55 protein-coding genes and 1 tRNA gene (2 of these 56 cut by a window edge) are annotated in these 56,971 nt (G+C 61.1%); 19 read left to right on the top strand and 37 right to left on the bottom strand.

Annotated elements, in window-relative coordinates:
• The 9 genes from M5B97_RS06875 to iolC all read right to left on the bottom strand — a co-directional run.
• On the bottom strand, positions 1–941 hold the 5' portion of the coding sequence (locus M5B97_RS06875) for an ABC transporter permease (RefSeq protein ID WP_248731083.1). It extends 82 nt beyond the left edge of the window; the window shows 941 of its 1,023 coding nt (coding positions 1–941); it begins with the start codon at positions 939–941; its stop codon lies off the left edge, out of view.
• A 26-nt stretch (positions 942–967) separates the two neighbouring features.
• Positions 968–2,521, bottom strand: coding sequence for a sugar ABC transporter ATP-binding protein (locus tag M5B97_RS06870; protein ID WP_248731082.1), 1,554 nt, complete (start codon positions 2,519–2,521; stop codon positions 968–970).
• 65 nt (positions 2,522–2,586) lie between these two features.
• Positions 2,587–3,522 carry a sugar ABC transporter substrate-binding protein gene (locus tag M5B97_RS06865; RefSeq protein WP_248731081.1) on the bottom strand — a complete coding sequence of 312 codons (936 nt, stop codon included), beginning with the start codon at positions 3,520–3,522 and terminating at the stop codon, positions 2,587–2,589.
• A gap of 352 nt (positions 3,523–3,874) precedes the next feature.
• Complete coding sequence (locus M5B97_RS06860) at positions 3,875–4,903, bottom strand: Gfo/Idh/MocA family oxidoreductase (RefSeq protein WP_248731080.1); 1,029 nt, start codon at positions 4,901–4,903, stop codon at positions 3,875–3,877.
• 91 nt (positions 4,904–4,994) lie between these two features.
• The gene (locus M5B97_RS06855) at positions 4,995–6,005 is read right to left on the bottom strand and encodes a Gfo/Idh/MocA family oxidoreductase (RefSeq protein WP_248731079.1); all 1,011 of its coding nucleotides are present in this window, start codon (positions 6,003–6,005) and stop codon (positions 4,995–4,997) included.
• A 19-nt stretch (positions 6,006–6,024) separates the two neighbouring features.
• The gene (iolD, locus tag M5B97_RS06850; RefSeq protein ID WP_248731078.1) at positions 6,025–7,956 is read right to left on the bottom strand and encodes a 3D-(3,5/4)-trihydroxycyclohexane-1,2-dione acylhydrolase (decyclizing); all 1,932 of its coding nucleotides are present in this window, start codon (positions 7,954–7,956) and stop codon (positions 6,025–6,027) included.
• 10 nt (positions 7,957–7,966) lie between these two features.
• Positions 7,967–8,755, bottom strand: coding sequence for a 5-deoxy-glucuronate isomerase (gene iolB, locus M5B97_RS06845; RefSeq protein ID WP_123718130.1), 789 nt, complete (start codon positions 8,753–8,755; stop codon positions 7,967–7,969).
• 3 nt (positions 8,756–8,758) lie between these two features.
• On the bottom strand, positions 8,759–9,646 hold the full coding sequence (iolE, locus tag M5B97_RS06840) for a myo-inosose-2 dehydratase (RefSeq protein ID WP_248731077.1): 888 nt from the start codon (positions 9,644–9,646) through the stop codon (positions 8,759–8,761).
• Between the two features lie 103 nt (positions 9,647–9,749).
• Positions 9,750–11,687: a 5-dehydro-2-deoxygluconokinase gene (gene iolC / locus M5B97_RS06835; protein WP_248731076.1), complete on the bottom strand. Its 1,938-nt coding sequence runs from the start codon at positions 11,685–11,687 to the stop codon at positions 9,750–9,752.
• A 282-nt stretch (positions 11,688–11,969) separates the two neighbouring features.
• Here iolC and M5B97_RS06830 point away from each other — a divergent pair, with 282 nt between their 5' ends.
• Entirely contained in the window at positions 11,970–12,878 is a 909-nt protein-coding gene (locus M5B97_RS06830) for a MurR/RpiR family transcriptional regulator (protein ID WP_123718127.1), read from the top strand.
• A gap of 15 nt (positions 12,879–12,893) precedes the next feature.
• Here M5B97_RS06830 and M5B97_RS06825 read toward each other — a convergent pair whose 3' ends face one another.
• Positions 12,894–14,315 (bottom strand): PLP-dependent aminotransferase family protein, encoded by a 1,422-nt coding sequence (locus tag M5B97_RS06825; RefSeq protein ID WP_248731075.1) that lies wholly within the window; start codon positions 14,313–14,315, stop codon positions 12,894–12,896.
• A 94-nt stretch (positions 14,316–14,409) separates the two neighbouring features.
• Here M5B97_RS06825 and M5B97_RS06820 point away from each other — a divergent pair, with 94 nt between their 5' ends.
• Positions 14,410–15,627, top strand: a complete 1,218-nt coding sequence (locus M5B97_RS06820; RefSeq protein ID WP_248731074.1) for a multidrug effflux MFS transporter — start codon at positions 14,410–14,412, stop codon at positions 15,625–15,627.
• A gap of 441 nt (positions 15,628–16,068) precedes the next feature.
• Here the strand turns inward: M5B97_RS06820 and M5B97_RS06815 are convergent, their stop codons facing one another.
• Complete coding sequence (locus M5B97_RS06815; protein ID WP_248731073.1) at positions 16,069–16,974, bottom strand: hypothetical protein; 906 nt, start codon at positions 16,972–16,974, stop codon at positions 16,069–16,071.
• Between the two features lie 289 nt (positions 16,975–17,263).
• Here M5B97_RS06815 and M5B97_RS06810 point away from each other — a divergent pair, with 289 nt between their 5' ends.
• Both M5B97_RS06810 and M5B97_RS06805 read left to right on the top strand, forming a co-directional pair.
• A complete protein-coding gene (locus tag M5B97_RS06810; RefSeq protein WP_060757182.1) occupies positions 17,264–17,947 on the top strand; it encodes a response regulator transcription factor in 684 nt (227 codons plus the stop codon).
• The gene (locus M5B97_RS06805) at positions 17,925–19,316 is read left to right on the top strand and encodes a HAMP domain-containing sensor histidine kinase (protein WP_123718122.1); all 1,392 of its coding nucleotides are present in this window, start codon (positions 17,925–17,927) and stop codon (positions 19,314–19,316) included. The genes M5B97_RS06810 and M5B97_RS06805 overlap by 23 nt, the downstream gene beginning before the upstream one ends.
• A 24-nt stretch (positions 19,317–19,340) precedes the next feature.
• Here M5B97_RS06805 and M5B97_RS06800 read toward each other — a convergent pair whose 3' ends face one another.
• Entirely contained in the window at positions 19,341–20,927 is a 1,587-nt protein-coding gene (locus tag M5B97_RS06800) for a L,D-transpeptidase family protein (protein ID WP_248731072.1), read from the bottom strand.
• Between the two features lie 41 nt (positions 20,928–20,968).
• Between M5B97_RS06800 and M5B97_RS06795 the strand changes: the two genes are divergently transcribed.
• Both M5B97_RS06795 and M5B97_RS06790 read left to right on the top strand, forming a co-directional pair.
• Positions 20,969–21,682: a murein L,D-transpeptidase catalytic domain family protein gene (locus tag M5B97_RS06795; protein WP_248731071.1), complete on the top strand. Its 714-nt coding sequence runs from the start codon at positions 20,969–20,971 to the stop codon at positions 21,680–21,682.
• Positions 21,683–21,712: 30 nt separating this feature from the next.
• Positions 21,713–22,468, top strand: a complete 756-nt coding sequence (locus tag M5B97_RS06790) for a creatininase family protein (RefSeq protein WP_248731070.1) — start codon at positions 21,713–21,715, stop codon at positions 22,466–22,468.
• Positions 22,469–22,582: 114 nt separating this feature from the next.
• Here M5B97_RS06790 and M5B97_RS06785 read toward each other — a convergent pair whose 3' ends face one another.
• Together M5B97_RS06785 and M5B97_RS06780 are read right to left on the bottom strand one after the other, a co-directional pair.
• On the bottom strand, positions 22,583–22,924 hold the full coding sequence (locus M5B97_RS06785; protein WP_123718118.1) for a hypothetical protein: 342 nt from the start codon (positions 22,922–22,924) through the stop codon (positions 22,583–22,585).
• A 34-nt stretch (positions 22,925–22,958) separates the two neighbouring features.
• Complete coding sequence (locus M5B97_RS06780) at positions 22,959–23,603, bottom strand: ATPase (RefSeq protein ID WP_248731069.1); 645 nt, start codon at positions 23,601–23,603, stop codon at positions 22,959–22,961.
• A 144-nt stretch (positions 23,604–23,747) separates the two neighbouring features.
• On the opposite strand from M5B97_RS06780, the gene M5B97_RS06775 reads away from it, so the two are divergent.
• Positions 23,748–24,011, top strand: a complete 264-nt coding sequence (locus M5B97_RS06775) for a hypothetical protein (RefSeq protein ID WP_123718116.1) — start codon at positions 23,748–23,750, stop codon at positions 24,009–24,011.
• Here the strand turns inward: M5B97_RS06775 and M5B97_RS06770 are convergent.
• The 15 genes from M5B97_RS06770 to M5B97_RS06700 form a co-directional block, all read right to left on the bottom strand.
• On the bottom strand, positions 23,988–24,821 hold the full coding sequence (locus M5B97_RS06770) for an amidohydrolase family protein (RefSeq protein WP_248731068.1): 834 nt from the start codon (positions 24,819–24,821) through the stop codon (positions 23,988–23,990). The genes M5B97_RS06775 and M5B97_RS06770 overlap by 24 nt on opposite strands.
• A gap of 27 nt (positions 24,822–24,848) precedes the next feature.
• Positions 24,849–26,129, bottom strand: coding sequence for an MFS transporter (locus tag M5B97_RS06765; protein ID WP_248731067.1), 1,281 nt, complete (start codon positions 26,127–26,129; stop codon positions 24,849–24,851).
• A 98-nt stretch (positions 26,130–26,227) separates the two neighbouring features.
• Positions 26,228–26,959 (bottom strand): GntR family transcriptional regulator, encoded by a 732-nt coding sequence (locus M5B97_RS06760; protein ID WP_123718113.1) that lies wholly within the window; start codon positions 26,957–26,959, stop codon positions 26,228–26,230.
• Between the two features lie 110 nt (positions 26,960–27,069).
• Positions 27,070–27,702 carry a glutathione transferase gene (gene yfcF, locus M5B97_RS06755; RefSeq protein ID WP_248731066.1) on the bottom strand — a complete coding sequence of 211 codons (633 nt, stop codon included), beginning with the start codon at positions 27,700–27,702 and terminating at the stop codon, positions 27,070–27,072.
• Positions 27,703–27,797: 95 nt separating this feature from the next.
• Entirely contained in the window at positions 27,798–28,346 is a 549-nt protein-coding gene (locus M5B97_RS06750; RefSeq protein WP_248731065.1) for a DUF924 family protein, read from the bottom strand.
• A 128-nt stretch (positions 28,347–28,474) separates the two neighbouring features.
• Positions 28,475–30,763, bottom strand: coding sequence for a 5-methyltetrahydropteroyltriglutamate--homocysteine S-methyltransferase (gene metE, locus M5B97_RS06745; RefSeq protein WP_248731064.1), 2,289 nt, complete (start codon positions 30,761–30,763; stop codon positions 28,475–28,477).
• Between the two features lie 97 nt (positions 30,764–30,860).
• Positions 30,861–31,469 carry a LysE family transporter gene (locus tag M5B97_RS06740; protein WP_248731090.1) on the bottom strand — a complete coding sequence of 203 codons (609 nt, stop codon included), beginning with the start codon at positions 31,467–31,469 and terminating at the stop codon, positions 30,861–30,863.
• A 151-nt stretch (positions 31,470–31,620) separates the two neighbouring features.
• A complete protein-coding gene (locus M5B97_RS06735; RefSeq protein ID WP_248731063.1) occupies positions 31,621–32,940 on the bottom strand; it encodes an OprD family porin in 1,320 nt (439 codons plus the stop codon).
• 137 nt (positions 32,941–33,077) lie between these two features.
• Positions 33,078–33,911 carry a phosphodiesterase gene (locus tag M5B97_RS06730; protein WP_123718107.1) on the bottom strand — a complete coding sequence of 278 codons (834 nt, stop codon included), beginning with the start codon at positions 33,909–33,911 and terminating at the stop codon, positions 33,078–33,080.
• Between the two features lie 9 nt (positions 33,912–33,920).
• Positions 33,921–34,952, bottom strand: coding sequence for an ABC transporter ATP-binding protein (locus M5B97_RS06725; protein WP_248731062.1), 1,032 nt, complete (start codon positions 34,950–34,952; stop codon positions 33,921–33,923).
• Positions 34,949–35,743 carry an ABC transporter permease subunit gene (locus M5B97_RS06720; RefSeq protein ID WP_123718105.1) on the bottom strand — a complete coding sequence of 265 codons (795 nt, stop codon included), beginning with the start codon at positions 35,741–35,743 and terminating at the stop codon, positions 34,949–34,951. The genes M5B97_RS06725 and M5B97_RS06720 overlap by 4 nt, the downstream gene beginning before the upstream one ends.
• Positions 35,740–36,552 (bottom strand): ABC transporter permease, encoded by an 813-nt coding sequence (locus M5B97_RS06715; RefSeq protein ID WP_123718104.1) that lies wholly within the window; start codon positions 36,550–36,552, stop codon positions 35,740–35,742. The genes M5B97_RS06720 and M5B97_RS06715 overlap by 4 nt, the downstream gene beginning before the upstream one ends.
• Complete coding sequence (locus M5B97_RS06710; protein WP_248731061.1) at positions 36,553–37,557, bottom strand: ABC transporter substrate-binding protein; 1,005 nt, start codon at positions 37,555–37,557, stop codon at positions 36,553–36,555.
• The gene (locus M5B97_RS06705; protein ID WP_248731060.1) at positions 37,541–38,560 is read right to left on the bottom strand and encodes a LacI family DNA-binding transcriptional regulator; all 1,020 of its coding nucleotides are present in this window, start codon (positions 38,558–38,560) and stop codon (positions 37,541–37,543) included. Before M5B97_RS06705 ends, M5B97_RS06710 begins: the two co-directional genes overlap by 17 nt.
• 81 nt (positions 38,561–38,641) lie before the next feature.
• Positions 38,642–39,325, bottom strand: a complete 684-nt coding sequence (locus M5B97_RS06700) for a DUF2268 domain-containing putative Zn-dependent protease (protein WP_248731059.1) — start codon at positions 39,323–39,325, stop codon at positions 38,642–38,644.
• A gap of 186 nt (positions 39,326–39,511) precedes the next feature.
• Here M5B97_RS06700 and M5B97_RS06695 point away from each other — a divergent pair, with 186 nt between their 5' ends.
• Both M5B97_RS06695 and M5B97_RS06690 read left to right on the top strand, forming a co-directional pair.
• Positions 39,512–40,609 (top strand): carboxynorspermidine decarboxylase, encoded by a 1,098-nt coding sequence (locus M5B97_RS06695; protein WP_123718101.1) that lies wholly within the window; start codon positions 39,512–39,514, stop codon positions 40,607–40,609.
• A 28-nt stretch (positions 40,610–40,637) separates the two neighbouring features.
• Positions 40,638–41,882: a saccharopine dehydrogenase family protein gene (locus M5B97_RS06690; RefSeq protein ID WP_248731058.1), complete on the top strand. Its 1,245-nt coding sequence runs from the start codon at positions 40,638–40,640 to the stop codon at positions 41,880–41,882.
• A 311-nt stretch (positions 41,883–42,193) separates the two neighbouring features.
• On the opposite strand, the gene M5B97_RS06685 is transcribed toward M5B97_RS06690, so the two are convergent.
• The 4 genes from M5B97_RS06685 to M5B97_RS06670 form a co-directional block, all read right to left on the bottom strand.
• Positions 42,194–42,526 (bottom strand): hypothetical protein, encoded by a 333-nt coding sequence (locus M5B97_RS06685; RefSeq protein WP_248731057.1) that lies wholly within the window; start codon positions 42,524–42,526, stop codon positions 42,194–42,196.
• Positions 42,527–42,571: 45 nt separating this feature from the next.
• Complete coding sequence (locus tag M5B97_RS06680; RefSeq protein ID WP_248731056.1) at positions 42,572–44,467, bottom strand: hypothetical protein; 1,896 nt, start codon at positions 44,465–44,467, stop codon at positions 42,572–42,574.
• A 52-nt stretch (positions 44,468–44,519) separates the two neighbouring features.
• Positions 44,520–44,594: transfer RNA gene (locus M5B97_RS06675), tRNA-Lys, on the bottom strand.
• A gap of 191 nt (positions 44,595–44,785) precedes the next feature.
• Positions 44,786–45,565, bottom strand: coding sequence for an IclR family transcriptional regulator (locus M5B97_RS06670; protein ID WP_248731089.1), 780 nt, complete (start codon positions 45,563–45,565; stop codon positions 44,786–44,788).
• A 215-nt stretch (positions 45,566–45,780) separates the two neighbouring features.
• Here M5B97_RS06670 and M5B97_RS06665 point away from each other — a divergent pair, with 215 nt between their 5' ends.
• From M5B97_RS06665 to M5B97_RS06640, 6 genes are all read left to right on the top strand, one after another.
• Positions 45,781–46,563, top strand: a complete 783-nt coding sequence (locus M5B97_RS06665) for an ABC transporter substrate-binding protein (RefSeq protein ID WP_248731055.1) — start codon at positions 45,781–45,783, stop codon at positions 46,561–46,563.
• A complete protein-coding gene (locus M5B97_RS06660) occupies positions 46,560–47,228 on the top strand; it encodes an amino acid ABC transporter permease (protein WP_034106261.1) in 669 nt (222 codons plus the stop codon). Before M5B97_RS06665 ends, M5B97_RS06660 begins: the two co-directional genes overlap by 4 nt.
• Entirely contained in the window at positions 47,225–47,977 is a 753-nt protein-coding gene (locus M5B97_RS06655) for an amino acid ABC transporter ATP-binding protein (protein WP_248731054.1), read from the top strand. The genes M5B97_RS06660 and M5B97_RS06655 overlap by 4 nt, the downstream gene beginning before the upstream one ends.
• A complete protein-coding gene (locus tag M5B97_RS06650) occupies positions 47,974–49,242 on the top strand; it encodes an FAD-binding oxidoreductase (protein ID WP_248731053.1) in 1,269 nt (422 codons plus the stop codon). Before M5B97_RS06655 ends, M5B97_RS06650 begins: the two co-directional genes overlap by 4 nt.
• 362 nt (positions 49,243–49,604) lie before the next feature.
• Positions 49,605–49,844 (top strand): DUF6124 family protein, encoded by a 240-nt coding sequence (locus M5B97_RS06645; RefSeq protein ID WP_248731052.1) that lies wholly within the window; start codon positions 49,605–49,607, stop codon positions 49,842–49,844.
• Between the two features lie 70 nt (positions 49,845–49,914).
• On the top strand, positions 49,915–50,415 hold the full coding sequence (locus M5B97_RS06640) for a signal peptidase II (RefSeq protein WP_248731051.1): 501 nt from the start codon (positions 49,915–49,917) through the stop codon (positions 50,413–50,415).
• Between the two features lie 33 nt (positions 50,416–50,448).
• Here M5B97_RS06640 and glsB read toward each other — a convergent pair whose 3' ends face one another.
• Both glsB and M5B97_RS06630 read right to left on the bottom strand, forming a co-directional pair.
• Positions 50,449–51,357 (bottom strand): glutaminase B, encoded by a 909-nt coding sequence (glsB, locus tag M5B97_RS06635; RefSeq protein WP_123718095.1) that lies wholly within the window; start codon positions 51,355–51,357, stop codon positions 50,449–50,451.
• Positions 51,358–51,467: 110 nt separating this feature from the next.
• A complete protein-coding gene (locus tag M5B97_RS06630; RefSeq protein WP_248731050.1) occupies positions 51,468–51,878 on the bottom strand; it encodes a hypothetical protein in 411 nt (136 codons plus the stop codon).
• A 123-nt stretch (positions 51,879–52,001) separates the two neighbouring features.
• On the opposite strand from M5B97_RS06630, the gene M5B97_RS06625 reads away from it, so the two are divergent.
• Together M5B97_RS06625 and M5B97_RS06620 are read left to right on the top strand one after the other, a co-directional pair.
• Entirely contained in the window at positions 52,002–52,856 is an 855-nt protein-coding gene (locus M5B97_RS06625; protein ID WP_248731049.1) for a helix-turn-helix transcriptional regulator, read from the top strand.
• Between the two features lie 175 nt (positions 52,857–53,031).
• Entirely contained in the window at positions 53,032–54,108 is a 1,077-nt protein-coding gene (locus tag M5B97_RS06620; RefSeq protein WP_134660904.1) for an LLM class flavin-dependent oxidoreductase, read from the top strand.
• A 63-nt stretch (positions 54,109–54,171) separates the two neighbouring features.
• Here M5B97_RS06620 and M5B97_RS06615 read toward each other — a convergent pair whose 3' ends face one another.
• Together M5B97_RS06615 and M5B97_RS06610 are read right to left on the bottom strand one after the other, a co-directional pair.
• Positions 54,172–54,966 carry a class II aldolase/adducin family protein gene (locus M5B97_RS06615; RefSeq protein ID WP_123718092.1) on the bottom strand — a complete coding sequence of 265 codons (795 nt, stop codon included), beginning with the start codon at positions 54,964–54,966 and terminating at the stop codon, positions 54,172–54,174.
• 106 nt (positions 54,967–55,072) lie between these two features.
• On the bottom strand, positions 55,073–55,978 hold the full coding sequence (locus M5B97_RS06610; RefSeq protein ID WP_123718091.1) for a LysR family transcriptional regulator: 906 nt from the start codon (positions 55,976–55,978) through the stop codon (positions 55,073–55,075).
• 227 nt (positions 55,979–56,205) lie between these two features.
• Between M5B97_RS06610 and M5B97_RS06605 the strand changes: the two genes are divergently transcribed.
• Both M5B97_RS06605 and M5B97_RS06600 read left to right on the top strand, forming a co-directional pair.
• The gene (locus M5B97_RS06605; protein WP_248731048.1) at positions 56,206–56,817 is read left to right on the top strand and encodes a cysteine dioxygenase; all 612 of its coding nucleotides are present in this window, start codon (positions 56,206–56,208) and stop codon (positions 56,815–56,817) included.
• Positions 56,814–56,971: the 5' portion of a rhodanese-related sulfurtransferase gene (locus M5B97_RS06600; protein ID WP_248731047.1), read on the top strand. It continues 1,426 nt past the right edge of the window; only the first 158 of its 1,584 coding nucleotides appear in the window; the start codon lies at positions 56,814–56,816; the stop codon falls past the right edge of the window. Before M5B97_RS06605 ends, M5B97_RS06600 begins: the two co-directional genes overlap by 4 nt.

Below are 56,971 nucleotides of genomic sequence, written 5' to 3'. Positions count from 1 at the left end.
ATATACGCATCCACTCCGACGAAAGTGAACCCGCTGGCCATCACGCCGAGGATCAGCGCGCCGATCACGGTGCCGGTGATACGCCCTACCCCGCCCGCCAGGCTGGTGCCGCCGATCACCGCGGCGGCAATCGCATCCAGCTCATAGGACATGCCCATGCCGGCCTGGCCGGTGGCGGCACGCGCCGAAGCCACCACGCCGGCCAGCCCGGCGAGCAAGCCGGCGATGCTGTAGACAATGATCAGATGGCGCTTGACGTTGATCCCCGAGGTACGCGCCGCCTGCATGTTGCCGCCGATGGCGTAGGTGTACTTGCCGTATTTGGTGTAGCGCAGGGCGATATGGAAGATCACCGCGACCACCAGGAAAATGATCACCGGCATGGCGCCACGGCCAATCGCGGTGTATGCGTCCGAAAGCATGCTCACCGGCTGGCCTTCCGTGTAGTAACGCGCTAGGCCACGGGCCGAGACCATCATGCCCAGGGTGGCAATGAACGGCGGAATGCCGGTGACGGCAATGATGCTGCCGTTGATCGCCCCCGCCAGCAGCCCCACGCCCAGCCCCATCACCACCGGGATCCATACCGGCAAATCCGTCAGGCTTGGGAACACTGCCCGGGAAAAGTCGGACGTCTGCGCCAGGCTGGCGGCAATCATAGCCGATAGCGCCAACACGGAGCCCGAGGACAAATCGATACCCGTGGTGATGATCACCTGGGTCACGCCAATCGCCAGCAGTCCGATGATCGACACCTGCAGGATCATCAGCACCAGCCGCTGGGAGTTCATTAAAAAACTCTGGTCCCGCACAATCCAGCCAAACAGTTCAAACACCAGCCCGATGCCGATCAGCACCAGGAAAATGCTCAACTCGGTGGGCATGCGTCGACGGTTCTTGACCGGCGCCGCAGCAGGCTTGTTTTTTGTTATCGCGTTCATAGCCAATCACCTTCTTACTCTGTACGTCAGTGGACTGCCGTCATACCGGAAGCCAGCTGCATGACTTTTTCCTGGGTCGCATCCGCACGGTCCAGGGTGCCCATCAGTTCGCCTTCGTGCATCACCATCACCCGGTCGCTCATGCCCAGCACTTCGGGCAGTTCCGAGGAAATCATGATCACCGCCATGCCTTCGCTGGCGAGGAAGGCAATCAAGCGATAGATCTCAGCCTTGGCGCCCACGTCGATGCCGCGAGTGGGCTCATCGAGAATCAGCAGCCGTGGCTGGGTCATCAGCCAGCGCGCCAACAGCGCCTTCTGCTGGTTGCCGCCGGACAAGGTGTCGATGCATTGTTCGAGGGATGGGGTTTTCACACGCAGCTTCTTGCACATGTCTTCGCACAGCGCCCGCAGGGCCTTCTGCTGGATAAACCCGTTACCCGAATAATGCGGCAGCACCGCCATTTCCATGTTTTCCAGCACCGAAAGGCACGGAAACAGGCCGCTGAGCTTGCGATCTTCGGTCAGCAGCGCGAAGCCTTTTTCAATCGCCATGTGCGGATCAGTGATGCGTATGGCCTTGCCGTCGAGGGTCATTTGCCCGCCGTCGCTCGGGGTGATACCGAACAGGGTTTCTGCGACGTTGGTGCGGCCCGAGCCCATCAACCCGGCAATACCGAGAATTTCACCGGCGTGCAGGTCGAACGAGACACCCTTGAACACCCCGTCCAGCCTCAGATCGCGCACCGACAGCAGCAGCTCGCCGACCGGTGTCTCGCGCACCGGGAACAACTGGCTCAGTTCGCGGCCGACCATCATCGAGATCAGGCTGTCGCTGTTCATGCTGTCGGCACGTTGCAAGCCGATGTACTGGCCGTCACGGAACACCGCCACTTCATCGGCGATGGCGAACACTTCGTTCATTTTGTGCGTGATGTAGACAATGCCTTTGCCCTGAGACTTGAGGTCGGCAATGATCGAAAACAGGTGGGTGACTTCCTTTTCGGTGATCGCCGAGGTCGGTTCGTCCATGATCAGGATATCGGAGTCGTAGGACACCGCCTTGGCGATCTCGACCATCTGCCGTTCGGCAATGCTCAGGTTCCCCACCTGCTCTTCGGGGTCCAGGTTGATCCGCAAGCGCGCCAGCAACTCGGCGGTGCAGCGGTGCATTTCGCGGTGGTTGACCATGTGCAGGCTGTTGAGCTGCTCACGGCCGATCCAGATATTCTCGGCAATGCTCATGTGGGGCATCAGGTTGAGTTCCTGATGGATCATCGCGATCCCGGCCTTCTGCGCCGCCAAGGGTGTTTCGAACTTGATCGGCCGGCCCCGCAGGCGAATCTGGCCGGCGTCCGGTTGATAGATACCGGCAATGATCTTCATCAGCGTCGACTTGCCTGCGCCGTTCTCGCCCATCAGCGCCAGCACCGTACCTGGGCGCACCCGCAGTTGCACATCGGCCAGGGCCACGACACCGGGAAAGGCCTTGCTGACGTTGACGATTTCCAACAGGTAGGGTTCTTGCGGTTCGACAGACCGGGTACCGGGAGGCTGCGAAGCAGTCGCTTGAGCGAACATAGAAAAGTACTCCATCTGCAGGGCGGCCGAGACCGCCCTGCCGGCTTATTGTTGTTATGCCAGGGCTACTTGAAGTCTTTGAGATTGTCCGGCGTGATCAGCTTGAACGGGATGACAATGTTCTGCTCGACCGCTTCACCTTTGGCCATCTTGCGTGCCGCCTCTACCGAACCGCCCGCCTGGCCTTTTGCGTCCTGGAACACCGACACCGTCATCTCGCCCTTGGAAATCGCGTTCAAGCCATCCGGCGTACCATCCACACCGGCAATCAATACGCTGCCCGGCTTGGTACCGGCTGATTTCAAGGCCATGGCGGCACCAATGGCCATTTCATCGTTGTTGGCGAGCACGGCATTGAACTCGCGGCCCTGGGTCAACCAGTCGTTGACCAGGGTCATGCCCTTGTCACGCAGCCAGATGCCGGTCTGTTCCTGGTCGATCTTGATATCCGGGTACTTGGCCAGGACCTCCTTGATGCCCTTGGTGCGGTTGGTGGTGGAGTTGTTCGCCAGGTCACCGAGCAGGATCACGATCTTGCCCTTGCCGCCCAATTTGTCGGCGATGTACTGCATTTGCAGGCGGCCGGCCTCTTCATCATTGGAGGTCACGGCGGCGACACCTTTGGGTAGGTCCTTCTGGTCGGGTCGACGGTTGACGTAGACCAGCGGAATGCCGGCCGCGGTCGCCTCCTTGCTGATTCTTGCCGTGGAGGCGGTGTCCACCGGGTTGACGATGATCGCGTCGACTTTCTGACTGATGAAATTCTCGACCTGGCTCAATTGCTTGACCACATCAGCCCGGGCGTCTTCGAATTGCAGCTGTACGCCGTCGCCCTTGGGATAGGACTTGGCTTGCTCAACCATGAACTCACGCACGTTGGTCAGGTAGGTGTCATCGAATTGCGACATGCTCACGCCGATCTTGAGATCGGCGGCCGAAGCAAAGCCGCTGGTCAGCAGGATGGACAACGCCAGCGCGGTAAATCGGATCGGGGTCTTCATGAACGGTCTGTCTCCACATTTTTGTTGGTTTTCTGGACGTTGCGTTTATCAGAGCTCGGCGGGCAGTCGAACCACCGGTGCGCCTGGAATGCAGCACACCAGCGCGCCTTGGGTTTCGACACACAGCACATTAAGGAAGGAAAAATAAAACGGACGGGGGCGGGGCAGACCGCGTGGCGCGAAGAGGGAGCGTAAAACTCGCAGTACAGCGCTGAAGATTTTCATCTGACGGTACCTGGTTGTTTTTGATCTTGTTTTTGTTGAGCCGTGCGAATCGGGTTCGAACGTACTTTTTGCAACCTGGAAAAGACTTTATTGGAAAATAATTTCTACATCAACACATTTTAGAATTTTATTCCATTTTCGTTGAAACCACTTGCTGGCGCTCGGCGCTCAGGCGTGCGGCGTCCAATATACGGGTGGTTTCCAACGCCTCATAGGCATCCACCGGCAGCGGGCCGTGGCCCTGCACTGCACACAGCAACTGACGATAGAACTGGGTCCAGCAGCCTTTTTCCGACGGCACACGCTCGCGTTCCGGCCCCTGCTCGAACCAACCCCAGCGCCGATGTTCTTCAGCGCCCCAATGTTCACCTTCAGTTTTCGGTGACTTGCCGGCCATCAAGGCTGCTTCCTGGCCGTCCAGTCCGTCCACCGTGTAACACCCCAAGGTGCCGCTCACCCGAAAGCGCGGCGCCTGGCTGTTTTGCAACGCACTGCCCCATAAATGCGAAATCACGCCATTGGCGTGCGTCAGGCACACAAAAAAACCGTGGTCGAGGTAGGGGTGCTCGCGGCTGTACTGCAGTTGCGCAAACACCCGGTCCACGGGGCCGAACAGTTGCAGCGCCTGGTCCACCAGATGGCTGCCCAGGTCGCGCAACCAACCACCGCCACTGGCGTTGCCCACTGCTTGCGGGCTGTAGCGTTCGACCCGGGATTCAAACCGGGTGATTTCGCCCAGGACACCCGCGTCGATGAGCTTGCGCAAGGTCAGGTAATCCGAATCCCAACGCCGGTTCTGATAGACGCTCAACAGTACGCCCTGGCGTTCGGCGGCGGTAATCAGGGCTTGGGCCTGTTCAGCATTGGCGGCGAAGGGTTTGTCGCTGACCACGGTCACGCCGTGTTCGATGGCCTCCAATACCAGCGCCGGGCGGCCCTTGAGCGTCGTGGAAATGACCAGCGCGTCGACACCGGCCTCGACGATCTGGCCAATGCTGTCGAAAGCTTTCACACCGGGGTGGTCGCTGTTCAATTGTTGCCGGCGCTCCGGCGAGCGTGTCACCACCCCAACAAACGTGGCGCCCGGCAGTGTGGCAATCAGCGGCGCATGAAAGAAGCGCCCGCCGTGGCCGTAGCCGACCAGTCCAATTCGCATGCTTGAACTCCTTCTTGAACTGCACACCCAATGCAAATGTGTGGGGCTTGCTCGCTCCCACACCGACTGCAGTGCAACGATACGTTTGCGATCAGCCGTAGAAGCGCGGGCGCTCGGGCAAGCTCACCTTCACGATCTGCTCACTGCCCTGCGCCTCGATACAGGCATCCGCCGCCACCGCCGCCGCAAACCCATCCCACGCGGAAGGCCCGCCCACCTGGCCTGCGCGCACGCTGTCAATGAAGGCTTGCAACTCCACGTCGTAGGCCCCGATAAACCGATCTTTCCAATCCATCAAAATCGCGTTCGACAGTTTCGCATCACTGCGCAATTGCACCTGGGACGGCTCCGGCAGTTTGGCGATGCCGGTCTCCCCTACCACTTCGCACTGGATGTCATAGCCGTATTGGCAGTTCACAAACACTTCCACATCAATGCGCGTGCCCCTGGCGGTTTCCAGCAGCACGATCTGCGGATCGCGCAGGTGCGCCAACGCCTTGCTCGACTTGCGCGGGAACACCACTTGCACCGAGACGTAATCGTCGTCGAGCAACCAGCGCAACACGTCCAGCTCGTGGATCAGGGTGTCGGTGATCGCCATATCGGTCGTGTAGTTCTCCCCCACCGTCGGGTTGCGGTGCGCGCAGTGCAGCATCAATGGCTCGCCGATCCGGCCGCTGTCGATCACCGCCTTGAGGGCGCGATAGCCTTCGTCATACGGGCGCATAAAACCGACTTGCACCAGGCGCTTGCCATAAGCCACTTCGGCGTCGACGATCCTGCGGCAGCCTGCGGCCGTCACTGCCAGGGGTTTCTCGCAGAACACCGGCTTGCCGGCGGCGATGGCCGCCAGCACGAACTCCTCGTGGCTCGGCCCCCAGGACGTCACCAGCACCGCCTCAACCTGCGGCGAAGCGATCAGCGCATGGCCGTCCGGGTACACCTCGGCGTCCAGTTTCAAATCCGCCACCACCTGGGCCGCTTGCGCAAGGTTGATATCGGTCACTGCCACCACCTGGCTGTTGAGCAGGGTCTGGCTGCAACGACGGATATGGTCCCGGCCGATGGCGCCCGTACCGATCACTCCAAGCTTCAACGACATATATTCACTCCTCTTGTTATTAGTACTGCCGAGCCTTGGCCAACTGCTCATTGAGTTTTTTCGCCGCCGCATTCGTGCGTTCGCTGGTGGAGACCTGCGCCACGCCCACCCGCCACCACGACAGGTAGCCATGGACCATGGTCTTTGGCAGCACCTTGATGTCGATCAGCGTCGAGACGGTCTGCGTGCGCGCATCGGCCAAGGCCGCTTCCAGTTGCTCCACCGTGCTCACCCGGTAGGTCTTGCAGCCGTAAGCGGCCGCACTCATAGCGAAGTCCACCGGTACCAACCCACCATCGAGCTTGCCGCTCTCAGGGTTGCGAAAGCGGAATTCAGTGCCGAAGCTGTCCATGCCGTTGCCGATCTGCAGGTTATTGATGCAGCCGAAGGCCATGTTGTCGAACAGCACCACGTTGATTTTGCGCCGCTCCTGAATCGAGGTGGCGAGCTCCGAATGCAGCATCATGTAGGAGCCATCGCCAACCAGTGCATAGACTTCGCGGGTTGGCTCGGCCAGCTTCGCGCCCAGGGCAGCGTTGATCTCGTAGCCCATGCACGAATAGCCGTACTCGACGTGGTAAGTGTTGACGCCCTTGCTGCGCCAGGCGCGCTGCAGGTCACCGGGCAGGCTGCCGGCGGCGGCAACGATGATCGCGTCGTCGGCCAGGGTCTGGTTCAGCACGCCGAGTACGCGGCTTTGGGTCAGGCAGGAGCCGGTCAGCTCGATAAATTCGCGCAGCACCGCACGGTCCAGGCAGTCGTCGACCTCAGGCACAAAGTCGTCGCCCTGATATTCCACTTGATGCACACGCGCGATTTCGGCGTCGAGCCGAGCCTTGGCCGCGTGGATCTGCTCGCCCCACCCGGCGCGATAATCACCCAGCGCGTCGGCCAGCGCTTCAAGGGCGACTTGCGCATCCGCCAGCACTTGCACGCCATCCAGCTTCAAGGCGTCGCAGGGGCTGATATTGAGGTTGAGGAACGTCACCTCGGCATGTTTGAACAGCGATTTCGACGACGTGGTGAAGTCGGTGTACCGGGTGCCGATGCCGATGATCAGGTCCGCGTCCGGCGCCAGCAGGTTGGCCGCCAGGCAACCGGTCTCCCCCAGCCCTCCGACATTCAGCGGATGGCTGGAGACCACGGCGCTCTTGCCCGCCTGGGTTTCGGCGAACGGAATATCAAAGCGTTCGGCAAACGCTTGCAGTGCGGCATTCGCGCCGGAGTAGCGTACCCCGCCTCCGCAGATGATCAATGGTTTGCGCTTGCCCGCGAACGCCGCCACGGCATCAGCGATCATTGCCGCGGTGGGCGGGCGACGCTCGATGCGGTGCACGCGCTTTTGCAGGAAATAATCCGGATAGTCCCAGGCTTCGGCCTGCACGTCCTGGGGCAGTGCCAGGGTGACCGCGCCGGTTTCAGCCGGGTCGGTGAGCACGCGCATGGCGTGAATCGCCGCCGTCATCAACTGCTCGGGGCGGTTGATCCGGTCCCAGTACTTGCTCACGGAACGGAAGGCGTCGTTGGTGCTGATACTCAAGTCATGGAACTGTTCGATCTGTTGCAATACCGGGTCGGGCTGGCGGCTGGCGTAGACGTCGCCGGGCAACAGCAACAACGGGATGCGGTTGGCGGTGGCCGTCGCGGCGGCGGTCAGCATATTGGCCGCACCCGGCCCCACGGACGCGGTGCACGCGTAGATCTTGCGGCGCAGGTGCTGCTTGGCAAAACCGATGGCCGCATGCGCCATGCCTTGCTCGTTGCGGCCCTGATGCACCACCAGGTCACCGCTGTCCTGCTCCAGGGCCTGGCCCAGGCCCAGCACATTGCCGTGGCCGAAAATCGTGAACACCCCGGCGACAAACTTGCTCTGCACGCCATCGACTTCGATGTATTGGTTATCCAGGAATTTCACCAGGGCCTGGGCCATGGTCAGTCGAGTTGTGGTCATGAAGCGCCCCTTAAAGGTCCAGCAGCCAGCTGTGCTGCGGGTCGTTATGGAAATGCCAGGCACGCTTGGGGCCGGCCATCACGTTCAAGTAATAGGACTCATAGCCATACGGCACGCTGACCGGGTGATAGCCCTTGGGCACCACCACCAAGTCGCTGTTTTCCACGGCCATGGCCTGGTCGATGCTGCGGTCATCGGTGTAGACACGCTGGAACACGAAGCCCTGCGGCGGGTTGATCTGGTGGTAGTAGGTTTCTTCGAGAAAACTCTGGCGCGGCAGGTCGTCGGTATCATGCTTGTGCGGCGGGTAGCTCGACGAATGCCCGGACGGCGTGCGCACTTCCACCACCAGCAGTGAATGAGCCGGCTCGCTGTCGGGCAGGATGTCGCAGACATAGCGGGTGTTCGCGCCCTTGCCACGCACGCTGCGCTTGCACTGTTCGGGGCGGATCAGGCGGGGTTCGAAACCCACTGCGCCGGGCGCGGCGCAGACGGCAATTTGCACATCGCTCAACGCCGTCACTTGGGCATCGGTGCCGGGCGGCAGGTAGGCGGCGAACGGGGATTTATCCTCGAACACCGACTGACGATCGCCGAGGTTCTGCCAGTTGAAGCCCTCGCCCTGGATATTGACCCGACCACTGAGCAGCACCAGGCACAACTCTTTATCCCCGGCGCTGACCGGCAGGGTTTCGCCCAGGCTCAGGCGGTAAGCGGAAAAACCCACATACTCCAGGCGCCCGGCTTCCAAGGCGACCATGGTTTGTCCGCGTTTACTGCTTTTGACCAGCAAGCTCATCACTCAAACCCTCTCGTTGAGAAGCGCGCGCAAGGTGTCGTAACCCTTTTTGGCGTAGATGTAGCTGGGTGCCACAGCCGGGTCCTGCTCGGCTTCCACCACCAGCCAGCCCTCGTACTTCGCGGCCAGCAGCACATCAAGCAGTTCGGCAAAATCGATATCGCCGTCACCCGGCACAGTGAAGGTGCCGTTGACGATGCAATCGGGGAAGCTCCACATCTGGTTGCGCGCCAGTTGCACCACGGGTTTGCGCACGTCCTTGAAATGCACGTGGCAAACGCGGTCGATGTGTTTGCGCAGCACCTCGACAGGTTCGCCGCCGCCCATGTAGCAGTGGCCGGAATCGAACAACAGGCCGACTTCAGGGCCTGTCCGGCGCATAAGCTGGTCGATGTCTTCAGGCGACTCGACGTAGGCGCCCATATGGTGGTGATAGGCCAGGCGCACACCTTGGGACAGGGTGAAACGCGCCAATTCTGTGAGTTTGTCGGCGTATGCCTGCCAGGCTTGCTCGCTGTGCAGGCGCGGACGTTCGATCAGGCGGATACGCGAGCCTTGGATGGAGTCGGCGACTTCGCCATACACCAGCACCGTGGCGCCATTCTGTTTGAGCAGTTCGACGTGGCCGGCGATGGCTTCGATTTCTTCGGCCACCGAACGCCGCGCCAGGCGGCTGGAGTACCAGCCGGAGACCAGCGCCAGGTCGTAGGGGCGCAACACGTCGGCGACGCCCTTGGCGTCCTTGGGGAATTTGCCGTTGAGTTCAAAACCTTCGTAGCCGATGTCCTTGCCTTCGCTGAGGGCCGTGCTCAAGGGCGTTTCACCGCCCAGGGCCGGCAGGTCGTCGTTGCTCCAGGAGATCGGGTTAATGCCAATTCGGATTGCGGGCATGGCTGCACCTTTTGTTTTTATCCAGAGATCGCTCGGATCTGCTTGATGTAGAAGGGGCTTGCCCCCTCCCACATTTGATTGCATTTCAAGTTGAAAACGGTGTTCAGGATCGCGCACTGCACCAGGCGTTGATCAGTTGTTCAAACGTTGCCTGCACGTGCTCAATCAGGGTCTGATCATCAATCTCCCCCGCCATCCACGCCCGGCTCGGCGCCTGGAAGATCGTACGGCCCACGGCGAAACCCCGGCAGGTGGTACTGTGGCTGGCTTGCAGGAAGCCATTGGCGAGGCTTTCAGCCGATGCATTCAGGCCCAGCAGCACCACGCCACGGCAGTACGGGTCGCGCTCCTGGATCAGTTCGTCGAGCTTTTTCCAGTCCTCGGCCGACTGCGCTTCGATCTTCCACCACGCCGGGTAGATGCCCAGGTTGTACAGGCGCTTGAGGCTGCGATACAGCACATCCGGGTAAGTGGATGGATGATCCTTGGGCGGGATGACCTCCAGCAGCAGTTCATGGCCGCTGACCAGGGAAGCCTCATACACCGCCTTGAGTTGCGCTTCCTGTTCCAGGCGCAGCAGCGGCTCGTCGTCCGGGTGGAATTGCACCAGGCACTTGATGATTTGCTCCTGGGGCCAGGCGATCAAGTTACTGCCGACCGAACGGCCGTGCTCGAACGCCAGGGGCCGCGAGTTCTGCACCTCCACCGGACGCGCAATCCACCAGCCGCGACCGCTCGCGGAGTTGAGCGCATCCTGGCCAAAACGTTGGTCGGCCAGCAGGCCAACATCGGCTTCGATACCCTGCTCACTGAGTTTTTTCTCTACCCGTTCGATGGCCTGGATGAACAGTTGCTTGATCGCGCTGATGCGCTCCGGGCCCTGCCCGCCCTTTTGCGCCAGGTCCACCAATTGCCAGCGGTGGTCGAAGGCAAACACGAACAACTGCTTCCAGGCCTTGCGCGGCACCGTGACGCGATGCAGGCGTTGCAGGGTGACATCCTGATCCGGCCGGGTGATGGGCACCGGGCTGTTGAACAGGTAATCCAGTTCGGCGGGCGTCGGCATCGCCGGAGCGCAGGCATGGCGCGACACCACCAGGCCGCCACAGGCATTGGCCAACTGGCTGCAACGCTCATCGCTAGCATCGTTCAGCCAACCGCTGAGGAAGCCCGACATAAACGCATCGCCGGCGCCCAATACATTGAGCACTTCAACCCGCACGCCGGGATAGATCGCGCCGTCTTCCAGGCGCGGCGGGATTGCGCCGTGGATCACCGTGCAGCCCTGCGGGCCGAGCTTGACCACCAAGGTGGCCGGGGTCAGTTCACGCACGGTGCGCAGGGCGGTCAACAGATCTTCACTGCCGCCGGCGATCAGGAACTCTTCTTCAGTGCCAACGATAAGGTCGAAAAGCGGCAGGATTTTCTGCACGTGCTGGCTGACATTCTGGTTGGCGACAAACCGGGTTTCACCGTCCGCCTTGCCTGCCAGGCCCCAGAGTACCGGGCGGTAGTCGATGTCCAGCACACGCTTGACGTCATGCCGGGCGGCATAGTCCAGGGCCTGGAGACTGGCCTTGTACACGCCATCGGTGGAGAAATGCGTGCCGGTGATCAGCAGGGCTTTGCTGGACGCAATGAAGGCTTCGCTGATGTCTTCGGCACGCAGCGCCATGTCCGCGCAGTTTTCGCGGTAGAACACCAGGGGGAAGGTTTCTCGGTCCTTGAGGCCGAGCAGCACCAGGGCGGTGAGGCGTTCAGGGTCGACTTTGATGCCGCTGACATCGCAGCCTTCACGGGCCAGGGACTCGACCAGGAAACGGCCCATATGGTCATCCCCTACCCGACTCAGCATCGCCGACCTGAGCCCCAGTCGCGCCGTGCCGAACGCGATATTGGCGGAAGACCCGCCGAGGTACTTGGCAAAACTGGACACGTCCTCAAGCCGCGCACCCACTTGCTGTGCGTAGAGGTCGACGCCCAAGCGCCCGAGGCAAATCAGATCCAATTGACGCCCACTGGCAAAACGAGTCTGGCCCATGCTGGCTCCTGTTATTTTTATCAGCCTGCGTTGTGCTCCGTGACGGCGGCAAACGCTCTTGGTGGAAGCAGACTAGAACGTCCGGCGGCCTCAATCAATATTTATTCCATAATTATTTTATGTGGAATATTTTTTCCAATAAGCTGACATAATGGCCCGCCAGCCACCGTGCATCGTTTCAGCAAGCCGCGCGGACCGTGATGCCGGGGTATTTTTTTGCGCCTACCCTGTAGACTTGCGCCACCATCAGCGCAACAGATGAAAACGCCAGAAGGATTGCCCATGTCCCGCACCGATCCCGAGACCACCCTGGAAGGAAACATCGCCAGCCCTCCGATCAATGCCGAACGCCTGTTGCAGCTGATCACCGACGAATACGAAAGCCTGCCACGCCAGCTCAAACGCATCGCCAGCTACATGAGCCAGCAGAGCGACCGAATCATGGTCGACCGCATCAGCGACATCGCCCGCGAATGCGAAGTGCACCCGTCGGCCATCGTGCGCTTTTCCCAACGGTTCGGCTTCAGCGGGTTCAGTGAAATGCAGGCGCTGTTTCGCGAGGCGTATACCCACAAGACCACGCCGGTGCAGAACTATCAGCAGCGCATCCGCAGCATGATCGCCAACAAGTCGCAGAAAGCCAGCGGCGGCGACCTGGCACGTGAATGCGTCAACGCGACACTGTCCGGCATCGAGCGCCTGGGGCTGGAACTCGACGACGCGGCGTTCGACAAAGCCGTCGACCTGGTGGTCAACGCCGACAATATCTATGTGGTCGGCGTACGCCGCTCCTTCGCCGTGGCCGATTACCTGGTCTACAACCTGCAACACACCAACAAGCGCATTCACCTGATTTCGGGTCTGGGCGGCAGCTACCGCGAACAGATGCGCAGCGTGCGGGCCAACGACCTGGTGATCGCCATCAGTTTTACGCCCTACGGCAAAGAGACCCAGCACTGCCTGCGCATCGCCCAGCACCAACAGGCCAAGACCCTGATCATCACCGACAGCAACCTGTCGCCCCTGGCCAAGCGGGCCAATACGGTGTTGTTGGTGAATGAAGGTTCCTCGTTCGCCTTCCGCTCGTTGAGCGCCACCCTGTGTCTGTGCCAGGCGCTGTTCATTGCGGTGGCGTATCGCCTGGAATTGAAAGTGGACGAGATTCATGAGCAGGTCGGGTTCGAAGACTGAGCGGCAGACACCGAGTCACCTCGCCATCAGCAATTTCGCCAGCACTCGGCCGTGGAAACGGATCTGCGCCAGGGTCAGCGCGGTATAGCCGATGATCACCGCCGGCGCCAGGCGTGCCTCCACGCAGAACTTGCCCAGCGGCTGCAACGCCAACCCGACGGCAGCGGCGCGCTCGCAAAAATCCTGTTCTTCCACGCCCGGCGGCAACCACAGTACAAAGTGCAGCCCAGCCTGCTGGCCAGTCACTGAGCAGCCATCGGGCAGGCACGCGAGCAATGCATCGCGCCGTGCCTGATAAGCCTGGCGGGAAGCGCGCAGGTGACGCACAAAGGCACCGCTGCCGAGGAACTCCACCAGCCCCAGTTGATCCGTGGCGCCCACCGAATGCCCGGTGAGTTGCAGGGTCCGCAACAACGCGGGGCGCACCACCTTGGGCACCACCATGAAACCTACGCGCAGACCGGGGAACAGGTTCTTGTTGAAACTGCCGCAGTAGAGCACCCGGTCGCCGCAATCCAGGGATTTGAGCGCCGCCAGGGGCGCGCTGTTGTAGTTGTACTCGCTGTCGTAGTCATCTTCGATCACCCAGGCGTCGGCGCGGCCGGCCCAATCCAACAGCGCCAGGCGCCGCGAGACCGAGAGGGTCATGCCCAGCGGTGCCTGGTGCGCCGGGGTCACGTAGGCCAGGCGCGCGGTGTCCGGCAACTGGTCGCAATCAAGGCCTTCAGCCGTTACCGGGATGGCTTGAATGTGCGCCCCCGCCAGGCTGAACAGGCGACGCGCCGGCTTATAGCCGGGGTCTTCAACGCAGGCCGTGTCGCCGGGCTTGAGCAGCGTGCGGGCGATCAGGTCAAGGGCGTGGCGAATGCCGGTGGTGACGATCACTTCATCCGCCTCGCATTGCAGGCCACGATAGCTGCGCAGGTAATCGGCGATCTGTTCACGCAGGGCCGGCAACCCGGCCAGGTGGCTGGCTTCCAGCACGCCGGGGCCGACGGTGAGCAGACCACGGGAAATGCAGCGGGCCCAGGTCTTCAAGTCGAACAGTCCGGCATCCGGACGCCGTGCCACGAAGGGCACATGGCTTTGCACCGCCGCGTCAGGCTGATCAGGCAGTGCCACACGGCGCGAGCTTGTGCCGGGTGCCGCGGCTGCAATGAATTGCTCGGGGATCACCGCACACACGCGAGTGCCTGAACCGGCTACCCGCTGCACGTAGCCTTCGCCCTGCAAGCGTTCGTAAGCGGCCTCAAGGGTACCCCGCGACACCAACCAACGTTCGGCCAGGTTGCGGGTGGACGGCAAGCGACTGCCCGCCGGCAGTTGCCGGTTCAGGATGGCTGTACGCAACGCATCGTAAGCGCCCTGCTGCTTGCCGGCGTCCAAGGCCGCGGGACGTGGCAGGTCCAAGGCGGATGCGGCTTTTCCTCGACTCATAAGTGGTCCAATCGCTCCAGGCATAAGTGGCTCAAAGGATTAAACCACAAAGCCAGTAGAGTTCAGGACTCAACGAACTGCATCGAGGCTTTCCATGACACAACGCGCCCTCTCCACCGGTTTCTGGCTGGTGCTGCTGACCGCACTGATCGCCTTGCCGCGTATCACCCTGGACATGCACCTGCCGGCCCTCCCCGCCATGGCTGACTATTTCCACGCCCGCGACGCCCAACTGCAATTGACCCTCACGCTGTACGCCTTGGGCTCGGCGATTTCGCTGCTGGTCAGCGGCCCGTTGACCGACCGCTTCGGCCGTCGACCGGTACTGCTCAGCGGCCTGTTCCTGTATGTAGCGGCCACGGCCGCCTGTGCCTTGTCCGACAACCTCGGCGTGCTGATCATCGCCCGCCTGTTCCAGGCCCTGGGCGGATGCTGCACCACCGTGATCGGTCGGGTGATCGTGCGCGACTACTTCGACCGCGAGGAACAGGCGCGCCTGCTGGGCTTGATCTCCATGGCCATGGCCGTGTCGCCGATGGCCGCGCCCGTGCTGGGTAGCCTGATGCTGCCCTTGATCGACTGGCGCGGGCTGTTCGTGCTGCTGGGGCTGATCGGAGCCGTGCTGTACCTAGTGGTGTATCACCGCCTGCCGGAAACCCGTCCGGCACAGGTTGCTGCTGCGCCGCCGAGCAATCTGTCGCAGCTCTACCGCCAACTGCTGCGTGACCGCTATTTCCTGCGCTATTCGCTCGCCATCGGCTGCGTGTACAGCACGTACTTTCCGTTCATCAGTGAGTCGTCGGCCCTGCTGCAGCGCGGTTTTCACTTGTCTGCCACGGCTTACGCGCTGGTGTTTGCCGCCACGATCAGCGGCTACATGCTGGGCGCGAACCTGTTTCGGCGGCTGGTGCAACGCTTCGAACCCGACCGTTTGATCAGCGCCGCCATCGGTTTGAACATCGTGGGCAGCGTGACGCTGGCCACGGCAACCACCCTGTTGCCGGGGGAATGGCTGGCAATTGTGCTGCCCATGGTGGTGATCATGGTGTCGGTGGGCATGGCGATTCCAGCCTGCCAGCTGTCGGTGTTGCAACCCTATGGCGCGGTAGCCGGGACGGCCTCCGGGCTGTTCTTCTTTATCCAGATGTTCATCACCGCCGTGGGCAGTTGGCTCACGGGGTTGCTGTCGGATGGCACGTCAACCGCCTTGGTGATCATGACGTCAGCCGCCAGTGTGTTGCTGGCCAGCAGTTGGCTCGCCTTGCAGCAAAAAGCCGCGCCTGTTGGCTACTGCCAGTCAGTTAAGCGATAGAGCGGACAACGAGTAACCTGTGGCGAGGGAGCTTGCTCCCGTTGGGTCGCGAAGCGGCCCCAGCTTTGGGCTTGAAAAGACTGGGCCTGCTACGCAGCCCAACGGGAGCAAGCTCCCTCGCCACAGGTACTTTTTAGCCTTTCTCTTTCTTAACTGACTGGCATTACGCCTGTCGGCCAGGTGCGGCTTGAGTGAAGCAACAATCAACGGTGGGCAAGACTCATGGGTAGATGGGTTGATGTTCAGGGCTGACGTACGGGGGTGCTGCTCTGACCGGTATAAAAACCCGTTTCTGATAGCAAAAAAAAACGCGCCGGGATGTCCCGGCGCGTTTTTTTATTTCGGCGATCAGTGCATGAAGATCGCGATCAGGATGATGACCGGGATAGGCACACCGAGGAACCACAGCAGTAATGAGCGCATGAGACTGTTCTCCTTGAATTAACGAACGTAGGTTTCGGTTTCGACATACACCACGGCATCCCGACGACGACCGCCGAAGGTGGCGGCGAAGCTGGCGAAGAACGCACCGATCAACAGCGTGATGAAGGTCCACAGCGAGGTGTAGGCGGCGACTTTCGCAGCGGTGTCGGCAGCCTGCTTGGCTTTGAGCTTGGCGTCTTCGATGGCTTTGCGGGCATCGCCGTAGACCTTGTCGATACGCGCTTCGGCATCGGCCTGGCTGAGGTTGGTGCGCTGGCTGATCAACTGGGCCAGGTAGGTACGGTCTTCAGGTGCAAGCTGACCGTCGTTGCTCAGGGTGCGGGTGAAGATGCGTGCAACCACACCATGGGCAGCGTCATCGCTGACCGCGGCTGGGCGGTCATCGCGGAACAGGCTGTCGACGTAATAATCGAAGTCACCGCTGTTGGCACCCTTGGCGGCACCACCGGCTGCTTGCGTCAGGCCGCTGGCGGCACCCGAGGCAACGGACGCACCGGCTTTCACACCACCGCTGACCACATTGCTGACCGAACCGACCACCAGCATCGCGGTGACCAGCGTGGCGACGGCCCATGCGAGGAAACCATGGGCGGTGTCGCGGAAGTACACTTCATCGCCATGCATATTGGCCCACTTCACACGCAACCGACCGGCGATGTAACCGCCCAGGCCGGACGCGACGATCTGGGTGAAGGCCAACCAGACAATGGTAGAAATGCCAAGCCCCTTGGCGCTGATGCCGCTGTCGGCCCACGGCGACACCGCCGAGAAACCCAGGCCAAAGCCCAGCAACACCAGTATCAGGGAAAGCGCGGCCGCCGCTGCGGCTCCGGCGAAGATAGCCCCCCAGGAAACCCCAGAGTGCGTGCTCGACTCTTGCAGCGTGGATGAGGATGTGATCATTGTTGTTTCGCTCCAGGCATGAAAAATAGTGTTACAAGTCCCAAAAGGGACAGTGCAGGCACCATGCCAGTCGTCGACAAAAATAAAACCTATATATTTCAACAAATTAAATAAGTTGAACTTCTCAAAACCGTGCAACTTGCAAGAATGGCCCGTAACGGGTGGGCGTTATGCACTTTCAGCCGCCGAATGGCCGGTTTGACCAACATGAATATTTTTTTAGTAAGCCCGTTATCATTTCTTGGCAAAATGCCCCCACTTCTAGTGTGAACGCTCACCAGGTAATCCTATGACACGCATTTTGACCATCGAGGATGACGCCGTAACGGCCCGCGAGATCGTCGCCGAGCTGAGTAGCCATGGACTGGACGTAGATTGGGTGGACAACGGCCGCGAAGGGTTGGTCCGTGCCGTAAGTGGTGATTACGATCTGATCACCCTCGATCGCATGCTGCCGGAACTCGATGGCCTGGCCATCGTCACCACACTGCGTACCATTGGGGTGTCCACGCCGATCTTGATGATCAGCGCCCTCTCCGACGTCGACGAGCGTGTGCGCGGCCTGCGCGCCGGCGGTGATGACTACCTGACCAAGCCGTTCGCCTCCGACGAGATGGCCGCCCGGGTCGAAGTGTTGTTGCGGCGCAAAAGCACGGTCAAGGAACTCGAAACCGCCCTGCGCGTGGCCGACCTCGAACTGAACCTGATCACCCGCGAAGCCAGCCGCGCCGAACAACCGCTGAGCCTGTTGCCCACCGAATACAAACTGCTGGAATTCCTGATGCGCAACACCGGGCAGATCCTGTCGCGGATGATGATTTTCGAGGAAGTCTGGGGTTATCACTTCGACCCGGGCACCAACTTGATCGACGTGCACATCGGTCGCCTGCGCAAAAAAATCGATCCACCGGGCCTCACGCCGTTGATCCGCACGGTACGAGGTTCCGGGTATGTCATTGCTGAACCCCTCTAAGGGCTGGCGCTCTTCCAGCAGCCGCTTGCTCGCGCTGTACAGTTCGTTGTTCGTGGCGTGGAGCTGCATCCTCATGGGGGTGCTTTATTACGAGGTCTCGGGTTACCTGGGCGACTTGTCGCGTCACTCCCTGATGCAGCGCCAGCACCTGTTCCAGCGTTTCGACGGCGAGGAACTGGTAGAAGCACTCACCACCAGCATGACCTTCGACATGAAGGGCGTGGACGCCTACGGTTTGTTCGATGAGCAGTTCCGCCCCTTGAGCGGGCCGATCCGTGCGGTACCGCCTGACCTGCCCCTGGACGGCAAGATCCACGCCCTGGCCAATTGCGTCGACTCCGACGACCCCAAACTGCCCAAGGACAGCTGCGACGCCGTCGCCACCCACACCGAAGACGGCCGCTGGCTGGTGCTGGTGCGCGCCAACGGCTCGCTGTTCGGCGTCACCCGGATCATCTGGCACGCCCTGCTGTGGGCACTGTCCCTGACCATCATCCCGGGCGCTGCCGGTTGGCACTTATTGCGTCGCCAGCCGCTGCGGCGCATCCGTGGCATCCAGGCCAGCGCCGAGGCCATCGTCGCCGGCGACCTGACGCACCGCTTGCCGCTGTCCAACCGCCGTGACGAGCTGGATATGCTTGCGGCGATCGTCAACGCCATGCTCGACCGCATCGAAAAACTGATGAACGAGGTCAAGGGCGTGTGCGACAACATCGCCCATGACCTGCGCACCCCGCTGACACGCCTGCGCGCGCAGCTCTACCGCATCAAGCAACAAGCTGAAGAAGACTCGGCGCATGCGGTCAAGCTGGATGACGCCATTGCCGAAACCGACACACTGATGGCGCGTTTTCGCGGGCTGCTGCGGATCTCCGAGCTGGAAGACCACCAACGGCGCTCGGGCTTTCTGGTGCTGGACCCATTGCCGCTGCTGCGCGAACTGCATGACTTCTACCTGCCCCTGGCGGAAGAAGGCGAAATGGAGTTGGTGCTGCAAGCCCCCGAGTCCCTGCCATGGATCACCGGCGACCGCGCACTGCTGTTCGAAGCCTTGAGCAACCTCTTGAGCAACTCGATCAAGTTCACCCCAGCCGGGGGTAAGGTCATCCTGCGCGCAGCCAGTGACATGGGCAGCACGCGCATCGAAGTGCTCGACTCAGGCCCCGGCATCCCGGTGGACGAGCGCAAGTCGGTGTTCCAGCGCTTCTATCGGGTGGATGAAAGCGATCAACAAGGCGGCTTCGGCTTGGGTCTCTCGATCGTCGCAGCGATCATCAACCTGCATGGCTTCAAGCTGGAGGTCGGCACCAGTGAGCTGGGCGGCGCCCGGCTGGTGCTGGAGTGCCGCCAGCAATTGATGCCCGAGTAACGGTACCGAGGGGCCGGGCGCGTCCTAGAGCACAGCCCCCATCGCCTTGATCAACACTGGGTCGCGCCCATAGATATCGGGCGCGTACACCAACCCACCCTGGCGATCTACTTCCACCGTCCAATAGCCCAGCAGCACCGGCACCGGCGTGGCCAGCCTGAACTCATGGGTCACACCAGTGGCCAGCAACTCATCGGTGCGCGTACGTTCGGCCGGGCTCACCAACAGGTCGCGCAACAACAACGGTTGCTCCACCCGCACACACCCGGAACTGAACGCCCGCGGGCCTTTGGTAAACAGCGGCTGGCTGGGCGTGTCGTGCAGGTACACCGAGTACGGGTTGGGGAAGCGCATCACGATCTTGCCCAGCGGGTTGCGCGGACCGGCGTCCTGGCGCAGCAGGATATTGCCGGGGCGGGCCCAGTCGATTTGCTCCGGCGCCAGCGGATGGCCTTCGGCGTCGAGCACTTGCAGGTTTTGCTGGCGCAGGTATTCGGGGTTGAGGCGGATGGCCGGGAGTTTATCCTCGCGCATGATGGTCGGCGGGATGGTCCAGGTGGGGTTGAGGGTCAACCGGGTGATGCGTGATTTCAGCAGCGGCGTCTGGCGTTCGGCACGGCCCACTTGCAAGCGCGTCTGCCACACGGGGATGCCACTTTGGTATACGCTCAATTGCGCCGCCGCGACATTGACCACCACCCCCTCCGGCTCCAGGTCCTGGGCCAGCCAGCGGAAACGCTCCAGGTTGATGCGCAGTTGGTCGCGACGCATGGCCGGGCTGATGTTGAGTTCGGCCACGGTGCCCGCCCCGATCACGCCATCCGCTTGCAACGAGTGGCTTTGCTGGAAAGCCTTCACTGCCTTGACCAGTTCGTCACGGTATTGCCGGCCGGTGCCAGTCGGCGCCTTGGCCAGATAACCGCCGCTGAACAAGCGGCGCGCCAGTTCCGGCACGCGCGGGTCGTCCATGCCGGGGCGCAGCAAGGGGCCGTTGCCAACCGGGTCCCAGTGGGGCAACGGCTGCAGGCGCGCGGTCGCGTAGGCATTGCGCAGGCTGCGATACAAGTCGGCGCCGGGGCGGGCCTGGTCGAACCCTTGCGCCATGTCTTGCAGGCCTGTCGCGGCAAACGCCAGCACCTGGGCGTCAGGGTCATGGAGGGGCGGCTGGGAATGCCAGAGCGGCTCGTAACGCGATTGCTGCAGGCGACCGTAATGCAGGTCCTGCAAGGCTTGCAGGTACTGGCGGCTGGCGTCGATATCACTGCACAGCACGTTGGCCGTGGCGTCTACCGCAGGCAGGCTATAGTGGGTAGGGTCCAGGCCATCGTCGGCCAGCAGTTGCAACTGGGCCTGCAACGCTGGGCGGCGCTCGCCCGTGGCCCACAACGCGGCGTCACCCTGCTGCTGGTAGAACGCTTGCAGTCGCGCCAGCGCCGCGGGGTCGATATGGGGAGCCAGGTCAGGGCAGGCGCTGGGCAGTTGCGCCAGGGCCATCTGGATCGGGCTGGGTGAAACCACGGGCACCGCGTCTGCCGGCAACGCCTCGGCTGTTGCGACCAGTGGTGCAACGAGCAGGCAAATGCTCAAGTAACATGCGTGTTTTTTGAACAATGACTTGGCTCCAATCCACAGTGTGGGGGGATGTACTGTAGATGCTGACTTTTATCTGCCGCCTCGGCCTGGCTGCCATAAGCCTGGCCGCATCGGGCCAGGCTGCGCTCGCCGCCAATGGCAATCCTCCCTCCTTGTATAACAGCCTGGCGCGCTCGGCTCCAGAACTCAATCCCACCGTATTGAAAAGCGCCCTGAACGCCGTGCAGTGTGCGGTCAATAATGGTGAAGAACGCTCCGATCGCCTGGCGGTTATTGACTACTCCCAGCCCTCGACCGCTCGTCGACTGTGGATCTTCGATTTGCGCAAGAAAACCCTCGTGCTGCGCGACCTGGTGGCCCATGGTGCGAACTCCGGGGAGAACTTCGCCACTCAGTTCTCCAACCTCGAGGGCAGCCACCAGTCCAGCCTGGGGCTGTTCCGCACCCAGGAAAGCTACCTGGGCACCCACGGCTACTCATTGCGCATGGACGGCCTGGAGCCCGGTTTCAACGACCAGGCCCGCGACCGTGCACTGGTGATTCATGCCGCCGACTACGTCAGCCCGGCGTGGAGCAAACGCGAAGGCCGCATCGGTCGCAGCCAGGGTTGCCCGGCCGTACGCCCGCAAGTGGCGCGCCAGGTGGTGGACAAGCTCAAGGATGGGCAATTCATGTTTTCCTGGTACCCGGACCAGCGTTGGCTGAAGTCCTCGACTTACCTCAATTGCAAACCCCAACAGGTGGCCAGTAGTCGTACAATCCGTGGCGGATAGCCTGTCCCCACAGATAAAAGAGAGCGCCGCATGCTTCTACATAAGTCAACCTGGATCGAGATCGGGCAGTTTCTGGAGCGCAGCCGCACGGTGGTGGTCCCCATTGGCTCCAATGAACAGCATGGCCCCACCGGCCTTTTGGGCACGGACTGGATGTGCCCTGAGATCATCGCCCATGAGGCGCAGCGGAACGCCGACATCCTGATTGCCCCGACCTTCAATATCGGCATGGCCCAGCACCACTTGGGCTTTCCCGGCACCATTTCCCTGCGCCCTTCCACCTTTATCGCCGCGATTGGCGACTGGGTGCGCTCACTGGCCGGGCATGGCTTCGAGAAGATCCTGTTTCTGAACGGCCACGGCGGCAACATCGCCACCATCGAAGCCGCGTTTTCCGAGCTGTACGCTGAAGCCAGCTATGCCCGTCGCGAGGCCGGGTTCGCGCTGAAGCTGGTGAACTGGTGGGATCTGGAAGGCGTCAGCGAACTGGCACAGCGCCAATTTCCGGTAGGCCATGGCAGCCATGCCACGCCGTCGGAAATCGCGGTGACGCAGTGGGCGTATCCGGAGTCGATCAAGTCAGCCGATTATTCACCCAAAATTGCCAACACCGGGCCGATCCGCGAGGCACTGGACTTCCGCGCACGCTTCCCCGATGGGCGCATGGGCTCGGACCCGGCGCTGGCGACGGTGGAAAAAGGCGGTGAGTTGGTGATGTTGGCGGCCAAAGGCTTGGTCAGGGCGGTCGACAGCTTCAGCAGCGAAGCGAAAATCTCAGTCAATTAAGACTTCATGTAGGAGCCAGCTGGCTCGCGAAAAACTCAAGGTGCTGCGTTCAATCAGGAAACACGCGTCATCGTTGCCGTTTTTCGCGAGCCAGCCCGCTCCTGCAGGCGGCGATTACTGGCAGTCTTTGGCCGCCTGCTCAATGCGCGACGGCGTGATAGCGGACGCCAGCGGCTTGCGCTCATACAGGAACACTTTGGTGCCGTCCTGGGACTTGTAGGCTTCCAGCACATCATCAGCGGCGATCTTGCTGGTCAACAGCACCTTGGCGTGGCGCGAGTTCTGCGTCACCGTGGAGGTGATTCCGTGCTTTTCAAGCTTGGGCAATACGCACTGCACATAACCTTCGGGGGTCTTGCTGGTTTGCAGGGTCAAGGTCGGAGCATTGGGGGCGGAAACACAGCCGGTCAGTACCAAAGAAGCAAAGGCCAGGGCCGGGACGAAAAAAGAGCGCATAAAAATTCCTGAAAATAACTGAAAAAAGTTCACATCAACCCGCTCGGACCAACGCCTTGAGCGACGCGTCAAACTGCCTCAAGGCATCTTGCTGTACATCGCGCTGCTGCTCGATCTGCGCGGCAATCTCGGGCGCCGCTTTGTCATGCACCCACACTGATGACACCTGCTTGTGCACCGAGCCTTCGGCCTTGGCGATGTATTGCAAGTTCGCATCGTAGAACCGTGCGGTAAACCTGGCTTCTACCAGGTCGTTGCGCGGGGTCAGCAGTTGGTTATGGGTATCGAGCATCACCACCACGTCCGGATGCGCCTGCACCAGCTCATCCAGGCTGCTATAGACCGTGACGGACAAAAAAGTGCCCTGCAACGAACTCATCAACCAATCGATGGCCAGTTCCGGATCGGAGCTGTCGACGAATGCCTCGCGGATACGTCCGTCAAGTGCATCCTTGGCGCCGTTCATGGCCATGGCGTGGTAGCGTTCAAGGTAACGGAGGTTGTCGCGGGTGTTTTCGCTGTACAACACCCCCACCGACTGCGCGCGCGCCAGGGAGTCTACGCTACCCACGAGTGGCAGCAAATGGCCCGTACGCAGTTCATCGGCAATGGCCGGGGTGGTCATGACCACCGAACCAAGCATCAACATCATCAAACCCAGCTGGATTATCGTCCTCATCGCGCGTTTCCTTGAGCAGCGTCTCGATGGTGCAATTCTCCATCTTTCCAGCAAAAACAGAACTTGCGATCCTTGATGGTGACTATCATTTGAACCGATAGTGTTGCGCAGCCCGCTTTCAATAAAACTTATAAGGACCACGCCATGAAGCCCCACCAGAAAACCTTCGACCGCATCCGCGAAGCCGTATTGCCGGAGTTTCGCGAGCGGGTCGCCGATTACCTGGTCGACTATGAAAACGTGCTGCAGGACGACGCGGCGGACGCCGATCAAATCAGCGCCAGCGCCCAGCAACTGCGGGGTTACCTGCGGGGGTTGAATACCATGCGGGTCCTGGGCATGGCGGACTGGGAAGACCTGGACCGCCGTGTGGAAGAGGACTGGCTACGCGTGGTGGAAGCCGAATAACCGGCGGGGCGTATCGATCAGCAGGGCCTGCTCGACCTGCGCCGACCAGTCCAGGGCCTGGCGCTGCTCAATCACTGCGGCATACCCGATGGACGCTTCATGCTGGGTGTGCGGCCAGTCACTGCCCCATACCAGCCGCTGCAGGCCGAAGCTCTGTTGCAGCAACGGCATGGCCTGGCGGGCAAACTCAAGGTTCTGTGCCGGGCTGCCGGCCAGACGATAGATACCCGAGACCTTCAGCCACAGCCGGCCGCCTGGCCCGAGCTCCAGCAACTCGCTGAAGCCGCGCTGCCCGACGCCCAGTCGCGCGTCGGGGCGCCCGAAATGATCGATCACCAGCTTCACCCCGAACGGCAGCAGTTGCCCCACCAGATGCGGCAGGTCGTCCACCTCGCGGTGCAATTCCACGTGCCAGCCCAGTTCGACGATGTGCTCGAAGAACTCCTTCCAGCCGGGCTCGGCAAAATCCGGCAGCGCCCGGCCCACCAGGTTCAGCCGCACGCCTACGACACCCGAGCGGGCCATGGCGTGCAGAGCGTCGCGCGGGATATCGCGTTCCACCACCACCACGCCGCGCAACCGATCGGGTGCCTGCTGTAAGGCGGCCAGCAGGTAGCTGTTGTCGGTGCCCAGAAAGCTGGGTTGCACCAGCACGCCATGGCTCAGCCCGTTGGCGTGCAACTGGCCGAGGTAATCGACCAGCGCGGCGTCGTAGCCAGGGGTGTAGCGACGCTCGCCGGCCATGGCCAGCCTGCGGCTGAACACATGCGCGTGCGCATCAATTGCGGTGATGGGGCAGTTATCAAGCATGGGTTTCGTCTTTCAAGAGTAAAAGGATCACGCCTGGGCGCGTTGGCCGGTCACGGCGTTATCGGCGGACACTGTTTCCAACGTGCGGCCACGGGTTTCGGGCAGGCACAGCGCGGCGATCACCGCGACGCCGTAGGCAATCCCGGCATCAATGCCGATGGCCGAGCCGAGGGACATGGAATCGCTCATATGCCCCACCAGGAAGGGAAACACCGCCGACAACACGCGCCCGAAGTTATAGCAAAAGCCCACCCCGGCACCGCGTACATCCGCCGGGTACAGCTCGTTGAACAATGCCCCGAGGCTGGCCGGGATACCGGCGGCAAAAAAGCCCAGCGGGAAGCCGAGGAACAGCATCTGCGTATTGGTCAACGGCAGGAATACATAGGCCTGCACGGTGATCACGCAGCACAGCGCGAACAGCACGATATTCTTGCGCCGGCCGATGCGGTCGATCAGCCAGCCGCTCGCGATGCAGCCGCACCAGAAGGCAAAGATGATCACCGCCAGGTAGCCGCCGGAGTTGAGTACCGACAGGTTGCGCTCGGTCTTGAGGAAGGTCGGCAGCCAGGTCATGACCGCGTGATATCCGCCGTGGGCACCCAGGCCCAACAAGCCACCGAACAACGTGACGCGAATCAGCTCAGGGCGAAAGATGCCGGCCAGCGACTTGAAGAAACTCGGCGCAATCGCCTGCTCTTTTTGCAGGCGCTTGAAGCTGTCGGGTTCTTCAACGTTGCGCCGCACCCAGATAATCAGGAACGACGGCAGCAGGCCCACCACAAACATCACGCGCCAGGCCATGTCCTGCGGCACAAACGAATAGATCAGCGCAAACACCCCGACCGCCGCGCCCCAGCCCACGGCCCAGGCGCTCTGCACGGTGCCCATGACCTTACCGCGGTACTTCGGGTTGATGGTCTCGGCCATCAATACCGCACCCGCCGCCCACTCACCGCCAATACCGAAGCCTTGCAGCGCCTTGACGACCAGCAACTGGTGAAAGCCCGTGACGAACGCTGACACAAAGGTGAAGAACGAGAACCACAGGATCATCCACTGCAAGGTGCGCACCCGCCCATAACGGTCGGACAACGTACCGCCGACCCAGCCACCGATGGCCGAGGTCACCAGCGTGACGCCGCTGATCAAACCAGCATCGCCCTTGGTCAAGGCGAAGGCGGCGATGAGTGCCGGGATCGCCAGGCCGAACATCTGTACTTCCAGCGCGTCGAGGGACCACCCACCGAAGCAGGCCCAGAACGTTTTGCGCTCCCGAGGAGTGACTTGGCGATACCAACTGAACATGATTTTTATCCTTATAGGTCAAACGCGAGGCAGCCGGGCGCGAACCGGGCCGCAGCCGGGCCAGTGTTGGGCAAACAGTTAAAGGTGCGGGTGTCGGGTCAGCGAATGTCCACGCGGTAGCGGAAGTGCTCGGCGTGCCCGCGGGATCGTCGCCACTCCAGAGGTTGGCCCGCGTAATCGCGGGCGAGACGCTCGATCACCACCACCGGGCTGTTGACCGGCACCTGCAGCAGTCGCGCGTACACCGCGTTGACCGATTCGGCGGTCAGGGTTTCCTCAGCCGAGGCCACCACCTGCCCACAGACGCTTTCATACACCGGATAAAGCAACGGGCCTTGCTGCGACAAATCGATATCCAGCAACGCCTGGAAGCGCGTGCGCGGTAGCCAGATCTCTTCGGCCAGCAGCGGCTGCACGTCAAACAAACGGGTACGCAGGATGCGGATCACCTGGGCTTCGGGAGCCAGGCCCAGCGCCTCGCTGACCGCCGACGGTGCGGCCAGGGACTCGACGGTGATGATGCGGCTTTCCGGTACCTGACGCTCGCCCGACGGGCCTTGGAAACGGAAGAAACGAAACAGGGAAGACTGGAATTGCGGGCGGCGCACAAAGGTGCCGCGGCCCTGTTGGCGCTCAAGAATGCCTTCGCTCACCAATGCGTCCACGGCCTTGCGCACGGTGCCGGTGGAAAGCTCGTACTCGGCGGACAGCACGGCTTCAGTGGGAATCGCTTCGCCGGGGCGCCAGCGATTATTGGCGATCTGCTCGACCAAGTGGTCACGCAGACGTTGGTAGAGCGGCAGACGGGCATCGCTGGACAAGGTATTCATCGGGCCACATTCACTTTGTTATTTAGTCATATATATGAATATGGCATGAGTATTTGTCCGCTGGGTGACGCCTGTCAAGCGCGCCACCGCACGTGGAGGATGAATGGTCGTTACGGCGCCGGGCGTTGCTGCTGCACCCACGCCTGCACGGAAGGCCGCTGCCACTGGCGCTGCGCGTATTCCACCAGCTCGGCGGGCACGCTGTCACCGTTGAGAATCAGGCGATTGAGCATCAACGCCAGGTCCACATCCGCGATCGACCACTCGCCGAACAGATAGGCCGGGTTGCCCGCCAACAGCGCCCGGGCTGCGCTGATCAGTTTGCGCGCCGCCGCTTCGGCGACGGGGGACAATGGCGGCATCTGATGCCCGTAGAACACCACCATCGTCGAACGCTCCTGGCGGATCGGCAGCAAGTCACTGCGCAACCACGCCTGCACCTGGCGCGCCCTCGCCCGCTGTTTGGGATCAACGGGGTAGACCGGCGTTTCGGGGTAAGCCTCTTCCAGGTACTCAGTGATTGCCGAAGACTCCGACAAAGCAAAATCGCCTTCCACCAGGGTCGGCACACGCTGGGTCAGGGACAGTTGGGTGAAGTCGGCGGCCTGGTGCTGCGCGGCGTCCAAATCCAGGGCGACGGTGTCGAACGCCAGGCCTTTTTCCCGCAGGGTGACGAACACCGACATCGCGTAGGGGCTGGTATACAAATGATCCACATACAGGCGCAACGGACGCTGGCTCATAACGATTCTCCATGAAGGGAGCACCACGCTACGAGATGTGCGGCGAGAAAGACAATGCGCTGTTTTTATGGGGCCATTCCTCCACGGAATACCGGTTAACCGGCAAAGCCGCCTGTGTCCAAAAAGGCGCGTTCTTCATCCGTGGTCTCTCGGGCCAACAGCGCATTACGATGAGGAAAGCGCCCGAACCGTTCGATAATCTCGGCGTGCTCTTTGGCCCAATAATACGTATTGGCATCCAACGGCTGGTTCAGGATCAAGGAACGTTGCTGATCCGCCGGGTCTTCGGAATGCTCCAATGGCAGGTAGCAGAATGCACGCAATGCCAGTTCGATGTGCTGATCCAAGCCGGCGTCCAGCATGCGCTTCGCGTACAGCCGCGCCAGTGGGTCGGTGGCGAACATATGCGCAGTGCCGCGAAAAGCATTGCGCGGGTATTGATCCAGCAGAATCAGCAAGGCAAGCGCGCCCTCCGCCGACTCCAGCCAGCCTTCCAACTCGCGGCGGGCGGCCTGCATATGGGTCTCGTGGAAGCGCTCGCGAAAGGCTGCGTCAAACGCATCGTCCTTGGCGAACCAGCGCTTGGGCCCGGCGTTTTTCCAGAATTCAACGACCGCTTCAGCCGGCTGCGTATGCGTGCTCATCACTTCTCTCCTTGGCAGCCCCATAGATGTCATTGGCTGACCTAACAGCAAAGATACGTCGTGCAACGCAAAAAGCCGACCGCGACGCCTCGAACGTCGTGGTCGGCCTTTAATCCAAGGCGTTCAGGTCACGCCAGCTCAGCCCGCAGTTGACGTGCCGCAGTGACCATATGAATCAACGCCGCTTCGGTCTCCGGCCAGCCGCGGGTTTTCAGGCCGCAATCAGGGTTGACCCACAGGCGCTCGGCTGGAATCCGCCTGGCGGCCTTGCGCAGCAGGTTAGCCATTTCCGAGGCATCCGGCACCCGTGGCGAGTGGATATCGTAGACGCCCGGACCGATTTCGTTCGGGTAAGCGAAGGCTTCGAAGGCGTCCAGCAACTCCATGTCCGAGCGCGAGGTTTCGATGGTGATCACGTCGGCATCCATGGCGGCAATGGACTCGATCACATCGTTGAACTCGCTGTAGCACATGTGGGTGTGGATCTGGGTTTCGTCACGCACACCGCTGGCGCACAGGCGGAACACTTCAGTGGCCCAATCCAGGTAGTGCTGCCACTGCGCCTGGCGCAACGGCAAGCCTTCACGGAAGGCGGCTTCGTCGATTTGTACGATCCTGATGCCGGCCGCTTCCAGGTCCAGCACTTCGTCGCGAATGGCCAGGGCCAGTTGGCGGGCCTGAACTTCGCGGCTCACGTCTTCGCGCGGGAATGACCACATCAGCATGGTCACCGGGCCCGTCAACATGCCCTTCATCACCTTGCTGGTGAGCCCCTGGGCGTAGCGGATCCACTCCACGGTCATGGCCTTCGGGCGACTCAGGTCACCGAAGATCACCGCCGGTTTCACGCAGCGCGAGCCGTAGCTCTGCACCCAGCCAAAGCGGGTGAATACGTAGCCATCCAACTGTTCGGCGAAGTACTCGACCATGTCGTTGCGTTCGGCTTCACCGTGTACCAGCACGTCCAGCCCGAGGTTTTCCTGGACTTCCACGGCGTGTTTGATTTCGCTGTGCATGGCCTCGACGTATTCGGCTTCACTCAACTTGCCGGCCTTGTACGACTGGCGCGCCAGGCGGATCGAAGCGGTTTGCGGAAACGAACCGATGGTGGTGGTCGGAAACAGCGGCAGGTTCAGGCCGGCGCGTTGTTTCTCGATACGCTGGGCAAACAACGACTGGCGCCGGCTGTCATTGGCGGTGATGGCCGCCACACGAGCCTGCACCGCGGGCTTGTGAATGCGCGGCGATGCCGCACGGGCCGCTTGCACGGCGCGGCTTTCGGCCAATGCCGCCGGTACGCCAGGTGCTTCAGGCTGGTCAACCGCTTGAGCCAGTACGGCCACTTCAGCGCACTTCTGTGCGGCAAAGGCCAGCCAGCTTTTCAACTCGGCATCCAATTTGTCTTCACGGTCCACATCAACCGGGCTGTGCAACAACGAGCAGGACGGCGCAACCCAAAGGCGATCCCCCAACCGCTCATGAGCGTGCTTCAAGGTCGCCAGCGCACTTTCCAAGTCGCAGCGCCAGACGTTACGGCCATTGACTACACCCAGGGACAACACCTTATAAGCCGGCAAGCGGTCGAGGATGGTCGGGTACTGTTCGGGCGCACGCACCAGGTCGATATGCAGGCCGTCGACCGGCAGGTTGGCGGCCAGGCCCAGGTTCTCTTCCAGGCCGCCGAAGTAGGTCGCCACAAGTTTTTTCAGCGGGTCGCGCTGGATCAGGTTGTAGGCGCGCTCAAAGGCGTTTTTCCATTCCTGCGGCAGGTCGAGCACCACGATCGGCTCGTCGATCTGTACCCACTCAACCCCCTGCTCGGCCAGGCGCTGGAAGATCTGGCCATACAGCGGCAGCAGGCGGTCGAGCAGCTCGAGTTTGTCGAAGTCGCCGCCCTTGGCCTTGCCCAGCCAGAGGTAAGTCAGTGGGCCGATCACCACCGGCTTGACGTTGTGGCCCAGGTCGCGGGCTTCCTGCACTTCTTCGAACAGTTGGTCCCAACCCAGGTGGAATTGCTGGTCAGCACTGAATTCGGGGACGAGATAATGGTAGTTGGTGTCGAACCACTTGGTCATCTCCTGCGCATGGGCGCCGCCACAGCAGCTGTCACTCACGCCACGGGCCATGCCGAACAGGGTTTGCAGAGTGGCTTTGCCATCGGCTGGGCGGAACCGCTCCGGGATCACACCGAACATCAGCGAGTGGGTCAGCACCTGGTCGTACCAGGCGAAGTCGCCGGCGGGCAGCAATTCGATACCGGCCTGCTGTTGCAATGCCCAGTGGGCCTGGCGCAGGTCCCGGCCAACAGCGCGCAGGCCGGCTTCGTCAAGCTCGCCCTTCCAGAACGCTTCCTGCGCTTTTTTCAGTTCACGATCGCGTCCAATGCGCGGAAAACCCAAGGAATGAGCGACTGCCATGACCTACAACTCCAATGCCGTTATTTATGGCAGGCATTGTCGGTAAACAGCGATAGTGAGACAAACTCATATTATTCCAGATGATCACAAGATTTACTCATGTTGCGACCGCATGGGTATAAAACGCCTGGAACATGAAATAGGCGCATACCGCCAGCGCGACGCCCATGCAGCGATTGAACAGCGTGAATGCCGACGAGCCATTGATCCGCCGTCCCAACAACGCCCCGAGCGCCGCGTAAATCCATGGCGCGCCGAATGCGCCGAAGGCCAGCGCGGCTGAAACGACGGCAATCGACATTCCGGTGATATGCGCCGCCGGCAACATCACGCTGGTGATAGGCAACACCGCCATGATGCCCTTGGGGTTGAGCAGCTGGATCACCAGGCCATTCCAGAAGGTCAGGGTTCTGGCCGGTGCCGATGAAACGGCTTCATCCACCACCGTGCGCGCCGTGAACACCTGATAAGCGAGGTACAGGGTGTACACACCGCCCACCAGGGAAATGTACGGCAACGCCGCGTGGGAAATGATCGCTTCGCCGGTGTAGCCAAACAGCACGAACAACACCAGCATCGCGCAGCCCACACCTGCGAAGAACCCGGTAGAGCGCCGGAACTGGCCGGTGAGCCCGGCGTTGAGGCCCATGAAATTGACCGGGCCGGGGCTGTACATGACGCTGAAGGCGTAGAGGAAGATGTCCATGGGGATACCTGCAGTAGAGAGCATGCGGCGAGTCTACGGCGGCAGGTGGGAATGGCTCTTGTACGTTTGTGGTCGGCATGCACCACTGGCAGTGAGCGGGTTTGCCCCGCTCACTGCCACGAACCCGCACAGCTTGGTGCGGTGTAAAGCCTTACATCAATGGAATCGAATAGCTCACAAACAACCGATTCTGATCCTGGTCCCTGGCCACGTCACTGCGTGATACACCGTTACGCCAGCCGAACCCGACGTTCTTGAATGTGCCGCTCTGTACCACGTAATCCAGGGAAATATCCCGCTCCCACTCGCTGGCATCGTTGCCGCTGGCAGTGAGGATATGGTCACCCTTCAAGTACATGACCGAGGCCTTCAAGCCCGGCACACCCAGCGCAGCAAAGTCATAGGCATATTGCGCAAACGCCGTACGCTCGCCCGCCTGGATGAATGTCTGCACGGTGCGGTCGGTGTAGAGGTACAAACTGGAACCGCCCTCCCCTTTATTCACCAGGCCACCCTGGTTGAGTTGGGCAAAGTTGCTATCGTCTGACACCTGCTGGTAACCGGCGGTGATCGCGTGCGGGCCCAGGGAATAGATGAACGCCGCACTCCAGGTGTTGTTGTCGATTTCACCACTGCCGTTTTTGGTATAGCCGCCGAACTTGTAGCCCTCGGCACGGCCGGCGGCGCTGCTGTTCTTGCCGTCGGACGTGGTCTTGAAGTAGCGCAGGTCCGTCTTCAGCGAGCCATAGTCGCCCAGCGGCAACACATGGATAAGCCCGGCGAAGTGCTGCTGGTAATAGTCTTCGAGGTTGGCGTAGTAGTACTGGACCATCAGGTCCTTGTTCACTTGGTAGTCGGCACCGGCATAGTTGAATTTGTTACTTTCCCGGGTGCCTCCCGCCGCTGCCAGGCCGCTGCGGTCGCTGGAGCCCCGGCCGGTGGTGTGTTGCAGTTGACCGCCGATGAGCGTCAGGTTGTCGATGTCTTTGCTGGTGATTTGCCCGCCTTCGAAGGACTGCGGCAACAGGCGACCATCGTTACTGACCAGGATCGGCAGGTTTGGGCGCAGGTAACCGTAGCGCGCTTCGGTCTTGGCAAAACGCGCCTTGGCCGTCGCACCACCACGCGCCCAGTTGTCGGCGGCCTTGCCGTCATCGTTGGGGATCATTGAGCTGCCGACGTGACGGCCGGCGCCACTGTCGAGGGTCACACCGAGCATGCCGACCGCATCCAGGCCAAAGCCGACCGTGCCGTCGGTAAAGCCCGACTGGTAGTTGAGGATAAACGCCTGGCCCCATTCTTCGGTCTTCGACGGCGCGGCAGTTCCGCTACGGTTGTCGTTGTTGAAGTAAAAGTTGCGCAAGCCCAGGTTGGCCTTGCTGTCACTCAAGAAGTCAGCCGAGGCCAAGGGGCTCAGGGCCAGACCGAGGCCGCCGGTCAATACGCTTAATACATTCAAAGTGGCTTTCATCAGGACGAACTCCGGCGCGGAATCCAAGTTCCGGGCACAAAAAACAGGCAGCAGGATGCACGCGACCACACGGGAAGTTGGCCGGTGCGCTAACGAACGTTTAGTGCTTAGTTGAGCGAGTTAACCTCCGTAAAACCTCAGTCAATCAATCCATGGGCGTCATAGAACGGATACGGCCCCGGGTATTCCCCGAACACGCCGTTATGGCTGATCAAACCCTGTTGCGCATCCCAGCGATGCAACAGGTAACCCGCCGGCTCCAGGTTGAAATGCGCGGGCGCGGCGTCTTGCAAATCCAGCACGATCTGGTGGGATGTGCCGGGGCATACACAACTGAGGCTGCCGCCGAAACGCCGCTGCATCGGACGATGCAAATGCCCGCACAACAGGCGCTCCACTTGCCGGTGGCGCGCGACAAGTTGCTCCAGGGCGGCGGCGTTGATGAAGGGTTCACGGTCCATATGGCCGATACCGCTGATAAACGGCGGATGATGCAGGATCAGCAACGTCGGCGCGTCGGGGCGTAACGACAACTGTGCGTCGAGCCATTGCAACTGACTGTCCAGCAACTGGCCGCCATGGCCACCGGGAATCGTGGAGTCAAGCCCGATCAAACGCAGCGGGTGCTCATCCACCACCCAGTCCAACGGGCCGTCCGCCGTCTCCGGCAGGTAGGCGTGGTCGCGGAACGCGTCCAGCAGCGGCCCACGGCAATCATGATTGCCGGGCACCAAGTAGCACGGCATGTGCAGGCGCGCGAGTTCGGGGCGCAGCACGGCGTACTCATCAGCGCGACCGAAGTCCACCAGGTCGCCGCTGACCACCACGATATCGGGCCGTGGGTGACTGGCATTCAAGTGGTCGACGGCACGGCGCAGCGCGCCCAGGGTATCGACCACGCCGTAGGTGAGGCGCTGGCCGGCTTTGAGGTGCAGGTCGCTGATCTGCGCGACTAGAAACGGACGATTCAAAATAAGTTCTCAAGCATTCAGGGTGAACAACATGTGCGGCGCGATCGCCAGGGCAATCGGCGCGCCAACGGCATACAGCTGGTTATCGCTGCTGTCGACCAGCAGCGGTTGCGGGCCGCCCACTTCCACCAGCAGGCGGCTTTGCGCGCCCTGGAAAAACTGCGCCACCACATGGCCATGCAAGTGCCCTTCCCCCTCCATCACCCGCAGGTGTTCGGGGCGGCAGTACACCGTGGCGGGCTGGTCGGCCGCTTGCCATGGCAGTTCACCGCCGCACACCTTGAGGCCGTGAGGCGATTGCTCAAGCACCGAGAAGGCGTTGAGGTTGCCGACAAACCCGGCGACGAAGGCGTTGGCCGGTTTCTGGTAGATGTCGCGAGGGCTGGCCAATTGAGCGACGCGGCCGTGCTCCATCACCAGAATGCGGTCGCCCAGGGCCATCGCTTCACACTGATCATGGGTGACGAATACGCTGGTGATACCGAGGCCACGCAGCAGCTCATTCAGTTCACTGCGCAGGCGTTCACGCAACTGTGCGTCGAGTGCAGCCAATGGCTCATCCAGCAGCAGCACCTTCGGGCGGGGTGCCAGGGCGCGGGCCAGTGCCACGCGCTGGCGCTGACCGCCCGAGAGTTCGTGGATGCTGCGTTTACCGTGGTGCTGCAACCCAACCAACTCCAGCAGCTCCTCGCAGCGCTTGTTGCGTTCGGGCGCCGACATGCCACGAATCTTCAAGCCGTAGACGATATTGCCGGCCACATCCAGGTTGGGAAACAGCGCATAGTTCTGGAACACCATGCCCACATCGCGACGCTCGATGGGCAGGCGCGTGACATCCCGGTCACCAAAAAACACCTGGCCCACATCCGGGCGCTCCAGCCCGGCGATCAGGCGCAACGTGGTGGTCTTGCCACAGCCCGAAGGCCCGAGGATCGCCAGGGTTTCGCCGCCCTCGACGGTCAGGTTCAAGTCATGCACGGCCACGGTGCCGTCGGCAAACGCCTTGCGGCAACCTTGCAGGCCAATAGTGATAGCGGTCATCGACGCTCTCCACGGGACAAACGAGCGCTGATGGCCTGCAACGCAATCAACAGCGGCACGATCATCAGCAAAAAGATAAGGGTGTAGGCGCTGGCAATTTCCAGGCGCGCCGAGGCGTAGCTGTCGGCCAGGCCCACGGGCAAGGTCTTGGTCATCGGGGTGTGGAGCATCCAGGTCAGGTTGAACTCACCCAGGGACAGGGTGACCACCATCAACACACCCGCCAGAATCCCCGCCCGGCAATTGGGTACCACCACGCTGAAAAAACGCTTGAACGGCCCCGCGCCAAGGCTGGCGGCGGCCTCCTCCAGCACCGGCAGTTGCTGGCGCTGCATCACCGCCATCACCGGGCGTACCAGGAACGGCAAGGTGAACAGCACGTGGCCGACCAGAATGAACAACCAGCTGCTGCGAAAGCGGCCAAACTCGCCGTAGGTCAGCAGCAAGGCCAATGCACTGGCCAACCCCGGCATAGCCACCGGCAGCACCATCAGTTCTTCAAAGGCGCGGCTGAAGCGGTTGTTCATGCGCACCAGTGCGTAGGCCGCGGGTACGCCAATCACGCAGACACCGACCGCGCAGGCCAGGGCCAGTTGCAGCGACAACCACACCGTGGGCGAATAGGCCTGCCACACCTGGACCAACCAATCGAAAGTCAGGCCACTGGACAGGCCCACGAAGAAGTTGCGAGTCAGGCCTGCCAGCAACGACATCAGCACCGGCACCAGCATGAAGGCGCACACCAGCAGGGTGAACAGCAGTTGCAGCACAAACAGCGATGAACGCTTCACAGCACAGTCCCCGAGTTTTTCACCAGGCGTCGCGTGAGCAGCAACACCGCCCAGGTCACCGCGCCGAGCACCACCGACAGCGCAGCGGCGACGGCAAAGTTGGCGTAGTTGGTAAATACGTTGTAGATCGCCACCGGGGTGACATTGAGTCGTGTGCCCAAGGTGAACGCCGTACCGAAAGCGCCCATGGACGTGGCGAAACAGATCGCCCCACAGGACGCCAACGCGGGCGCCAGGCCAGGTACGATCACATCGCACACCACGCGCCAATGCCCGGCGCCCAGCGAGTGCGCCGCTTCTTCCAGGCTGCGGTCGAGGCTTTCGCACGCAGCCATCACCGTAAGAATCACCCGTGGGATCGAGAAGTACAGGTAGCCCACGAACAGCCCCGCCAACGAGTAGGCGAAAATCCAACGTTCACCGGCCAGTTGCAGGCCCAGGGCCGCGAACAGCCCCTGGCGCCCGGCCAACAGGATCACCAGGAAACCCACGACCACGCCGGGAAACGCCAACGGAAAGGTGAGCAACGCGACCAGCGCCGAACGCCCGAAGAATTGCTGGCGGGCCAGGAATACGCCGCTGATGCCACCGATCACCAGCGCGGCCCCCGTCACCACCACCGCCAGGACCAGGGTTTGGCCAAGGCTTCCCAGGTACTGCGCACTGCTGAGCACCTGCCAGTAACCGCTGCCGTTGCTGTCACGGCTCTCGGCGCCGAGCACTATCAAGTGCGCCAGCGGCAGCAGCCAGAACGCGAGCAGTACCGCGAAGGCAGGCGCGAGCGCCCAGGTCGTATGTTTCGCCGTCACTTACTTGACCTCGTTCAAATAACGGGCGGCGAAGGCTTCCTGCACAGCGGCCATTTTTTCGTAGTCCACCACCCCGGCACGCGCATAGTCGCTGTCGGGCAGGAACTGCGCGGCGACATCGGCGGGCATTTTCATCGCACGTACCGGGCGCAGGTAAGCCTTGGCCCAGAGTGCCTGGCCTTCGTCCGACAGCACAAAATCGAGGACCTTTTCGGCATTGGCACGGTGCGGTGCGTTGGCGACCAGGCTCATGACATAGGGCACGCTGATGCTGCCTTCCTGGGGGATCACGAAAGCGACATTGGCCTTGTCCTTGTAGCGGGCGCGGTAGGCGTTGAAGTCGTAGTCCACCAGGATCGGCAGCTCGCCGGACAACACCCGCGCATAGGCGGTCTGCTTGGGCACGATGGGGGCGTTTTTCGCCAGTTTCTGGAAGTAGTCGATGGCCGGGGCGAAGTTGTCCAGGTCGCCGCCCATGGCGCGGTTGATCGCGACAGCCGATACGTAGCCGACGAAAGCGCTGGAAGGGTCGAGGTAACCGACCATGCCTTTGTATTGCGGCTTGAGCAGGTCGGCCCAGCTTTGCGGGACCGGCAGGCCACCGAGTGCATCGACGTTGACCATGATGCCCAAGGTGCCGGAGTGGATCGCGAACCAGTGGCCGGCCGGGTCCTTGAGACCCGCTGGGATCTGGTCCCAGGCCTTGGGTTTGTAGGTGTCGACCACGTTGGCTTTTTGCGCCTGCAGGCCGAATGTCACGCCGTAGTACACAACGTCAGCCACCGGCGCGGCTTTTTCGGCCACCAGTTGCGCCAGGGACTGCCCGGAGTTCTTGTTGTCCATCGGCACCTGTACACCGGTGCTGGCGGCGATGGCTTGGAGCTGGGTGCCCCAATCGGCCCAGTCCGGCGGGCAGTTGTAGCAAATCGCGGTGTCGGCGGCCTGGGCCAGGCTGACGGTGCCGAACAGCAGCACGGCGGCCAGGGTTTTACGCAGTGTGCGCATCAAGGGTCTCCTCATGGGGTTGAGTGCTTTCGCCCGGCCGGATATGGCAAGGCAGGCAATGGGACGTCGGGGCAAGGCCTGCAATCTGCGCCAACAATTGGTCGATCACGGTGCTGGCCAGCAGCGCGATGGGCTGCACCACGCTGCACAGGGTCGGGTGCATCTGGGTGCCGAGGGCAATGCCGTCAAAGCCCATGACCGACAACTGCCCGGGCACATTCCAGGCGTTGCGGCGTAGCTCGGCGATCAGGCTGATGGCCAGGAAGTCGTTGGAACACACCAGTGCGCTGGGCGCATCTGCGCCTTGCAGAAACGGCGCAATGGCCGCGAATTCAGCCTGGGTATGGGCCGGCATTTCGATCACCGGGCGGCTGTCCAGGCCGTACTCCTTCATCGCGTCGCAATAACCGGCATAACGCAAGCGAGCGCGGTCCGACTGCAACGCGGGGCCGGCGACCATGCTGATGCGTCGGTGGCCGGCATCGAGCAAATAGCGGGTGGCCATGGCCATGCCCGCGCGGTTGTCCACCGACACCGCGCTGTAATTGGGATTGCCCGGCTGGTGGTAGGCCAGCACGAACGGGGTTTTCTCGGTATTCAGGCTGCTGAGCACCACGTTGCTTTCGGCATCGGTGACGGTCAGTACCAGGCCGTCGACGCGCTGGCGCAACAGCTCTTCCACCACAATGCTTTCACGTTCGCTGCTGTAATCGGTGGTCGCCAACAACAGGCTGTAACCGCGCAACCGCGCCGCACGCTCCATGGCCTGGAACTGTTCGGCGAACACCGGGTTGAGCAGGTTGGGCACCACCACGCCGATCAGTTGGGTGGTTTGCAGGCGCAGTTGGCGGCCCAGCCGATTGGGGCGAAACCCCAGCTCACGGGCGGCGGCGAACACCTGCTCACGGGTGGCCGGCCGCACTTGGTCGGGAGAAGCAAAAGTGCGCGCGGCAGTCGCGCGTGATACGCCAGCCAGCCTCGCTACGTCTTTCAGGTCAGTCATTGTCACTCGCTTGAGATCGATCTCACTGGCGAGGACAGTAACGGGGGAATGTGGCAGGAAGGTGGTGGGCAGATGACGGTTTTATGGCAACGGCTGCAGGGCGTTGCGCAGCAATCCCTCCTCAAGCGCCAGCTTGATAATGTCTTTTGCAGGCACGTTGACCCAGGCTGCCGCGTCAGGCACTCCCGTTATCGCCAGCCATCGCCCGACCATCTGATAACCCAGCGCATACCCCAGCCACCTGGGCTTGTCTCCCGTGCCAAAAAACCATGCACTGTGATCGTAGTAAGTCGCTTCAAGCTCATTCAGGCTCACCGGCGCGGCCTGCAGGGCTTCAAGGTCGTGCGCCCGCTCCCATGGCTCCGGCTTGCTGCCCAGCACGTGCCGTACAAACTGCCCGGCCAGCCCTTCGCTGATCAGCGCTTCACCCAGCGTCCACCCGTACCCTGGCCCCGCCATGCGCAGGCAATGATGCACCTCGTGAACGATATGCCGATGCACGGCCCCGTCTTTGAGGCTCGCGGCAAAATTCGGATTGTCGGGGTCCAGGGTCAGGGAGAACATCGTGCTGCGATACGCCCGCCCGACCAAGCCGAGTTCGGCGAGGGTTTCACCGGGCAATCGCTGAATAAGCACATCCAGTCGTGGCGGCGGCATCCAGCGGGCAATCGCGCGGTAGGCCACCTCGAACTCTTCATTCAATACCTGGTGAAATGCTGCCAGAGAGCCAGATGCCTCCAGCCAGTGCAACGTCCATGCATCCATCATGACCTCCCGTCGATAACGCCAGGACCACTTGTCCAGGCGGACCATGATAGCGATAGACGGTCATACAACCAGCGTAACGTGCAAAAGTGCGCGGCAAATTGCGCTGACTAACCTTTCGATCTGATCCAAGTGCGGGCACAATGCGTGTCCTTTTTTGGCAGGCACCGCCGCAGGCTCTCAAAAATGATCAAAACGCCGTACTACCTCATCGATAAACAGAAGCTTCTGGTCAACATGCAGAAGATTGCTTACGTGCGCGAGCAGTCCGGCGCCAAGGCGTTGCTGGCCCTCAAGTGCTTCGCCACCTGGTCGGTGTTCGACCTGATGCAGCAATACATGGACGGCACCACATCGTCGTCGCTGTATGAGCTGAAGCTCGGTCGCCAGAAGTTCGAAGGTGAGGCGCACGCCTACAGCGTGGCCTGGGCTGACGATGAAATCGAAGAGATGCTGGATAACTGCGACAAGATCATCTTCAACTCCATCAGCCAACTGCAGCGCTTTGCTGAACGCAGCGAAGGCAAGACCCGCGGCCTGCGCGTCAACCCTCAGGTCAGCAGCTCCGACTACCTGCTGGCCGACCCGGCACGCCCGTTCAGCCGCCTGGGCGAGTGGGACCCGGTGAAGATCGAAGGCGTGATCGAGCAGATCAGCGGCTTCATGTTCCACAACAATTGCGAGAACGGCGACTTCAGCCTGTTCGACAAGATGCTGGGCGTGATCGAAGAACGCTTCGGCGAGCTGCTGCACAAGGTCAAGTGGGTCAGCCTCGGCGGCGGCATCCATTTCACCGGTGAAGGCTACGCGCTGGACGCATTCTGCGCACGCTTGAAGGCGTTCTCCGAAAAGTACGGCGTGCAGGTCTACCTGGAACCGGGGGAAGCGGCGATCACCAACAGCGCCTCCCTGGAAGTCACCGTGCTCGACACCCTCTACAACGGCAAAAACCTGGCCGTGGTAGACAGCTCCATCGAAGCCCACCTGCTGGACCTGCTGATCTATCGCCTCAACGCCAAGCTGGCGCCGAGCGAGGGTGAACACACCTACATGGTGTGCGGCAAATCCTGCCTGGCCGGCGACATCTTCGGCGAGTATCAATTTGATCGTCCGCTGGCCATCGGCGATCGGCTGTCGTTCATCGACACCGCAGGCTACACCATGGTCAAGAAAAACTGGTTCAACGGCCTGAAAATGCCGTCCATCGTAGTGAAACAACTCGACGGTACCGTCGAAGTGGTTCGTGAATTTGGTTACGACGACTACCTGTCCAGCCTTTCGTAAGCTGGCGGATAAAGGAGAGATAAAGCAATTGAAAAAGAACGTTCTTATCATTGGTGCAGGAGGTGTCGCCAAGGTGGTGGCCCACAAGTGCGCGCAGCACAACGACGAACTCGGTCGTATTGCTATCGCGTCGCGCAACATCTCCAAATGCCAGGCCATCATCGACAGCGTCAAGGCCAAGGGTAGCCTCAAGGTTCCCGCCGACATCCAAGCCTTTGCACTGAACGCCCTGGACGTGGAAGCGACCAAGGCCCTGATCCGCGAGACACAATCGCAGATCGTCATCAACGTAGGTTCCGCGTTCCTCAACATGTCGGTACTGCGCGCCTGCATCGACACGGGCGTTGCCTACCTCGACACCGCCATCCACGAAGAGCCGGGCAAGGTCTGCGAGACCCCGCCGTGGTACGGCAACTACGAATGGAACCACCTGGAAGAGTGCAAGCAGAAGAACATCACAGCCATCCTTGGCGTGGGCTTCGACCCAGGTGTCGTCAACGCGTATGCCGCGCTGGCGCAGCAACAGCATTTTGACCGCATTGATTCGATCGACATTCTCGATGTCAATGCCGGCTCCCATGGCAAATACTTCGCCACCAATTTCGACCCGGAAATCAACTTCCGTGAGTTCACCGGACAGGTGTGGAGCTGGCAGAACAGCCAGTGGACCAGCAACACCATGTTCGAAGTCAAACGCACGGACGACCTGCCTGTCGTCGGCCCGCAGAACCTGTACCTGACCGGCCACGATGAAGTGCACTCGCTGTCGAAAAACCTCGACGTGCCCAACGTGCGCTTCTGGATGAGCTTCGGCGAACACTACATCAACGTGTTCACCGTACTGAAAAACCTTGGCCTGCTTTCCGAAAAGCCGGTCACCACCGCCGAAGGCGTGGAAGTGGTGCCGTTGAAAGTGGTCAAGGCCGTGCTGCCCGACCCGTCGTCGCTCGCGCCGGGCTACACCGGCAAGACCTGCATCGGCGACCTGGTCAAAGGCACCAAAAATGGCCAGCCCCACGAGATATTCATCTATAACGTGGCGTGCCATGAAGAAGCCTTCGCCGAGACCGACAGCCAGGGCATCTCCTACACCGCCGGCGTTCCTCCAGTGGCTGCGGCCCTGCTGGTGGCCCGTGGTGAATGGGATGTGAAACACATGGCCAACGTCGAGGAACTGCCGGCTGAGCCGTTCCTGAAAGCGCTGGACGTGATGGGCCTGCCGACTCGGATCAAGGACGAGAACGGTGATCGGGCTTGGGATGCGACTGCCTGAATAGGCGATAGCTGACCGAACAAAAAAATGCGCCCGCCAGTCAGTCAAGGGTGAACGCCGTACCTGTGGCGAGGGAGCTTGCTCCCGCTGGACTGCGCAGCAGTCCCGTACTTTGTAAACAAAGAGCGGGGCCGCTTCGCGGCCCAACGGGAGCAAGCTCCCTCGCCACGGGTTACTTTGTCGCCTTTCTACTTCTTAACTGACGGGCATTACCCTCTGGGGCGCATTTTTGTTTGTGCCAAACACATCGCCTACTGTAGGCGCCGGCTCCTTCTTCAGTGTAAAGACAACAGCGTCACACCGTGCTTGACCTACTGCCCAACCGCCTGATTTGAAGTAACGTCCTGCGGCGGCAGTAACCAGTGCCGTGTAGTGCTCCATCCCAAAAAGACCCTCGCACCATCGGCCGTCTGACCTTGCTGAGGCAATACTTCGCCTGCGGCAGCCTTGCGCAAGCCGATCATCACAGGGAGAAATCTTTCTCGGAAAGCCTGCGGCTGCTTAGCGAAACAAGCCTCGATCGACTTCAAGGCTTCTTTGCATTCATGCTCGTCAAGCATTGCGAGGTAAAACACCATCTGGCGCCAGGCATAAGCGGTGTTCTTGAGCATAATCAATCGAGCATGATAGAGATCGGTATGCATCTGGTGCCGTTTGCAGACCCACTCAAAACTCGCTTGGACCATGCCTCATAACCGAGCACTCAGCAAACCTTTCAACCCGAGCTCGTCGAAAAGCAGCGCAAGGTTTTGCGTCGTTAAAATCTGCTGTTGCTCAAGGATCATGCCATTGGTTGCAGGGTGCCAAGTGCCCAACTTTGCGCCCGCTCGCTTTGCGCATAAAGATGCAAAAGCCTCGCTTGCAACTCGAGCACGCCGTCGCCCTCCTATCTTGAGGCTAGCCAGCTCGTCGGTATCGATAGCGTAATAACGCGCGTAAAGGGAGCCTGCTATTACCCGGCCCGCTCGCCGGGCAGTGTCAGCAAACTTAGTTGAGAACTGCCCCATGAAGATATCTGCAGCGACCTCCTCCACAAAGGGGAGGTCCAAATCCGCACTGTCCGCCAGCGCTCCAAACTCTTGAAGAAGCTTGTTAGGAAGGATGGCGTAAGGGAAGGCATGAAGCGTTAATGCCGAGGACTCAACGAGAGACTGCCTCGCTGCACTCGCCGCTGCTATGCCTGACTGTCGATCGCCTTCAATGGCGGCAATCCACGGCAACTCACTGAAGCTCACCTGTCTTTGAAGATTCAATAGCAGCAATGAACGCCTTCGACGGAAGGCCTGATAGGTAAAGGCATAGACCCTCCGCAACGCTTCGTCGCGTAGCCCTGCGCTACTCATCTGGGCGGTCATCGATGGCAGTACTTGTGCGACCGTGTCACCCGAAGTAATCAGCCCATGCTCAATCAACTCGCTGATTGTTCCGCTGCGACAGCGTTGAACACGTCGCAGTATTGGCGCAGGTATCGCAACACCTTCGGCCTGCGCGTAGTCCGCCGCCTCTTCAACACTCAGCGGCATGGCCAAATCGGCAAAATCGCAGATTCCACTTTGATCTGGATACTTAGAAAGACGCTTTGCAACGGCACGCGCAATCAGATAATGCTCTGGCCCTGATACCTGGCGAAGCTGGCCCGACCGGAACGCAAGGTGAGCAGCAGAATCCGGCGTGCCATATTTGCGCACGAAGTCATCGACAATTTGACGAATACGACCCACTTGGCGCCCTGTAAGCGACTCTGCATCGCGAGAGCATTGCTCAAGCAAAAGAAACAACTCCCCTACACGATCAGGAGAGCGCTTGTTGATCTCAAGTTGGTTATAACGAGCCGCTAATTCGGCGGCCTGTTCGTGCCACTTAGCCGGGTAAATGCGGCATGGCCAACCCGCCTGATACGTGAGGAGGAAATGCGCAACGGCTGAATCGTAAAGCGGTAGACGGGCTTCGATCGCCTGTTTCTGAGCAACGATCTGAACTCGCGGTGGCAAGGTTAAAAGCAGCTGCCTGACCTCACCACTATTAGCGATATGAACTTGCGTGGCTGAAATCGGGAGCTGCGCGGAGGCTGACGGAAAGAAGCGCAATCGGTCAAAAAACGGAACAATCACGTCTATCAGTGCCCTGGCCTCGTCGTTGCGACGCTGGCTCGACAGCCATGCCACTGTCAGTAACGCGGCCTCCTCCGGAACATCAACGCTATAGTCACCACTGGCCAGACGCTGTTGCAGCGCCTCAAGGCCATCATCCGTCAGATACCAAGCGTTGAGATCCAGCCGCTCAAACCCTTTCCGAATACCGGTAATAGAAGCGGTCAACTCACGCTCATAGTCAGTCAATTCGCCACCCGCCAATAGGTTGCCGGTAGCAAATCCGCCAGTGATGACTTCCAGCGTAACCCACGCAGGTATCTCGACAAGCGGGGTTCGCGAACCATACTCGGCGGTGCCTTGCAGCATATGCGTAATCACTTGTTGCCATTGTGAGATACGTCTGCGGGCATTGAAACGCGCGAGCGGGCCACTGGTTTGATCGTGCGCAAGCAATGCCTTGGAAAGTTGGAAGACCGCATAACCTGCGTCCATGCCAGTCGCTCCATTTGCTCTGGAGAGGTGTCCAGATTGCCTTTTAATGTGATGGGTCCGGAGGCTGGATTCGAACCAGCGCCCACCCGGGTAAGAGCCGAGTGTTCTACCGCTGAACTACTCCGGAACAGGGGGCGTATTGTTGAACAATGGCTAAAGAATGTGAAGGTCGCAGATCATCATTAAGCTATAGCTGACGACACTGAGCTTTTTTCTGTCAAAACCAGGCGGACCTCTTCGTACTCTCCGAGTAGCGGAGTGTCAGCAGATGGACGTGTTACTGACCCCCAGCTATCGCCGGCAAGCTGGCTCCTACATTTATTCCAGGTTCCGCGCCGAATTGCTCAGCGCCCTGGAGCACTGCAACAGCGCCGGCGCCAGTTGCTTCTCCGCATCCGCCCTGCTCCACCGACTGGTCGGCGCCACCACGTGCACCGCCGCCACCGGCCGGCCATTGGCGCCCAGCACCGGCGCGCCAATAGTCATGTCGCCCAGGAACAGCTCCTGGCCATTCACCGCATAGCCCTGCTCGCGCACTTGCTGCAACGACTCCAGGATCCTGTCGACCTCCGTCAATGTCTGGCTGGTGTGCGCGATGCGCCGGCTGTTCTCGATCAACACCAACGCTTCCTCCTGCGGCAACGCGCTTAAATACGCGCGCCCCGACGCCGTGCAATACATCGGCACCCGCGAGCCGATCGGCATGTGCACGGGCACGAAGCCCGCGCTGACGAAACGCGCGATATAGGTCATGTCGTACCCGGCAGGCTCGGTGAGGCACGACGTCTCGCCGGTCAGCCGCGTCAACTCCGACAGAAACGGGTTGGCCACTTCGATCAACGAATGCGCATCCAGGTAACTGAAGCCCAACTCCAGCACCCGCGGTGTGAGTTGGTAATGCCGGGTGCGGGAGTGTTTCCGAAGGTAACCCAGGCTTTCGAGGGTAAACACCATGCGCTGGGCCGAGCTTTTGGTCATGCCGGCAGCCTCGGCCACCTCTGCAAGGCTCATGCTGCGGCGCTGGGCGCTGAATGCCTTGAGCACCGACAGGCCTTTTTCCAGGGATTGGTTGTGCAGACTGTTGCGTTCTTCGGACATGGCGGGCTCGCGGTCAGGTCGATCAGGCATGGCACTGTTTCTACCTTAAATCACAAAAAAAGACCATTTAATATCGCATACCGATACGAAAGGTTCATTTTGTCGATTTTATGTAGCGATATACGATTTTTACCAATCGAAATGGCACAGAGCTTGCGATTTCATCGGCAGCCGCTCGCGGTACTGACTTTCCGTTTTCCTTCTGGAGTAACCCGATGAACAGTCTTTCGCCCTTGTTTCGCCGCCTTGCCTTCGGCCTCTGCGCCACGCTCTGCGTCAGCAGCGTGCACGCAGAAAGTGCGTCCTCATACAAAGTCGGTGCAACGGCCAGTGGTTCGCCGTTTACCTTCCTCGACATCAAGAGCAACAGCATCCAGGGCGTGATGGTCGATGTGGCCGAGGCGGTGGGCAAGGCCGGCGGCTTTACCAGCCAGATCGAGCAGACCAACTTCGCTGCGCTGATTCCCTCCCTCACTTCCGGCAAGCTCGACTTCATTTCCGCCGGCATGCTCAAGACCGAAGAACGCACCAAGGTCGTCGACTTCAGCGCCCCGGTGTATGCCTACGGTGAGGGCCTGATCATCAATGCCGATGACAATGCCGCCTACCCCGACCTCACGCCCCTCAAGGGCCAGGTCGTCGGCGTGCAGGCCGGTACGATCTTCTACGACCAGTTGAACAAGCTGGGGATCTTCAAGGAGATCCGCACCTACGACTCCATCGGCGAGATGGTCCGCGACCTGTCGCTGGGGCGCATCAAGGCCGCCGTGGGTGACCAGCCGGTGGTGGCCTACCAGATCCGCCAGAAGTTGTTCAAAGGCGTGAAACTTGCCCCTGACTACACGCCCACCAACGTCGGCCAAGTGTGCCTGGTGGTGCGCAAGGGCGATGCGCAAACCCTTGAGCGCCTGAACACCGCCATCGCCAGCATCAAGGCGGATGGCATCCTCGACAGCATTCTCAAGAAGTGGGGACTCGATACCCAGGTGCGCCCATGAACCCGGCCGAGTTCCTGCAAAACGCCCAGGACTTCCTGCCGATCCTGCTGCAAGGCGCCTGGGTGACGATCCAGATCACCGTGTTGTCGTTCCTGCTCAGCAGCGCCATCGGCCTGGTGCTGGCGTTGCTCAAGCTGTCGCCGATCCGCGCGCTGTCGTGGACGGCGAGTACGATCATCAATGTGATCCGTGGCCTGCCGATCATCGTGCAACTGTTCTACATCTACTTTGTACTGCCGGACATGGGCGTGCACCTCACCGCGTTTTATGCCGGCGTGATCGGCATGGGCATCGCCTACTCGGCGTACCAGGCCGAGAATTTCCGCACCGGCATCATTGCCGTCGAACAAGGCCAGCGTGAAGCCGCCGAAGCCCTCGGCATGCGTTCGGCGCTGATGATGCGCCGGGTGATCCTGCCGCAAGCGTTTCGCATCGCCCTGCCGCCCTATGGCAACACCCTGGTAATGATGCTCAAGGACTCGTCCCTGGTCTCCACCATCACCGTCGCCGAAATGACCCGCCAGGGCCAGCTGATTGCTTCGTCGACCTTCCAGAACATGACCGTCTACACCCTGGTCGCCCTGCTCTACCTGCTGATGAGCCTGCCGCTGGTGTATGGCCTGCGCCGTATGGAACAGCACCTGGGCCGGAGGAAAAAAGCATGATCGAGATTCGCCAACTGCAAAAACACTACGGCAGCCATCGCGTGCTGCACGGCGTCGACCTCGACGTGATGAAGGGCGAGGTGGTGTGCCTGATTGGCCCCTCGGGCTCGGGCAAGTCCACCCTGTTGCGCTGCATCAATGCGCTGGAAGCCTACGACGGCGGGCGCATCACTGTATTCGGCGAAACCGTGCAACGCGGCAGCAAGACCGTGCATACCCTGCGCAGCCGCATGGGCATGGTGTTCCAGCGCTTCAACCTGTTCCCCCATCGCACCGTGCTGGAAAACGTAATGGAAGGCCCGGTGTACGTCAAAGGCGAATCGCCCAGGCAGGCCCGCGAAGAAGCCCTGGTGCTGCTGGAAAAAGTCGGCCTGAGCGCCAAGGCCGACGCTTACCCGGAACAACTCTCCGGCGGCCAGCAACAACGCGTGGCCATCGCCCGTGCCCTGGCGATGAAACCCGAAGCCATGCTGTTCGACGAGCCCACCTCGGCCCTAGACCCGGAACTGGTCGGTGACGTATTGGCGGTGATGCGCACCCTCGCCGACGAAGGCATGACCATGATCGTGGTCACCCACGAGATGGGCTTTGCACGCGAAGTGGCCGACCGCGTGTGCTTCCTGCATGGCGGCTACATCGTCGAAAGCGGCGCGGCCGAACAGGTGCTGGGCAATCCACAACATCCACGCACTCAGGACTTCCTGCGGCGGGTGCTGCACCCCACCGGCGCTACGCGGAGCCTGTCATGAAGTCATTGTGGTCAGCGACCGCGCCGTCGACAGTGCCGACACCTGCGTTGAGCGAATCGCTGAAGGTGGATGTGGCGATTGTCGGCGCCGGCTATACAGGCTTGTCGACCGCGCTGCATTTGGCCGAGCGTGGTATCAGTGTGTGCGTGCTGGAAGCCAATGAGCCCGGCTGGGGTGCCTCTGGGCGCAATGGTGGGCAGGTCAATCCGACGCTCAAGTACGACCCGGAGCAACTGGTGCAGATGTTCGGACCGGAGCGCGCCGAACCACTGATTTCGACCGTATCGAATTCAGCGGATCTGGTGTTCAGGTTGATCGAACGGCATCGCATCGATTGCGCGCCTGTGCGCAAGGGGTGGATGCAGGTCTCCTACACGGAAAAAGGCGTGGCCGGGCTACACGCGCGGGCGGATCAGTGGGCCAGGCGTGGCGTTCCGGTACAGCGCCTGGATGCATCGGCGGTGGCTTCACGCATGGGCAGTGACGCATTTGCCGGCGGCTGGCTGGATGGTCGCGCCGGGGCCATTCAACCGCTGGCTTACGCCCGTGGATTGGTGGGCGCGGCGTTGGCGGCGGGTGCGCGGATTCATGGGCAGAGCGCGGTGACCGGCTTGCAGCGCCAGGGAGCGGCCTGGCAATTGCAGACGGCTTCGGGTGCGCGGGTAATGGCCGATCAAGTCGTGCTGGCCACCAACGGCTACAGCGGCAACCTGTGGCCGGGCATGGCACAGAGCATCCTCGCGGCAAACAGTTTTATCGTCGCCACCAAGCCTTTGAGTGGACGCGCGGCGGACAGCATCTTGCCGGGCCAGGAAACCGCCTCCACCGCGCAAAGGCTGCTGCTGTACTTTCGCAAAGACAGTCATGGGCGCTTGCTGATGGGCGGCCGCGGGCTGTTCAACGACCCCACGTCGCCCACCGATTTCGCCCACCTGGAGCGTTCGCTGGCGTTGCTGTTTCCGCAGTTGGGGCCACTGGAATTCGAGTATCGCTGGGCCGGGCGTATCGCGATCACGCGCGACTTCCTGCCCCATGTGCACCAGCCCGCACCGGGGCTGACCTTGGCGCTGGGCTGCAATGGCCGTGGGATCGCGCTGTGTACCAGCCTGGGGCAGCAACTGGCGGGCAAGTTGTGTGACAGCCAGGCGGAGTTCGCCTACCCGGTGACACCGTTGCAGCGCTTGCCGATGCATGGGCTGCAACGGTTTTACATTGGGGCGGGTGTTGCGTGGTACAGCCTGCTGGACCGACTCAACATCAGCTGACATGCGCCCCCTGTGGCGAGCTTGATCCCTCGCCACAGGGGTCGCATTTAGCCATGACTTCCGGGAATTTTCCCACAAGGGTTTCAGGTTGTCGCTCGGAACTTCGCTGGCTAACCTCTGCGCCGTCGCTGCCAATTCGGCGACCGGATTTGACCGTCCGGCCTTGTTAACAAACTGCTACGCCCTGCACCTATCCCAGGCGTTTTTTTTGTGCCTGAGGTATCGTGTCGCGGCAGTTGTGCGCGGGATACCCTCGGGTATGCCGGGTTCGTTGACAACCGGTCGGTCAACCCGCGTACAGCTGCCACCCTCTTCGTTTGACCGCGAACGCTGGCGGCTCCACTTGTCGACGGAGCTCCACCATGATTAAAGACACACCAAATCCCCCAGCTCAACTATTCACCGTACGCACCAACCTGGGCACGGAAACCCTGCTGGTCAACGCCTCCCAGGATCTGTCCTGCATCACCGACATCGCCACTCACCTGGCCTTTGAAATCGAAGGGGCGCAACGCAATGTGGCACTGGGCATCTGCCGGATGCTCGAAGGCGTACAACTGCTGGTGGACAAGGCGCTGGACGAAACTCACCCGCCAGCCTGACATAGACGGCGCGAGGCGCCTGAGCTATCTTCGGGCGCCCTCTCGACAGACTCGGAACAGGAAGTACCGCTTGAGCACATCGCCCCTACTGCGAGGCCGCACCTTCGCCCTACTCGCCGGCATTGCCTTTGTTGCCGTGGACCAGTTGGTAAAACTACTGGCCCTGGTTTCGCTGCAAACCCAGAGTTTCAAAATCGGCTCCACCCCGTTCAACCTTGCCTTGGAACTGAGCCTGAACCCAGGCGCATTCCTCAGCTTGGGCGCTGCGCTGCCACCACAGCTCAAGCAACTGATCTTTATCGCCGGCGTGGCCATCGTAGTGGCCTGGGCGATGTGGTGGTCGCTGTCCAATTGGAGCCAGCCCTTGCGTAAAGTCTTGCCGCTTTACGCCATCGCCCTGGGCGGTATCGCCAACTTGATCGACCGTGTATTTCGAGACGGCCATGTCGTTGACTACATGGTATTGAACGTTGGGCCGACGCATACCGGGGTGTTCAATATTGCGGATATCGCGATTACCGCCGGGGCCGTGTATTTGATGATGGACTTGTTCGTCACACGCAGGGCCTGAGAGTCGAGGCCGTTTCCACGCCTGGGAACGGCCTTAAAACACCGACCACCCAATCCGCTCACTCAACAACTCCAACGCCTTCATCCCCGCCAGCGAATTCCCCGCCGCGTTCAACTCCGGCGACCACACGCACACCGTAAACTGCCCGGGCACCACCGCGACAATCCCTCCGCCTACCCCGCTCTTGCCTGGCAGCCCCACGCGATAGGCGAAGTTGCCCGCTTCGTCATACAGCCCGCTGGTGGCCATGATCGAGTTGACCTGCTTGGTCTGGCGTGCGGTCAGCACCTGTTCACCGCTGTGAGCGCTGGTGCCTTCGTTGGCGAGGAAGCTGAATGCCTTGGCCAGGTCGAGGCAGCTCATCTGCAACGCGCAATAGTTGAAGTAGCTGTGCAGCACTGCGTCCACGTCGTTGTGGAAGTTGCCGAAGGATTTCATCAGATAGGCCATGGCCGCATTGCGTGCGCCATGCTGGGCTTCGGATTCGGCGACGACGCTGTTGACCAGGATCTGCGGGTTGCCCGACAGGCGCCGTACGAAGTCACGCATCGATAGAATCGGCACGGCAAAGCGCGATTGGTTGATGTCGCAGATCACCAGCGCGCCGGCATTAATGAACGGGTTGCGCGGGCGGCCGCGTTCGAATTCCAGCTGCACCAGGGAGTTGAACGGTTGCCCGGAAGGCTCATGGCCCAGGCGCTCCCAGATGGTTTCGCCGCCATGGTCGATGGCTTGCACCAGGCTGAAGACCTTGGAAATACTCTGCACCGAGAACAGGGTGTCGGCATCACCGGCGCAGTACGCCGAGCCGTCGTTGCCGTATACCGCGATGCCGAGTTGGTTGGCGGGCACATCGGCCAACGCTGGGATGTAGTCGGCGACTTTGCCGAGCCCGATCAGTGGACGAACTTCGTCTAGGATCGATTCCAGCAGCGCCTGCATGTCTTGTCCTGTCATCTTTCTTTGAATCGGTGATAGCGGGGCGCGGAGGATACCTGAAATGCCTGTGGCGAGGGAGCTTCCCCCCACACCACAGGCAAGCGGGCACGTCGTCAGAAATGCGCCACATCCGACACCTCTTCATCCAGCACATCCCGCGCCAGCGCCCAGGCCCGGTCCGTGGACTCCACCACCAGCAACGGATAACCCCACGCCTTGCCGAATGTCGCGGTAAACGGTTTGAGTGCCAGGCGCTTGGCCGCGCAGGGTTCCACCTGGATCATGCCTTTGACGAACGCCTGCAGCGCCGGTTTGTTTTTCTTCATCCAGATGGACGCGTGCTTGCGCTCTTCGTGGGAGTGCTCGTAGTTGTTCTCGTCCACCGCTTTGTCGTGCAGCAGCACGAAGGGTTGCCGGCGGGCCAGCAGGCCCTCGAAGATCAGGAAGGCATCCTCCGGCCCGCTGTCGTTGGGGGCATCGAAGACGATTTTGACGATGGGGAACGTTGAACTGTCGAGTCGCATGGCATGGCTCCTTTATGACTCTTCTTAATGAGAGTGACTCTCACTATAAGGGGCCAGGCACTGGACGGCATTGCACAGAATAGCCAAACTGTTTCGCAATCCAGCCAACGTGCGATGCCTGCCATGAATCACCACCGCCTTGACATGCACGACCCCGCAATGGCCAGGGACGCCGACCTGCTCCCCCGCGCCGTGGTGGGCGTGGGCGCCAGCAGCACGTCGACCAACTGGGAACATCAGCAGCACTCGCACCGCAAAGGCCAGTTGATGTACACCTTGCGCGGGGTCATCCACTGCGAGACCCAGGCCGGTATCTGGATCGTGCCGCCGCAGTGCGCACTGTGGATTCCCGGCGGCATCTCCCATGCGGCACGCGGGTCCGGGGAGGCGCAGGTCTATTGCTTGCTGATCGACCCCGACGCGGCCCGGGCCTTGCCTGCGCAGTGCTGCACCCTGGCGGTGTCGCGGCTGTTGCACGAGCTGATCAGCAAGGCGGTGGGTTTCCCGCCGCTGTACGACGTCGACGGTGCCGAGGGACGCCTGATCAATACGTTGCTCGATGAGCTGACCGAAGCCCCCATCGAAGCCCTGCACCTGCCCATGCCACAGGACCCGAGGCTGCGCCGCCTGGCCGACAGCCTGCTGGCTGACCCCGCCGACAAAGCCAGCCTCGGCCAATGGGCCGTGCGCATCGGCATGAGCGAACGCAGCATGACGCGATTGCTGCTGGAGGAACTGGGCTTGAGTTTCGGCCGCTGGCGTCGGCAACTGCATGTCATTCTGTCTCTGCAACGCCTGGCCAAGGGCGACAGTGTGCAAAGGGTGGCGCTGGACCTGGGTTACGAAAACGCCAGCGGCTTTATCACAATGTTCCGCAAGGCGGTGGGCCAGCCACCGGCACGCTACCTGGCCGACCGCACGGGCGCCGCCGACAATGCCGACCAGGCGAGCATTGCGATGACTGACGCGCCGGCCTGACGCCCCTAAAAATGCAAATTACTGATATACCCATCAAACAGTAATTCTATTTTTTAATGATTAGGTTAGAACCAATCGGCATTTTACAAGGCTCGCCGCCGGCCCTACTTTTGACCCGGATAACCGACCCCTTGCCTGGAGGAGGTGCTTAACCCCAACCCCAAAAGGAATGACCATGAGTATCGAATTCATCGGCTATATCGGCGGCCATCACGCCTCCGAGATCCACCCACGCAGCGGCCCGGTGCTGCAACCGGAGTATGTGGAAACCGTGGCCCGCGCCCACGAGGAGGCCGGTTTCGACCGCGCCCTGGTGGCCTTCCATTCCAACAGCCCGGACAGCACGCTGATTGCCTCCCATGCCGCCAGCGTCACTCAGAAGTTGCAGTTCCTGATCGCCCATCGCCCAGGCTTTGCCCAACCCACACTGGCTGCTCGCCAATTCGCCACGCTGGATGTATTCAACGGCGGACGCACCGCCGTGCATATCATCACCGGCGGCGACGACCGTGAACTGCGTGCCGACGGCAGCTATATAGGCAAGGACGAACGCTACGCGCGTACCGACGAATACCTGAGTGTGGTGCGCCAGGAATGGACCAGCGAAAAACCCTTTGATTTCGCCGGCACCTACTATCAGGTAGAAGGCGCGCACTCCTCAGTGAAGTCGCCGCAGCAGCCGCATATTCCGTTGTATTTTGGCGGTTCCTCGGCGGCGGCGATCGCGGTGGCGGGCAAACATGCCGACGTGTATGCGCTGTGGGGTGAAACCTACGAGCAGGTACGCGAAACCGTGACCCGGGTGCGTGCGGAAGCGGCCAGGCACGGGCGTACGATTCGCTTCAGTCTGTCGCTGCGGCCGATCCTCGCCGAGACCGAAGAGGCCGCCTGGGCTCGTGCCGAAACCATCCTGCAACAGGCCACGGCGCTGGCCGAACAGAATGGCTTTGTGCGCCGCGAACCGCCGAACGAAGGCTCCCGCCGGTTACTGGCAGCGGCGGCACAAGGGGCGCGACTGGACAAGCGCCTGTGGACCGGGATCGCCGGGTTACTGGGCGCGCAGGGCAATTCGACGTCATTGGTGGGCACACCTGAACAGGTCGCCGAGGCCTTGCTGGACTACTACGATTTAGGCATCACCACGTTCCTGATCCGTGGGTTTGACCCACTCAATGATGCCATTGACTACGGCAAGCGCTTGATCCCCCTTACCCGCCAGCTGATCGCGCAACGAACTCAGCAAGTCGCGTAAGACACCCAACCCGGGCGGGAGGGCCTCGCCCTTCCCGCCCGCTGATATTCAGTGCGTTCAGAATCAGTTCTTGTAGTCGCTGTCGGTACGTTCCAACTGCCGGATCAGCGCATTCCAATGCCGTGCCACGCCCGGGCCGTCACCGGCCTTGAACACTTCGGCCTGCTTCTCAACCTTGGCCACCACCTCTGCCGGCGGGAAGATCAGCTCCACATTCCCCGCCGCCTGCGCCGCGATCTGGATATTGCAGGCGCGTTCCAACCCATGCAGTTGCTGGAACGCATGCTCAACACTCACGCCTGCCGTCAACAGCCCATGATTACGCAAGATCATCACACTTTTGTCGCCCAGGTCCGCCACCAGCCGCTCCCGCTCATCCAGGTCCAGCGCCACGCCTTCATACCCGTGGTACGCCACGCGCCCGGAGAAACCAATGGAATGCTGGGAGATCGGCAGTAAGCCGTCCTTCTGCGCCGACACCGCAATGCCGTCGCGGGTGTGGGTGTGCAGTACCGCTTGCAGGTCGTGGCGCGCACCGTGAATGGCGCTGTGAATCACATAACCTGCGTAGTTGATGCCCAGGCCGGTCGGGTCATCGACGATGGTGCCGTCGAGGTCGACCTTCACCAAGTTGGACGCACTGATTTCATCGAACAGCAAACCGAAGGCGTTGATCAGGAAATGTTCGTCTGGCCCCGGCACGCGGGCGGAGAAATGGGTGTAGATGTGGTCGGTCCACTTGTACAGCGCCGCCAGTCGATAGGCCGCGGCCAACTTGACGCGTACCTCCCACTCTTCTGGAGTCACGCGTTGGCGAACCGTGTTGGACACGCTGGCGATAGAGGTAACACTGCTCATGGAAAAACTTCCTGGATGGCCTTAAGGACTTCCAGGCAGCCTAGGGGATGCCGAAAAATAATAAAAAGCACATTTTAATCTAAGCTAATTATTATTTTTTTTCATATCAAGCAGCCTCTCGAATCTTCTGCAACGAAGCCGCCACCCACTTGCCGAACGCATCCACCGGCCCCTGCAGGTTACCGAGGAAGTGCGGATAGATCAGCCACAAGTCCATCACCGGCTTGAAGTCCTTGAGTGGCATCACCGCCAGTTGCTCGCGGTGGGCGCTGCGCTCCAACAGCGGTCGCGGTACCAGGCCAAGGCCCAGACCATCCGCTACCAGGCCCAATTGCAGCTCGGTGCCGAAGGTTTCCAGGTTGACCCGCAACGCCAGGCCCTGGTCGGACAACGTGCGCTGCAGACCGGCGCGGAAACCGCAGCCATCGGGGTTGAGAATCCAACCGCTCTGGTACACGTCCGACAGCTTGCTCGGTTTTTTCGGCAGTTGGGCCTTGGCACACACCACCACCAATTCCATCTTGCCGATGGACTCGCCGATGATGTTATCGGGGAAGATCTTGCCCGCCGGAAACAGCGCCGCCGCCGCATCCAGTTCGCCACGTTCGATCTTGCCGACCAATTGACTGCCCCAACCGGTGGCGACCTGGGCACGCAGATCGGGGTATTCGCTGCGCAGTTGCTTGAGCGCGTCCAACAACACCACGTCGCCAATGGTCTGCGGCACGCCCAGGCGCAATACACCGGTGGGCGGTGCGTCGGTGGCCACCAGCTCGCGCAAGGCATCCATCTCGCGCAGGATCAGCCGGCATTGTTCATAAACCCGGGTGCCAATCAGCGTAGGCTTGAGGGGCTTGGTGTTGCGGTCGAACAACTCCACGCCCAGCGCCTGCTCAAAGTTCTGCACACGGCGGGTGATGGCCGGCTGGGTCAGTTGCAACGACTCGGCGGCATGGCTGATGGACTGGCAACGAATCACTTCGACAAAGGCATCGATATCGTCAATTTTCATTTGGGCCGCACATAGAGAAGCGTCATTAAGATGTGTGGGAAGCATAGTTGCAGGCGCGCTGCCTGGATAGTCCAGGCTGTGATCAATAACGTCTAACGCTATGCAGACCGGTTCTAAATTACGTTCAGGTATAAGCTAATCATTAAAAAATAGCATATTAAGAATAAACATTATGCTTAGATAAACCTGCCTTGCGGCTCCTATCAAAAATACCCGATGGAATTGTCATGACCCAGGCCAAGCACCCCGAAAGACTCAGAGCCTTCATAGGCGCCCTGGCGGAACTGATCGACGGTCATCCTCGCGAAGGCGACTTGCTGCACCGTGGCGGCAAGCTGCTGGCGCAATTGGTCAGCCATGACGATTGGCTCCCCGACGAATTCGCCCAGCCCGACCCCGAGCGTTATCAGCAGTTTTTGTTGCATGCCGACTCACGCCAGCGCTTCAGCATCGTCAGCTTTGTATGGGGGCCGGGGCAACGTACACCGATTCATGACCACCGGGTGTGGGGGCTGATCGGTATGTTGCGCGGTTCTGAATTTTCCCAGGGGTTTGAGCGCGCGCCCGACGGCAGCCTGGTGGCCGAAGGCAAGCCGGTGCAACTGGTGCCGGGCCAGGTCGAAGCGGTGTCGCCCAAGGTCGGCGATATTCATCAAGTCAGTAACGCCCACAGCGACCAGGTGTCGATCAGCATTCATGTGTACGGCGCCAACATCGGTGCCGTGCGCCGCGCGGTATACCAGCCTGACGGCAGCGAGAAGCTGTTTATCTCCGGTTACTCCAATGCCTTCCTCCCGAACATCTGGGATTTGTCCAAAGAAAAGAGTCCTGCCCTATGAGCACCGTATCGACCGCAAGCTTCGCCCAGATCCGCCAGGCCCTGCTGGACCATGAAGAAGTCGCCCTGATCGACGTGCGCGAAGAAGCGCCGTTTGCCGAAGCCCACCCGTTGTTCGCCGCGAATATCCCGTTGTCCAAACTGGAGCTGGAGGT

It is taken from the genome of Pseudomonas sp. MWU13-2517, from assembly GCF_023242545.1.
Classification (GTDB): Bacteria; Pseudomonadota; Gammaproteobacteria; order Pseudomonadales; family Pseudomonadaceae; genus Aquipseudomonas.
The sequence above is the reverse complement of the archived record's forward strand: the minus strand, read 5'-3'. Positions and strand labels throughout refer to the sequence as shown.

Coding starts and splice junctions, on each gene's coding strand:
- M5B97_RS06785 (WP_123718118.1), bottom strand. CDS start 22,924: ATGCGCTCTTTTTTCGTCCCGGCCCTGGCCTTTGCTTCTTTGGTACTG.
- M5B97_RS06705 (WP_248731060.1), bottom strand. CDS start 38,560: ATGACTGACCTGAAAGACGTAGCGAGGCTGGCTGGCGTATCACGCGCG.
- glsB (WP_123718095.1), bottom strand. CDS start 51,357: ATGCAGGCGCTGCTGGAATCGATCCTAGACGAAGTTCGTCCACTGATC.
- M5B97_RS06790 (WP_248731070.1), top strand. CDS start 21,713: ATGCTTCTACATAAGTCAACCTGGATCGAGATCGGGCAGTTTCTGGAG.
- M5B97_RS06665 (WP_248731055.1), top strand. CDS start 45,781: ATGAACAGTCTTTCGCCCTTGTTTCGCCGCCTTGCCTTCGGCCTCTGC.
- M5B97_RS06760 (WP_123718113.1), bottom strand. CDS start 26,959: ATGAATACCTTGTCCAGCGATGCCCGTCTGCCGCTCTACCAACGTCTG.
- M5B97_RS06700 (WP_248731059.1), bottom strand. CDS start 39,325: ATGGATGCATGGACGTTGCACTGGCTGGAGGCATCTGGCTCTCTGGCA.
- M5B97_RS06725 (WP_248731062.1), bottom strand. CDS start 34,952: ATGACCGCTATCACTATTGGCCTGCAAGGTTGCCGCAAGGCGTTTGCC.
- M5B97_RS06810 (WP_060757182.1), top strand. CDS start 17,264: ATGACACGCATTTTGACCATCGAGGATGACGCCGTAACGGCCCGCGAG.
- M5B97_RS06815 (WP_248731073.1), bottom strand. CDS start 16,974: ATGATCACATCCTCATCCACGCTGCAAGAGTCGAGCACGCACTCTGGG.
- M5B97_RS06855 (WP_248731079.1), bottom strand. CDS start 6,005: ATGTCGTTGAAGCTTGGAGTGATCGGTACGGGCGCCATCGGCCGGGAC.
- iolE (WP_248731077.1), bottom strand. CDS start 9,646: ATGCCCGCAATCCGAATTGGCATTAACCCGATCTCCTGGAGCAACGAC.
- M5B97_RS06770 (WP_248731068.1), bottom strand. CDS start 24,821: ATGCTTGATAACTGCCCCATCACCGCAATTGATGCGCACGCGCATGTG.
- M5B97_RS06610 (WP_123718091.1), bottom strand. CDS start 55,978: ATGAAAATTGACGATATCGATGCCTTTGTCGAAGTGATTCGTTGCCAG.
- M5B97_RS06685 (WP_248731057.1), bottom strand. CDS start 42,526: ATGCATACCGATCTCTATCATGCTCGATTGATTATGCTCAAGAACACC.
- M5B97_RS06825 (WP_248731075.1), bottom strand. CDS start 14,315: ATGAGTCGAGGAAAAGCCGCATCCGCCTTGGACCTGCCACGTCCCGCG.
- M5B97_RS06805 (WP_123718122.1), top strand. CDS start 17,925: ATGTCATTGCTGAACCCCTCTAAGGGCTGGCGCTCTTCCAGCAGCCGC.
- M5B97_RS06750 (WP_248731065.1), bottom strand. CDS start 28,346: ATGAGCACGCATACGCAGCCGGCTGAAGCGGTCGTTGAATTCTGGAAA.
- M5B97_RS06645 (WP_248731052.1), top strand. CDS start 49,605: ATGATTAAAGACACACCAAATCCCCCAGCTCAACTATTCACCGTACGC.
- metE (WP_248731064.1), bottom strand. CDS start 30,763: ATGGCAGTCGCTCATTCCTTGGGTTTTCCGCGCATTGGACGCGATCGT.
- M5B97_RS06860 (WP_248731080.1), bottom strand. CDS start 4,903: ATGCGAATTGGACTGGTCGGCTACGGCCACGGCGGGCGCTTCTTTCAT.
- M5B97_RS06735 (WP_248731063.1), bottom strand. CDS start 32,940: ATGAAAGCCACTTTGAATGTATTAAGCGTATTGACCGGCGGCCTCGGT.
- M5B97_RS06775 (WP_123718116.1), top strand. CDS start 23,748: ATGAAGCCCCACCAGAAAACCTTCGACCGCATCCGCGAAGCCGTATTG.
- M5B97_RS06765 (WP_248731067.1), bottom strand. CDS start 26,129: ATGTTCAGTTGGTATCGCCAAGTCACTCCTCGGGAGCGCAAAACGTTC.
- iolD (WP_248731078.1), bottom strand. CDS start 7,956: ATGACCACAACTCGACTGACCATGGCCCAGGCCCTGGTGAAATTCCTG.
- M5B97_RS06780 (WP_248731069.1), bottom strand. CDS start 23,603: ATGAGGACGATAATCCAGCTGGGTTTGATGATGTTGATGCTTGGTTCG.
- M5B97_RS06695 (WP_123718101.1), top strand. CDS start 39,512: ATGATCAAAACGCCGTACTACCTCATCGATAAACAGAAGCTTCTGGTC.
- M5B97_RS06630 (WP_248731050.1), bottom strand. CDS start 51,878: ATGCGACTCGACAGTTCAACGTTCCCCATCGTCAAAATCGTCTTCGAT.
- M5B97_RS06650 (WP_248731053.1), top strand. CDS start 47,974: ATGAAGTCATTGTGGTCAGCGACCGCGCCGTCGACAGTGCCGACACCT.
- M5B97_RS06795 (WP_248731071.1), top strand. CDS start 20,969: ATGCTGACTTTTATCTGCCGCCTCGGCCTGGCTGCCATAAGCCTGGCC.
- M5B97_RS06740 (WP_248731090.1), bottom strand. CDS start 31,469: ATGGACATCTTCCTCTACGCCTTCAGCGTCATGTACAGCCCCGGCCCG.
- M5B97_RS06660 (WP_034106261.1), top strand. CDS start 46,560: ATGAACCCGGCCGAGTTCCTGCAAAACGCCCAGGACTTCCTGCCGATC.
- M5B97_RS06615 (WP_123718092.1), bottom strand. CDS start 54,966: ATGAGCAGTGTTACCTCTATCGCCAGCGTGTCCAACACGGTTCGCCAA.
- iolB (WP_123718130.1), bottom strand. CDS start 8,755: ATGAGCTTGCTGGTCAAAAGCAGTAAACGCGGACAAACCATGGTCGCC.
- M5B97_RS06820 (WP_248731074.1), top strand. CDS start 14,410: ATGACACAACGCGCCCTCTCCACCGGTTTCTGGCTGGTGCTGCTGACC.
- M5B97_RS06680 (WP_248731056.1), bottom strand. CDS start 44,467: ATGGACGCAGGTTATGCGGTCTTCCAACTTTCCAAGGCATTGCTTGCG.
- yfcF (WP_248731066.1), bottom strand. CDS start 27,702: ATGAGCCAGCGTCCGTTGCGCCTGTATGTGGATCATTTGTATACCAGC.
- M5B97_RS06605 (WP_248731048.1), top strand. CDS start 56,206: ATGACCCAGGCCAAGCACCCCGAAAGACTCAGAGCCTTCATAGGCGCC.
- M5B97_RS06670 (WP_248731089.1), bottom strand. CDS start 45,565: ATGTCCGAAGAACGCAACAGTCTGCACAACCAATCCCTGGAAAAAGGC.
- M5B97_RS06865 (WP_248731081.1), bottom strand. CDS start 3,522: ATGAAGACCCCGATCCGATTTACCGCGCTGGCGTTGTCCATCCTGCTG.
- iolC (WP_248731076.1), bottom strand. CDS start 11,687: ATGGGCCAGACTCGTTTTGCCAGTGGGCGTCAATTGGATCTGATTTGC.
- M5B97_RS06830 (WP_123718127.1), top strand. CDS start 11,970: ATGTCCCGCACCGATCCCGAGACCACCCTGGAAGGAAACATCGCCAGC.
- M5B97_RS06625 (WP_248731049.1), top strand. CDS start 52,002: ATGAATCACCACCGCCTTGACATGCACGACCCCGCAATGGCCAGGGAC.
- M5B97_RS06620 (WP_134660904.1), top strand. CDS start 53,032: ATGAGTATCGAATTCATCGGCTATATCGGCGGCCATCACGCCTCCGAG.
- M5B97_RS06655 (WP_248731054.1), top strand. CDS start 47,225: ATGATCGAGATTCGCCAACTGCAAAAACACTACGGCAGCCATCGCGTG.
- M5B97_RS06870 (WP_248731082.1), bottom strand. CDS start 2,521: ATGTTCGCTCAAGCGACTGCTTCGCAGCCTCCCGGTACCCGGTCTGTC.
- M5B97_RS06710 (WP_248731061.1), bottom strand. CDS start 37,557: ATGCGCACACTGCGTAAAACCCTGGCCGCCGTGCTGCTGTTCGGCACC.